59 protein-coding genes (2 of these 59 running past the window's edge) are annotated in these 55,842 nt (G+C 72.3%); 10 read left to right on the top strand and 49 right to left on the bottom strand.

The features are described 5' to 3' along the window. The 4 genes in view from QI633_RS15270 to trpC are tightly spaced (each overlapping or abutting the next) and all read right to left on the bottom strand, a layout consistent with a single transcriptional unit that may run on beyond the window. Positions 1-554, bottom strand: the 5' portion of a protein-coding gene (locus QI633_RS15270; RefSeq protein ID WP_260805934.1) for an SCO family protein. It extends 40 nt beyond the left edge of the window; only the first 554 of its 594 coding nucleotides appear in the window; the start codon lies at positions 552-554; its stop codon lies off the left edge, out of view. After that, the gene (trpA, locus tag QI633_RS15275; protein WP_282426269.1) at positions 547-1,359 is read right to left on the bottom strand and encodes a tryptophan synthase subunit alpha; all 813 of its coding nucleotides are present in this window, start codon (positions 1,357-1,359) and stop codon (positions 547-549) included. The genes QI633_RS15270 and trpA overlap by 8 nt, the downstream gene beginning before the upstream one ends. Next, positions 1,356-2,642 carry a tryptophan synthase subunit beta gene (gene trpB / locus QI633_RS15280; RefSeq protein ID WP_282426270.1) on the bottom strand — a complete coding sequence of 429 codons (1,287 nt, stop codon included), beginning with the start codon at positions 2,640-2,642 and terminating at the stop codon, positions 1,356-1,358. Before trpB ends, trpA begins: the two co-directional genes overlap by 4 nt. Then, the gene (gene trpC / locus QI633_RS15285; RefSeq protein ID WP_141798414.1) at positions 2,639-3,463 is read right to left on the bottom strand and encodes an indole-3-glycerol phosphate synthase TrpC; all 825 of its coding nucleotides are present in this window, start codon (positions 3,461-3,463) and stop codon (positions 2,639-2,641) included. The genes trpB and trpC overlap by 4 nt, the downstream gene beginning before the upstream one ends. A gap of 200 nt (positions 3,464-3,663) precedes the next feature. On the opposite strand from trpC, the gene QI633_RS15290 reads away from it, so the two are divergent. Together QI633_RS15290 and QI633_RS15295 are read left to right on the top strand one after the other, a co-directional pair. Continuing rightward, on the top strand, positions 3,664-3,996 hold the full coding sequence (locus QI633_RS15290) for a DUF4190 domain-containing protein (protein WP_186348228.1): 333 nt from the start codon (positions 3,664-3,666) through the stop codon (positions 3,994-3,996). A gap of 82 nt (positions 3,997-4,078) precedes the next feature. Further along, a complete protein-coding gene (locus QI633_RS15295; RefSeq protein ID WP_141798413.1) occupies positions 4,079-4,438 on the top strand; it encodes a DUF4190 domain-containing protein in 360 nt (119 codons plus the stop codon). Between the two features lie 9 nt (positions 4,439-4,447). Here the strand turns inward: QI633_RS15295 and QI633_RS15300 are convergent, their stop codons facing one another. From QI633_RS15300 to QI633_RS15335, 8 genes are all read right to left on the bottom strand, one after another. After that, positions 4,448-4,831, bottom strand: coding sequence for a DUF2752 domain-containing protein (locus QI633_RS15300; protein ID WP_282426271.1), 384 nt, complete (start codon positions 4,829-4,831; stop codon positions 4,448-4,450). Between the two features lie 23 nt (positions 4,832-4,854). Further along, positions 4,855-5,055 (bottom strand): HGxxPAAW family protein, encoded by a 201-nt coding sequence (locus tag QI633_RS15305; protein ID WP_141798411.1) that lies wholly within the window; start codon positions 5,053-5,055, stop codon positions 4,855-4,857. A 59-nt stretch (positions 5,056-5,114) separates the two neighbouring features. Further along, positions 5,115-5,735, bottom strand: coding sequence for a Trp biosynthesis-associated membrane protein (locus QI633_RS15310; protein WP_282426272.1), 621 nt, complete (start codon positions 5,733-5,735; stop codon positions 5,115-5,117). Beyond that, positions 5,728-6,084, bottom strand: a complete 357-nt coding sequence (hisI, locus tag QI633_RS15315) for a phosphoribosyl-AMP cyclohydrolase (RefSeq protein ID WP_141798409.1) — start codon at positions 6,082-6,084, stop codon at positions 5,728-5,730. The genes QI633_RS15310 and hisI overlap by 8 nt, the downstream gene beginning before the upstream one ends. A gap of 7 nt (positions 6,085-6,091) precedes the next feature. After that, the gene (locus QI633_RS15320; protein WP_141798408.1) at positions 6,092-7,930 is read right to left on the bottom strand and encodes an ABC transporter ATP-binding protein; all 1,839 of its coding nucleotides are present in this window, start codon (positions 7,928-7,930) and stop codon (positions 6,092-6,094) included. Then, positions 7,927-9,726: an ABC transporter ATP-binding protein gene (locus QI633_RS15325; protein ID WP_260805933.1), complete on the bottom strand. Its 1,800-nt coding sequence runs from the start codon at positions 9,724-9,726 to the stop codon at positions 7,927-7,929. The genes QI633_RS15320 and QI633_RS15325 overlap by 4 nt, the downstream gene beginning before the upstream one ends. 101 nt (positions 9,727-9,827) lie before the next feature. Continuing rightward, complete coding sequence (locus tag QI633_RS15330; RefSeq protein WP_141798406.1) at positions 9,828-11,138, bottom strand: HNH endonuclease signature motif containing protein; 1,311 nt, start codon at positions 11,136-11,138, stop codon at positions 9,828-9,830. A 34-nt stretch (positions 11,139-11,172) separates the two neighbouring features. Further along, on the bottom strand, positions 11,173-12,351 hold the full coding sequence (locus tag QI633_RS15335; RefSeq protein WP_282426273.1) for a hypothetical protein: 1,179 nt from the start codon (positions 12,349-12,351) through the stop codon (positions 11,173-11,175). A gap of 193 nt (positions 12,352-12,544) precedes the next feature. On the opposite strand from QI633_RS15335, the gene QI633_RS15340 reads away from it, so the two are divergent. Then, complete coding sequence (locus QI633_RS15340; RefSeq protein WP_141798404.1) at positions 12,545-12,724, top strand: hypothetical protein; 180 nt, start codon at positions 12,545-12,547, stop codon at positions 12,722-12,724. Between the two features lie 10 nt (positions 12,725-12,734). On the opposite strand, the gene QI633_RS15345 is transcribed toward QI633_RS15340, so the two are convergent. The 3 genes from QI633_RS15345 to priA are packed head-to-tail and all read right to left on the bottom strand — an operon-like array spanning position 12,735 to position 14,634. After that, positions 12,735-13,106, bottom strand: a complete 372-nt coding sequence (locus QI633_RS15345) for a hypothetical protein (RefSeq protein WP_141798403.1) — start codon at positions 13,104-13,106, stop codon at positions 12,735-12,737. 17 nt (positions 13,107-13,123) lie between these two features. Next, positions 13,124-13,900, bottom strand: coding sequence for an imidazole glycerol phosphate synthase subunit HisF (hisF, locus tag QI633_RS15350; protein WP_141798402.1), 777 nt, complete (start codon positions 13,898-13,900; stop codon positions 13,124-13,126). Continuing rightward, the gene (priA, locus tag QI633_RS15355; protein WP_141798401.1) at positions 13,897-14,634 is read right to left on the bottom strand and encodes a bifunctional 1-(5-phosphoribosyl)-5-((5-phosphoribosylamino)methylideneamino)imidazole-4-carboxamide isomerase/phosphoribosylanthranilate isomerase PriA; all 738 of its coding nucleotides are present in this window, start codon (positions 14,632-14,634) and stop codon (positions 13,897-13,899) included. Before priA ends, hisF begins: the two co-directional genes overlap by 4 nt. A 189-nt stretch (positions 14,635-14,823) precedes the next feature. On the opposite strand from priA, the gene QI633_RS15360 reads away from it, so the two are divergent. Continuing rightward, on the top strand, positions 14,824-15,681 hold the full coding sequence (locus QI633_RS15360; RefSeq protein ID WP_141798400.1) for a DUF6801 domain-containing protein: 858 nt from the start codon (positions 14,824-14,826) through the stop codon (positions 15,679-15,681). A gap of 42 nt (positions 15,682-15,723) precedes the next feature. Here the strand turns inward: QI633_RS15360 and hisH are convergent, their stop codons facing one another. The 4 genes from hisH to hisD are packed head-to-tail and all read right to left on the bottom strand — an operon-like array spanning position 15,724 to position 19,431. Beyond that, on the bottom strand, positions 15,724-16,371 hold the full coding sequence (gene hisH, locus QI633_RS15365) for an imidazole glycerol phosphate synthase subunit HisH (RefSeq protein ID WP_141798399.1): 648 nt from the start codon (positions 16,369-16,371) through the stop codon (positions 15,724-15,726). Beyond that, on the bottom strand, positions 16,368-17,009 hold the full coding sequence (hisB, locus tag QI633_RS15370; RefSeq protein ID WP_282426274.1) for an imidazoleglycerol-phosphate dehydratase HisB: 642 nt from the start codon (positions 17,007-17,009) through the stop codon (positions 16,368-16,370). Before hisB ends, hisH begins: the two co-directional genes overlap by 4 nt. Continuing rightward, positions 17,006-18,118: a histidinol-phosphate transaminase gene (locus tag QI633_RS15375; RefSeq protein ID WP_282426275.1), complete on the bottom strand. Its 1,113-nt coding sequence runs from the start codon at positions 18,116-18,118 to the stop codon at positions 17,006-17,008. Before QI633_RS15375 ends, hisB begins: the two co-directional genes overlap by 4 nt. Next, on the bottom strand, positions 18,115-19,431 hold the full coding sequence (hisD, locus tag QI633_RS15380; protein ID WP_141801016.1) for a histidinol dehydrogenase: 1,317 nt from the start codon (positions 19,429-19,431) through the stop codon (positions 18,115-18,117). The genes QI633_RS15375 and hisD overlap by 4 nt, the downstream gene beginning before the upstream one ends. A 54-nt stretch (positions 19,432-19,485) precedes the next feature. On the opposite strand from hisD, the gene QI633_RS15385 reads away from it, so the two are divergent. Together QI633_RS15385 and ybaK are read left to right on the top strand one after the other, a co-directional pair. Beyond that, on the top strand, positions 19,486-20,151 hold the full coding sequence (locus QI633_RS15385) for an LON peptidase substrate-binding domain-containing protein (RefSeq protein WP_282426276.1): 666 nt from the start codon (positions 19,486-19,488) through the stop codon (positions 20,149-20,151). Positions 20,152-20,160: 9 nt separating this feature from the next. Beyond that, complete coding sequence (gene ybaK, locus QI633_RS15390; protein ID WP_282426277.1) at positions 20,161-20,655, top strand: Cys-tRNA(Pro) deacylase; 495 nt, start codon at positions 20,161-20,163, stop codon at positions 20,653-20,655. Here ybaK and QI633_RS15395 read toward each other — a convergent pair. The 25 genes from QI633_RS15395 to mraZ form a co-directional block, all read right to left on the bottom strand. Beyond that, complete coding sequence (locus QI633_RS15395; RefSeq protein WP_141798394.1) at positions 20,594-21,142, bottom strand: hypothetical protein; 549 nt, start codon at positions 21,140-21,142, stop codon at positions 20,594-20,596. The genes ybaK and QI633_RS15395 overlap by 62 nt on opposite strands. After that, positions 21,139-24,702 carry a DNA polymerase III subunit alpha gene (gene dnaE, locus QI633_RS15400; protein ID WP_141798393.1) on the bottom strand — a complete coding sequence of 1,188 codons (3,564 nt, stop codon included), beginning with the start codon at positions 24,700-24,702 and terminating at the stop codon, positions 21,139-21,141. The genes QI633_RS15395 and dnaE overlap by 4 nt, the downstream gene beginning before the upstream one ends. Positions 24,703-24,781: 79 nt before the next feature. After that, positions 24,782-25,270, bottom strand: a complete 489-nt coding sequence (locus QI633_RS15405; RefSeq protein ID WP_282426278.1) for a GNAT family N-acetyltransferase — start codon at positions 25,268-25,270, stop codon at positions 24,782-24,784. After that, a complete protein-coding gene (locus tag QI633_RS15410; RefSeq protein WP_141798391.1) occupies positions 25,257-26,195 on the bottom strand; it encodes an RluA family pseudouridine synthase in 939 nt (312 codons plus the stop codon). The genes QI633_RS15405 and QI633_RS15410 overlap by 14 nt, the downstream gene beginning before the upstream one ends. Beyond that, the gene (lspA, locus tag QI633_RS15415) at positions 26,192-26,782 is read right to left on the bottom strand and encodes a signal peptidase II (RefSeq protein WP_141798390.1); all 591 of its coding nucleotides are present in this window, start codon (positions 26,780-26,782) and stop codon (positions 26,192-26,194) included. The genes QI633_RS15410 and lspA overlap by 4 nt, the downstream gene beginning before the upstream one ends. Beyond that, on the bottom strand, positions 26,755-27,618 hold the full coding sequence (locus QI633_RS15420; protein WP_282426279.1) for a TraR/DksA C4-type zinc finger protein: 864 nt from the start codon (positions 27,616-27,618) through the stop codon (positions 26,755-26,757). Before QI633_RS15420 ends, lspA begins: the two co-directional genes overlap by 28 nt. Before the next feature lie 206 nt (positions 27,619-27,824). Next, positions 27,825-28,613, bottom strand: coding sequence for a DivIVA domain-containing protein (locus QI633_RS15425; protein WP_282426280.1), 789 nt, complete (start codon positions 28,611-28,613; stop codon positions 27,825-27,827). A 108-nt stretch (positions 28,614-28,721) separates the two neighbouring features. Further along, positions 28,722-29,015: a YggT family protein gene (locus tag QI633_RS15430; protein WP_141798387.1), complete on the bottom strand. Its 294-nt coding sequence runs from the start codon at positions 29,013-29,015 to the stop codon at positions 28,722-28,724. Between the two features lie 147 nt (positions 29,016-29,162). Continuing rightward, positions 29,163-29,696 (bottom strand): cell division protein SepF, encoded by a 534-nt coding sequence (sepF, locus tag QI633_RS15435; protein ID WP_141798386.1) that lies wholly within the window; start codon positions 29,694-29,696, stop codon positions 29,163-29,165. A 58-nt stretch (positions 29,697-29,754) separates the two neighbouring features. After that, a complete protein-coding gene (locus QI633_RS15440) occupies positions 29,755-30,453 on the bottom strand; it encodes a YggS family pyridoxal phosphate-dependent enzyme (protein ID WP_282426281.1) in 699 nt (232 codons plus the stop codon). Continuing rightward, entirely contained in the window at positions 30,450-31,118 is a 669-nt protein-coding gene (gene pgeF, locus QI633_RS15445) for a peptidoglycan editing factor PgeF (protein ID WP_260805932.1), read from the bottom strand. Before pgeF ends, QI633_RS15440 begins: the two co-directional genes overlap by 4 nt. A 48-nt stretch (positions 31,119-31,166) precedes the next feature. Continuing rightward, entirely contained in the window at positions 31,167-32,354 is a 1,188-nt protein-coding gene (gene ftsZ / locus QI633_RS15450) for a cell division protein FtsZ (RefSeq protein WP_282426282.1), read from the bottom strand. Between the two features lie 228 nt (positions 32,355-32,582). After that, complete coding sequence (locus QI633_RS15455) at positions 32,583-33,326, bottom strand: FtsQ-type POTRA domain-containing protein (protein ID WP_282426283.1); 744 nt, start codon at positions 33,324-33,326, stop codon at positions 32,583-32,585. Then, positions 33,313-34,689: a UDP-N-acetylmuramate--L-alanine ligase gene (murC, locus tag QI633_RS15460; RefSeq protein ID WP_282426284.1), complete on the bottom strand. Its 1,377-nt coding sequence runs from the start codon at positions 34,687-34,689 to the stop codon at positions 33,313-33,315. Before murC ends, QI633_RS15455 begins: the two co-directional genes overlap by 14 nt. Further along, complete coding sequence (gene murG / locus QI633_RS15465) at positions 34,686-35,771, bottom strand: undecaprenyldiphospho-muramoylpentapeptide beta-N-acetylglucosaminyltransferase (RefSeq protein WP_282426285.1); 1,086 nt, start codon at positions 35,769-35,771, stop codon at positions 34,686-34,688. Before murG ends, murC begins: the two co-directional genes overlap by 4 nt. A 25-nt stretch (positions 35,772-35,796) precedes the next feature. After that, complete coding sequence (ftsW, locus tag QI633_RS15470) at positions 35,797-37,149, bottom strand: putative lipid II flippase FtsW (RefSeq protein WP_141798379.1); 1,353 nt, start codon at positions 37,147-37,149, stop codon at positions 35,797-35,799. Then, positions 37,065-38,549 carry a UDP-N-acetylmuramoyl-L-alanine--D-glutamate ligase gene (gene murD / locus QI633_RS15475; RefSeq protein WP_282426286.1) on the bottom strand — a complete coding sequence of 495 codons (1,485 nt, stop codon included), beginning with the start codon at positions 38,547-38,549 and terminating at the stop codon, positions 37,065-37,067. The genes ftsW and murD overlap by 85 nt, the downstream gene beginning before the upstream one ends. After that, positions 38,549-39,619, bottom strand: a complete 1,071-nt coding sequence (gene mraY / locus QI633_RS15480) for a phospho-N-acetylmuramoyl-pentapeptide-transferase (protein WP_141798377.1) — start codon at positions 39,617-39,619, stop codon at positions 38,549-38,551. Before mraY ends, murD begins: the two co-directional genes overlap by 1 nt. After that, positions 39,616-41,001 (bottom strand): UDP-N-acetylmuramoyl-tripeptide--D-alanyl-D-alanine ligase, encoded by a 1,386-nt coding sequence (gene murF, locus QI633_RS15485; protein ID WP_141798376.1) that lies wholly within the window; start codon positions 40,999-41,001, stop codon positions 39,616-39,618. The genes mraY and murF overlap by 4 nt, the downstream gene beginning before the upstream one ends. Then, a complete protein-coding gene (locus QI633_RS15490) occupies positions 40,998-42,524 on the bottom strand; it encodes a UDP-N-acetylmuramoyl-L-alanyl-D-glutamate--2,6-diaminopimelate ligase (protein ID WP_141798375.1) in 1,527 nt (508 codons plus the stop codon). The genes murF and QI633_RS15490 overlap by 4 nt, the downstream gene beginning before the upstream one ends. Then, the gene (locus QI633_RS15495; protein ID WP_282426287.1) at positions 42,521-44,347 is read right to left on the bottom strand and encodes a penicillin-binding protein 2; all 1,827 of its coding nucleotides are present in this window, start codon (positions 44,345-44,347) and stop codon (positions 42,521-42,523) included. The genes QI633_RS15490 and QI633_RS15495 overlap by 4 nt, the downstream gene beginning before the upstream one ends. 24 nt (positions 44,348-44,371) lie before the next feature. Continuing rightward, positions 44,372-44,899 carry a hypothetical protein gene (locus QI633_RS15500; RefSeq protein WP_141798374.1) on the bottom strand — a complete coding sequence of 176 codons (528 nt, stop codon included), beginning with the start codon at positions 44,897-44,899 and terminating at the stop codon, positions 44,372-44,374. Next, positions 44,899-45,885: a 16S rRNA (cytosine(1402)-N(4))-methyltransferase RsmH gene (gene rsmH, locus QI633_RS15505; protein ID WP_141798373.1), complete on the bottom strand. Its 987-nt coding sequence runs from the start codon at positions 45,883-45,885 to the stop codon at positions 44,899-44,901. Before rsmH ends, QI633_RS15500 begins: the two co-directional genes overlap by 1 nt. Position 45,886: 1 nt before the next feature. Beyond that, on the bottom strand, positions 45,887-46,039 hold the full coding sequence (locus tag QI633_RS15510) for a hypothetical protein (RefSeq protein WP_160158224.1): 153 nt from the start codon (positions 46,037-46,039) through the stop codon (positions 45,887-45,889). 287 nt (positions 46,040-46,326) lie between these two features. Further along, the gene (gene mraZ / locus QI633_RS15515; protein ID WP_141798372.1) at positions 46,327-46,749 is read right to left on the bottom strand and encodes a division/cell wall cluster transcriptional repressor MraZ; all 423 of its coding nucleotides are present in this window, start codon (positions 46,747-46,749) and stop codon (positions 46,327-46,329) included. 488 nt (positions 46,750-47,237) lie between these two features. Here mraZ and QI633_RS15520 point away from each other — a divergent pair, with 488 nt between their 5' ends. The 3 genes from QI633_RS15520 to QI633_RS15530 are packed head-to-tail and all read left to right on the top strand — an operon-like array spanning position 47,238 to position 51,795. Further along, complete coding sequence (locus QI633_RS15520; RefSeq protein WP_141798371.1) at positions 47,238-48,203, top strand: MoxR family ATPase; 966 nt, start codon at positions 47,238-47,240, stop codon at positions 48,201-48,203. Between the two features lie 20 nt (positions 48,204-48,223). Further along, positions 48,224-49,441: a DUF58 domain-containing protein gene (locus QI633_RS15525; protein ID WP_282426288.1), complete on the top strand. Its 1,218-nt coding sequence runs from the start codon at positions 48,224-48,226 to the stop codon at positions 49,439-49,441. Then, positions 49,438-51,795 (top strand): DUF3488 and transglutaminase-like domain-containing protein, encoded by a 2,358-nt coding sequence (locus QI633_RS15530; protein ID WP_282426289.1) that lies wholly within the window; start codon positions 49,438-49,440, stop codon positions 51,793-51,795. Before QI633_RS15525 ends, QI633_RS15530 begins: the two co-directional genes overlap by 4 nt. Positions 51,796-51,911: 116 nt before the next feature. Here the strand turns inward: QI633_RS15530 and QI633_RS15535 are convergent, their stop codons facing one another. From QI633_RS15535 to QI633_RS15555, 5 genes are all read right to left on the bottom strand, one after another. Continuing rightward, positions 51,912-52,355: a DUF3040 domain-containing protein gene (locus QI633_RS15535; RefSeq protein ID WP_141798368.1), complete on the bottom strand. Its 444-nt coding sequence runs from the start codon at positions 52,353-52,355 to the stop codon at positions 51,912-51,914. Between the two features lie 139 nt (positions 52,356-52,494). After that, positions 52,495-53,700 carry a DNA polymerase IV gene (dinB, locus tag QI633_RS15540; protein ID WP_282426290.1) on the bottom strand — a complete coding sequence of 402 codons (1,206 nt, stop codon included), beginning with the start codon at positions 53,698-53,700 and terminating at the stop codon, positions 52,495-52,497. 30 nt (positions 53,701-53,730) lie between these two features. Then, complete coding sequence (locus QI633_RS15545; RefSeq protein ID WP_141798367.1) at positions 53,731-54,447, bottom strand: methyltransferase domain-containing protein; 717 nt, start codon at positions 54,445-54,447, stop codon at positions 53,731-53,733. Positions 54,448-54,495: 48 nt separating this feature from the next. Next, on the bottom strand, positions 54,496-54,954 hold the full coding sequence (locus QI633_RS15550) for an SAV_6107 family HEPN domain-containing protein (RefSeq protein ID WP_282426291.1): 459 nt from the start codon (positions 54,952-54,954) through the stop codon (positions 54,496-54,498). A 124-nt stretch (positions 54,955-55,078) separates the two neighbouring features. Beyond that, positions 55,079-55,579, bottom strand: coding sequence for a hypothetical protein (locus QI633_RS15555; RefSeq protein WP_282426292.1), 501 nt, complete (start codon positions 55,577-55,579; stop codon positions 55,079-55,081). 46 nt (positions 55,580-55,625) lie between these two features. On the opposite strand from QI633_RS15555, the gene QI633_RS15560 reads away from it, so the two are divergent. After that, positions 55,626-55,842 carry the 5' portion of a YbaK/EbsC family protein gene (locus QI633_RS15560; RefSeq protein ID WP_141798364.1) on the top strand. 263 nt of this gene lie beyond the right edge of the window, so 217 of the gene's 480 nt are visible here — the first part of the coding sequence; it begins with the start codon at positions 55,626-55,628; the stop codon falls past the right edge of the window.

A 55,842-nucleotide genomic window follows, 5' to 3' on the forward strand; every position in this document is an offset into this window, starting at 1 on the left:
TCCGCGCTCGAGGTCTCCTGGCTCCACAGCGCGACGGCCTGATGGCTGCTGTCGATGGCGAAGGTGCTGGTGGTGTGGCCGCCCAGGTCGTAGCCGCCGGTGGGCAGCTTCTTCCCGTCGCTGACGTAGACGTGAAGTGAGTTGCCGATCTCGATGATGGTGTCGAGGTCGCCGGTGACGCCGATGAAGTCCTTGTCGTAGCGGTCCAGGTAGGTCCGCAGCGTCTTCTCGTCGTCGCGGGCCGGGTCGGTGGTCACGAACACCACGTCGACCTCCTTGCGGTCCGCGGAGTCGAGCCGGTTCATCGCCGCGGCCAGGTTGTTCATGACCATCGGGCAGTAGTCGGGGCAGCTGGTGTAGCCGAAGAACACCAGGGTGAGCGGCTTCGTGGTGTCCTTGCCGAGGGAGTACGACGACCCGCCGGTGTCGGTCAGCGCGATGTCGGAGGCCTTGTAGGGGTTGGTCAGCCGGCTTCCGGTGAAGGTGTCGGACTCGCCGCTGCAGGCCGACAGCGCCAGGCCGAGCAGGACGACGAGGGCTGCGAGCCTACGCACGGACACCTCCTGCGAGCTCCTCGGTGAGCGTTGCCAGGGCGGCCAGGCCCGCGGCCCGGTCGCGGGGGTGGTCGAGCAGGGTGCGGACGAAGGCGGAGCCGACGATCACCCCGTCGGCGTACGACGCCAGGTCGGCCGCCTGGGCGCCCGTGCTGACCCCGACGCCCACGCCGACCGGGAGGTCGGCCCCCTGCTTCGGGCTCAGGGCCTTGGTGCGCGCGATCAGTGGGGCCACGCCCGCGGCGGTGGCCTGCTTGGTGCCGGTGACGCCCATGACGCCGGTGGCGTAGACGAAGCCGCGGGAGGCCGCGGTGGTCAGCGCGATCCGCTCGTCGGTCGACGACGGGGAGACCAGGAAGACCTTGTCGAGGTCGCGGGCATCGGCGGCGGCGATCCACTCGGGCGCGTAGTCCGGCGTGAGGTCGGGCGTGATCAGGCCCGCTCCCCCGGCGTCGGCGAGGTCCTGTGAGAACCGCTCCACGCCGTACCTCTCCACCGGGTTCCAGTAGGTCATCACCAGGGTGGGCGTGCCGGTGGCGGCGACCGCCTCGACGACCCGCAGCACGTCGCTCGTGCGGATGCCGGCGTCGAGGGCCTGCTGCGCGGCGGCCTGGATGATCGGGCCGTCCATGACCGGGTCGCTGTAGGGCAGGCCGATCTCGATCACGTCGCAGCCGGCCGCGACCATCGTCCTCAGCGCGGCGATGCTGCCCTCGACGTCGGGGAAGCCGGCCGGCAGGTAGCCGACGAGCGTCGCCCGAGCCTCGGCCCGCGCCTTCTCGAACGCGGTGCTGGTGGTGCTCACTCGCTCTCCCCCGACTCCAGGCCCGACTCCAGGCCCGACTTCTGGCCCGACTTCTGGCCCGACTTCTGGCCCGACTTCTCGCCCGCCTCGCCGAGGTGGAACCAGTCCATGGCCGTGCCCATGTCCTTGTCGCCACGACCGGACAGGTTGACCAGGATCGTCTGGCCGGGACGCTCCTCGGCGACCCGCAGGGCGCCGGCGACGGCATGGGCGGACTCGATGGCCGGGATGATCCCCTCGGTGCGGGCGAGCAGCGCCATCGCGTCCATGGCCTCGGTGTCGGTGACGGGCAGGTACGTCGCCCGTCCGGACGCCGAGAGCGCGGAGTGCTGCGGCCCGACGCCCGGGTAGTCGAGGCCGGCGGAGATCGAGTGGGACTCGATGGTCTGGCCGTCCTCGTCCTGCAGGACGAAGGTGCGCGCACCGTGGAGGACGCCGATGGTGCCGGCGAAGATGGTCGCCGCGTGGCGCCCGGTCTCGACGCCGTCACCGCCCGCCTCGAAGCCGTAGATCGCGACCTCCGGGTCGTCGACGAAGCCGGCGAACAGGCCGATCGCGTTGGACCCGCCGCCCACGCAGGCGGCGACCGCGTCCGGCAGGGCGCCGTACTGGTCGAGGCACTGCCGGCGCGCCTCGTCGCCGATCCCGCGCACGAAGCTGAGCACCAGGCTGGGGAACGGGTGCGGGCCGGCGGCCGTGCCGAACAGGTAGGCCGTCTCGTCGACACTGGCGACCCAGTCGCGCAACGCCTCGTTGATGGCGTCCTTGAGCGTGCGCGAGCCGCTCCGGACCGGGACCACCTCGGCGCCGAGCAGCTGCATCCGGGCCACGTTGAGGGCCTGCCGCTCGGTGTCGACCTCGCCCATGTAGACGGTGCAGTCGAGCCCGAGGTACGCCGCGGCGGTGGCCGAGGCGACGCCGTGCTGGCCGGCGCCGGTCTCGGCGATCACGCGGGTCTTGCCCATCCGCTTGGTGAGCAGCGCCTGGCCGAGCACGTTGCGGATCTTGTGGGCGCCGGTGTGGTTGAGGTCCTCGCGCTTGAGCAGGATCCGGGCACCGGCGGCCTCGGAGAGCCGGGTGGCGTCGTACAGCATGCTCGGGACGCCGGCGTAGTCGGTGAGCAGTCGGTCGAACTCGCCCGTGAACGCGGGGTCGGCCATGGCATCGCGCCACGCCACGTCGAGCTCGTCGAGCGCTGCCATCAGCGCCTCCGGCATGAAGCGGCCGCCGAATGCGCCCGTCCCCCCGAACCAGCCGAACGCGTCGGCATCGAACTTGCTCATCCAGCCCTCTGATCCATTGTTTTCAGGCCCGTCATTGCTGCGACCGCCTGGCGCGGTGCGCCGTCCTTCACGAGCGCCTCGCCGACGAGCACCGCACGGGCGCCCTCGCCGACGAACCGCTCGACGTCCTCGGGTCCGAAGATGCCGGACTCGGCGACCTTGACCCGGTCGTCCGGGATGAGGGGCGCGAGCCGGCCGAAGACGTCGAGGTCGACCTCGAGCGTCTTGAGGTTGCGCGCGTTGACGCCGACCAGCTCGGCGCCGACCTCGACCGCACGGGCGGTCTCCTCCTCGTCGTGGACCTCCATCAGCACGGTGAGGCCGAGCTCGCGGGCGTAGTCGTGGAGGCGGCGCAGCCGCTCGCCCGGCAGCGAGACCACCATGAGCAGCGCCAGGTCGGCGCCGGCGGCCCGGGCCTCGAGGAGCTGATACTCGGTGACGATGAAGTCCTTGCGCAGCAGCGGAGTGTCGACACTGGCGCGGACCGCGCGCAGGTCGTCGAGGCTGCCTCCGAAGCGTCGCTGCTCGGTCAGCACGCTGATCGCGGCCGCGCCGCCGGCGGCGTACTCGCTCGCGAGGGCGGACGGGTCGGGGATGTCGGCCAGGGCGCCCTTGCTCGGGCTCCGGCGCTTCACCTCGGCGATCACGCTCGAGCCGGGTGCGCGCAGGTGCGGCATCGGGTCGCGCGGCGGGTCGACGTCGGCGAGCGCGGCCCGCAGGTCCGCCTCCGAGGTCACCGCCTGGCGGGCGGCGAGGTCCTCGAGCACTCCGGCGACGATCCCGTCCAGCACCGTGGGCTGGGAGGCCTGGGGGGCCGACATCTGACGCCTCCGTGACGTTTCTGTGGTGGGCTCTGGTTCACCGCGCAGGTTTGGTGGGCGGCTCGCGCTGGGGAAGGTCCGACGGCACCGACACACCGACGCGTGGTGTCGAGTGTGGCACGCGGCCGTTAGGGTTCCACACACCGCCCGGAACTCGGTCGGGCCGCACGACACCTGCACACCTGAGAAGGGACCTCATCGTGAGCTACAACGAGCCGCCGAACTACGGCACCCCGCCCCCGCCGCCCGCTGGTGGCTACGGATACGGCGGTCCCGTCGGTGGAGGAGACCACCCGCAGGGCACGACGATCCTGATCCTCGGCATCCTGAGCATCGTCTGCTGCGGAATCTTCACCGGCATCCCGGCGATCATCATGGGCAAGAAGGCCCTCGACGAGAGCAAGACTGCCAACTACTCCAACGCGGGCGTCATCAAGGCCGGTTGGATCTGCGGCATCATCGGCACCGTCTGGTCCGCGATCGGCATCGTGATCTACGCGATCATCTTCATCGCCGCGCTCTCCTCCAGCTGAGCCGCGCCGAGACCACCGAACGCCCCCTGACCGCTGCGGCGGCAGGGGGCGTTTGTCACCCGACCCGCACCGAAGGACCGCTGTGAGCGCGAACGAGCCCCCTCCCCCGTACGGCGCAGCGCCGCCGGGCCCCTACCCGCCCTACGGCTACGGTCCGCCGCGGCAGCAGTCCGGTCTCGCCGTCGCGTCGATGGTGACCGGCATCGTCGGCGTGGTTCTCGGGTTCTGCGGCTTCTTCGGCTTCTTCGGGTTCGTCGGCCTGATCGGGATCGCGGGCATCATCTGCGGGGTGCTCGCGAAGACGGACATCCGCCGCTCGGGAGGCGCGAAGACCGGTGACGGCATGGCGCTGGCCGGCATCATCACCGGCGCCATCGGCGCGGCGATCGGCGTCGCGAACATCGCGCTGATCGTGTTCGTGGTGAGCAGCTACAGCGTCTAGCCCCGGGTGCTAGGGGGCGAGCCAGGACCCCGCCGGGGTGTTGCGCACGACGGCGAACAGGAGCATCACCCCGACCAGCCCGACCGTCAGCACGGTCGTGCGGCGATCGGGGACCGACCAGGCCCGTCCGGTCCAGCGCCCGTGCGTCCAACGCACCATCGCGTAGAGCACGAACGGCAGCGCGACCACGAAGAGCAGGTTGCTCGACGCCGCGGCGCCGAACTGCAGGTCGGTGAGGTCGTTGACGGCGCGCAGGCCGCCACAGCCCGGGCAGTAGATCCCGATGGCCGCCGAGGGGCACAGCCCCCAGCTGCCCTGCTCGTGCGGGTCGCGCAGGTGCAGGGCGAGAGTCGCCGCAGCGAGGCCGCCGACGACGAGGGCGGGCGGCACCATGCGGCGCCGCCGGGTCGCGAGGGTCAGTGACCGGCCTCGTGGAAGCCCATCTTGGCCATCACCAGGAAGACGACGCCTCCGGCGACCACGACGGCCGTGCCGATCCAGAACAGGGCCCAGTTCAGCGGGTGCAGGGACATGCCGATCGCGCCCACGACGAAGCCGACGAGCGCGACGAGGACGGCGGTCCAGGCCGCGGGGGTGTTGCCGTGGTTGTCGGCCATGAGAGGGAACTCCTCGCTCGTTCGGGTGGATCGGGTGTGATTCTAGGGGGTGGAGGGGTTCACTCGTCCGTGGGGTCGTGGCCCTCGTCGAGTGACTTCCACAGGTCGAGGTTCGACTGCCCGGCGGGATCCTGGCCGGCACCCGCCGGCGACCCGGTCCCCGCGGCCGTGGGGGCGTCGTACCGGCTGCCCATCTCGGGCCACGACGGCACCAGGCGTACGGCGGCACCCGCGGCGACGAGGGCGACCAGGGCGCAGCCGAGGGCGACCCACAGCCAGCCGCTGCGCTCGACGTCGACGGCCGTGACGTTGAGGCCGAGGCGGGTGGCGAGGTCGGCCGTGGCGTCGTCGTCCTGGACGAAGCCGCCGATGACGACCACGGCGAGGACGCCGGCGGCCGCGACCAGCGCGAGGACGGCGGCGCCGCGGCGCACGATACCGCGCGTGACGAGCAGGACGCCCCAGGCGGCGAGCGCGACCAGCGCCAGGGCGCCGGCGAGCGGGAACTCCACGGAGCGCTCCTGCACGGTGGGGGCGATGCCGCCGGCCGCGGTGAGCGTCGCCTCGGGGATCGCGAGCATCGCCTTGTGGCCCGCGACCGCGGCGAAGCCGCTGCCGGCGAGGCCGAGCAGGACGACCGGGCCGAAGGTGCGACGGGCGTTGTCGGTGCGCTCAGCCACCGAGCAGCCCCCCGTCGTCGATCAGGCCCTGGTCGAAGCAGGTGCGCGCCCCGGTGTGGCAGGCGACGCCGACCTGGTCGACCTTGACCAGCAGGGTGTCGCCGTCGCAGTCGAGGCGGACCTCCTTGACCTGCTGGGGGTTGCCGGACGTCTCACCCTTGACCCAGTACTCGCCCCGCGAGCGGCTCCAGTACGTCGCCCGCCCGGTCGTCAGTGTGCGGTGCAGCGCCTCGTCGTCCATCCACGCGAGCATGAGCACCTCGCCGGTGTCATGCTGCTGCACCACCGCCGGCACCAGCCCGTCGGGAGTGCGCTTGAGGCGGTCGGCGATCTCGGAGGGAAGACTCACGAGTCCATTATCCGTGTTGGGCCACCCACGACGCGTGCAGCCTCGCGTAGGGGGTGTCCGCCTGCCTCACGAGCTCGGCGTGCGGGCCGTGCTGGACGATGCGCCCCCGGTCGACGACCACGACCACGTCGGCGGCCTCGGCGGTGGAGAGCCGGTGGGCGATGGTGACCGACGTGCGTCCGCTCATCAGCCGCTCGAGGGCCCTTCCGATCCGGGTCTCCAGCTCGGGGTCGACAGCGCTGGTGGCCTCGTCGAGGACCAGCAGGTCGGGGTCGGCGAGCTGGGCACGGAGCAGGGCGACCAGCTGGCGCTCCCCCGCCGAGAGGGCCTCGCCGCGCTGGCCGACCCGGGTGTCGACGCCGTCGGGCAGCCCGGCCAGCCAGTCGCCGAGGCCGATCGTGTCTGCCGCCTCGCGGATGTCGTCCTCGGTGGCGCCGATCCGGCCGTAGCGGACGTTGGCGGCAAGGGTGTCGTCGAAGAGGAAGCCCTCCTGTGGCACCAGCACGACGCTGCGGCGCAGCGCGCTCTCGGCGACCTCGCGCAGGTCGATGCCGTCGAGCAGCACCCGGCCGCGGCTGGGGTCCATCAGCCGGGTGAGCAGCTTGGCGATGGTCGACTTGCCGGATCCGGTCTCCCCCACGACCGCGACCCGCTGGCCCGCGGGGACCACGAGGTCGATGTCGCTGAGGACGTCGGGACCGCCCGGGTAGGCGAAGGTGACGGCGTCGAACCGGACGTCGATCGCGCCCTTGGGCAGGCTCTGCCCGGAGGGTCCGGGGTCGACGAGGTCGGCCGGGGTGTCGAGGATGCCGATGACGCGACGCCAGCCGGCGATGGCGTTCTGGGCGTCGGTGAGGATCTGGGTGCCCATCTGGACCGGCCCGACGAAGAGGGTGACCAGGAACGCGAAGGCGAGCACCTCGCCGGCCGTGATGCCGCCTGATGATCGGCCCCACGCGAAGCCCTGGCCGAGCCAGATGCCGACGATGAGCACGCCGGCGTTGGCGAAGCCGGCGGAGATGCCGCCGAGGCTGAACGAGAACGCGGTGAAGCCCTGGGCGCGGGTGCTGGCCGCCTTGTGGGTGTCGATGGCGGTGTCGATCCGCTCCTGGGTGCGCGCCTCGATCGCGTACGACTTCACGACCGCCGCCCCGACCACCGGCTCGGAGACCGCCGAGAGCAGCACGCCGACCTGGCGTCGTACGGTCCCGTAGGCGGCGGCCAGCTTGCGCTGGAAGTAGCGCAGGCTGAGGAAGAGCGGCGCGAAGCAGACCCACACGACGACGGCGAGCTGCCAGCTGTAGAAGACCATCACCACCGTCGCGATGAGCATCTGCCCGACGCTCACCACGAAGATCAGGCCGCCGAACACGAGGAACTGGCTGACCTGGTCGACGTCGCTGGTCACGCGCGAGACGAGCGCACCGCGGCGCTCGGTGTTCTGGGTGAGCAGCGGCAGGTCGTGGACATGGCGGAACGCTTTGACCCGCAGGGTCGCGAGGCCGCGCTCAGCCGAGGAGAAGAGCCGCGCCGTCATGGCGTACGACGCCCAGCTGGTCACCACGATCGCGGCGGCCGCGGCGAGTGCGAGCCAGGTCGTGAAGGCCGGGTCCGGGCCGTCGGGGCCGCGCAGGCCCTTGTCGATGGTCTGCTGCACGGCGATGGGTACGACGACCTGGCCGACCGAGGCGAGCACGGCCAGCGCGAGGGTCCAGCCGACCCCCTCGACCAGCTCGGGCGAGTGGCGGATGCCGCGCCGGATGGTCTCCCAGGCGCCGATGTCCTCGCCGGTCGCGAGCCGGGTGTGCTCGGGAGCGCCCCGCTCCGGAGTCAGGGTCGTGCTCATGCGGTCACCTCCTCGTGCTCGGTCTCGTAGGCGTTGACGAGGCGGGCGTAGTCGGCGTTGCGAGCGACCAGCTCCTCGTGGGGGCCGCGGTCGGCGATCCGGCCGTCGACGAGGTAGAGCACCTCGTCGGCCAGGCCGATCGTGGCCTTGCGGTAGGCGACCACGACCAGCGTGGTCTCGCTCCCACCCGGTCCGCCGGCGCGCAGGCCGGCCAGGATCCGGGCCTCGACCTCGGGGTCGACCGCGGACGTGGCGTCGTCGAGCACGAGGAGCCGCGGGCGTCGTACGAGTGCGCGGGCCAGCGCCAGGCGCTGCCGCTGACCGCCGGACAGGGAGGTGCCGCGCTCCCCCAGCCGGGTGTCGATGCCGTCGGGCAGCGCGGCGACGAAGCCGTCGGCCTGGGCGGTGCGCAGCGCGGCCCAGACCTCGTCGTCGGTGATGTCGAGGCCCCCTCGTTGTGCACCCAGGGTGACGTTGCCGCGGACCGTGTCGTCGAACAGGAACGCGCTCTGCGGCACGACGGCCAGCACCTGCGCCAGCCCACCGCGACGCAGCTCGCGCAGGTCGGTCCCGTCGACCCGGATCGCGCCGGCGTCGACGTCCACCAGTCGCGCCAGCAGCCCGGTCAGCGTGCTCTTCCCGGACGCGGTCGCGCCCACGAGTGCGACGGTGCGACCGGGCTCGACGTCGAAGGTGACCTCGCGCAGCAGGGGCCGGCCGGCGGTGTAGCCGAAGGCCGCGCCGTCGACCTCCAGCCGAACACCGCCGTCGTGACGGGGGGCTTCGCGGTCGCCGTACTCCATGGCTCCGGTGGCGGCGATGACCGCAGCGACCCGTCGGTACCCCACCACGCTGCGCGGGAAGTCGCCCAACAGCCAACCGATCGACCGGATCGGGAACGCGACCACGGTGAGCAGGTAGGCGATGGTGACGACGTCTCCGGCGACCGTCGAGCCGGACACGACGCGGTGCACGCCGATCACCAGGACGACGAGGACCGCGAGGTTGGGCAGCGCGGCGAGCGTCGGGTCGAACGCCGCGCGGATCCGGCCGACCCGGATGTTGGCCTCGCGCAGCTCCTCGGCCTTGGCCCGGAACCGCTGGGTCTCCTCGGGCTCGCGGCCGAGGGTCTTGACGACGAGCGCGCCGTCGAACGACTCGTGGGCGATCTCGGAGAGCTCGGCACGCAGCTCCTGCGCGCGTGTCGCCCAGCCCTGGGCGAGGCGCTGGTAGACGACGTTGACGCCGATGACGAGCGGGAAGACGAGCAGGCCGACCGCGGCCAGGACCAGGTCGGTGAGCAGCATCTGCACCACCGCGATGACCATCATCGCGACCGTCCCGACGGCCATCGGCAGCGGCGCGATCGGCCCCCAGGCCGCCTCGACGTCGGCGTTCGCGTTGGAGAGGAGCTCACCGGTCGGGTGCTTCTGGTGCCACTCCATCGGGAGGCGGAGGTACTGGCGGGTGACGGCGCGGCGGCTGTGCGCCTGCATCCGGTACTGCATGACACCCGCCCCCAGCCGGCGGGCCACGATGCCGACCGCGCGCAGGATGGCGACCCCGACGAAGAGGCCCAGCACCGCCCACAGCAGGCCGGCGCCGATCTCGCCGTCCCGGAACGCCGGCAGCACGACGTGGTCCGTCGACCAGCCCAGGACCCACGCGTCGGCGACGGTCAGCGCACCGAAGAGCACGCTGCCGATCGTCGAGACCGCGAAGATCCAGGGCTCGCGCTTGATAGCCACCCAGAGCACGCCGAACCCGGCGGACGTCGTACCGCTTCCTGTGCTCACTTCTGCCCGCAACCTCGCACCGCGCGAGCCTATTCCTGCAGGGTCAGGCACGCAGCACCGCTACCGTCGACTCGTGGACAACCCCGGGGGCCACGAGCTCCTCACGCGGCGAGCTGGTTGATCAGGACCTCAGAGAAGGAGATCTCGGCAGGGGTGGGCGGATCGCCGGCGAGGTGGCCGGTGATGCGTCGTGTGCCGGTCGGGTCGACCAGGTAGTGGGCCCCGTAGGGATCGCGCCAGATCACGATCCCGGGGAACGGATGTCGCACCTGCCAGCCCGCATGGGTCTTGATCCGATGGTGCGTCCGCGTGAGTGGCCCCAGGTTGTCGATGCTCGTGGCCCCGCCTTCGGCGTAGGGCACCGCGTGGTCCAGGTCCATCCGCCGCGTCGTGTTGGCCGCGAACGGGAACACGTCGCCCGGGTGGATCAGGTGCACGGCCTCACGGAGTCGGGCCGGGATCTCGTAGGCATCGACCGGCGCCATCGCGGCCAGGTCAAGGACGGGAGTGATCTGAACCTTCGCTGCGCTGTCGCCCAGCAGTTCGACGACCCGGCCGATCGTGACCGGACCATGCCCCTCCAGCCGCGCGATCGGAGAGTCGGCGTAGATGTGGAGGTAGGCCTTCGCTCGGATCTCGACCGGACCTACCGAAGGGTCGACGTGGCTGGCCGGGTTCAGCAGCAACGCGGCGGCGGCGACGCGTCGGTCGTCGAGCAGGGCGTCGGGCATCGTGGCCTTCACCTTCTCCGCGACCGCGCTCACGGCGGCGTCCATGCCTGCGATCGTGACCGCGTCGGCGCGGATGGTGAAGGTGGCCATGCCGTGGCGGTTGATCCGGCTCATGCGGGCGCAGCGTTCCTTGGCGGCTGCCTCCTCACGAGCCCGGGCCAGCTCAGGAGCGGCCGCGGCGATCTTGCCCTCGACCAGGGCCTCGAAGCGGGACCAGGCCAACCGGCCGTCGGCGACCTCGACTAGCTCACCGTCCACCCAGGCCGCCTCGTCCTCGGAGAGGTCGCGGGTGGCGGTGGCGACCAAGCGGGCGTGCGGGACGCGGACGGTCCCGGCTCGCACGCCGGCCCACAGGCGTGGGAGGCGGAGCTGGAGGTCGAGGGCGTCGGCGATCAGTTGGCGGGCACCGTAGGGGCTGGTCTGGATCCGGGCTCCGAAGGCTGCTGCGGCGTGTTCGGTGATCAGCGGTGTGCCCATGCCTCCGAGGCGTCGTGCACGCAACCTGGCGCGGCGGTCGGTCGGGGCGAGTCGGTCGGGGTGGTGCAGCACGGCCCAGTGGTAGGCCGCCTGAAGGATGTCCCGCTCGGCGTCGAGGCGGGCAGCGTGAGCAGCCTCGACGAAGTCGAGAACCCCCACTGCCGGCAGACCCTGGAGGTCCGCCACCGCCCGATCGGTGACCATGCCGGCATCACATCAAAGAGGTCCGACACAAACCTCAGGCTGCGTCTCGACAGAGCTCTCCCAGCTGCACACAGCGCTCGCGAGCCTGACCATCGACTGCAGCCGCCAGCGTGCTCCAGGCACTCATCCACTGGCTGCCGGTGCATTCCTTCAACGCGGCCTCGTGAGCACCCGGCACTGCGAACGCTGCGCGGAGGTGTGGCGCCGCACGGCCGGCGACGGACGCGTCGACGCTGACTCCCACGAGACACACCTCGATCACTCCGACGGCATTGGCGACGGCGGCCGGGTATCCCTGCGCCCGGAGGTCGCGAACGCGGGGCGAATCGCCGTACCGGCCGTCCTTGCGCGAACCCATGACGGTCAGATCGGTCAGGTAGAGCGTGCGCTCCTCGCAGCTGAAGCCGCGATCCAGTCGTCCCCCGAGGCGCGCCATGGCGAGGGCGTCGAGCCAACCCAGACCTTCGTCAACGCTGTCCCGGGTCAACATCACGACATCCGACGCCGTCTCGGCATCGATCTCGAGAGGACGGGACTCGAACATGAGGTACGGCGGATCGCTGATCGGGACCAGCCTGCCCAGCAGGAACGCGTCGGAGTCGCGCTCGGCCAGGGCGCCCAGGTTCAGGACCTCGATCTCGTCGCCCGTCGCGAGGTCCTCGAGCACCAATGCCGAGCCGCGGGTTCCGCGACCGGCATAGGCGCCCATCGGCGCGTTCCGCCACTCGTTGACGAGATCAGCCCGGCCGAGGAGACCGGGTTCAGCGCGTACCTCCAGGAAGTCTCCCAGGCCGCCGAAGTCGAAGACGGCGATCTGCTGCACGACCCAGTCGCAGGCAGCGACCATGGTGCCGTACTCCTTCAGGGCGACCGGATCGTCCAGGAGCGCTTCGACGTGCTCCAGATGGAGAGCGTCGAGCACCATCCGGACCGCCGCGTCCGTCCGCGGATCCCGCTCGAGCAGCATCCAGCGATAGGCCTGGTCCACCGTCCAGCGAGCGAAGGGCCATCCCGCCCCGTGCTCCCCCAATGAGATCAGCTCCTGGAGCCGCGCGGGCCTGACCGTGCCTTCGACGAGCAGACCTTCGACCTCGTGCTCATACGCCGCCCGAGCGTCGCCCCGTGCTGCCGCGTCCACAGCAGCGCGCATCGCCTCGTGGTCGCTGGGGGTGAGGAGGTGTTCGATGTCCTGTCCTGGCCGGACGGTCGCCATGACTCGGCGACGGTCTGCTCGCTGAGCGCGCCTGCGCGTCCGTCGGCGATCAGGGCGAGGTTGGGTGCGGTTCCGCTTCCGAGAGATGGGCATGTCCGCCAGCATCCGACGTTGCTGCGCGGCGGACCACCCCTCTTTCGCGGCCTGTGGAGAACTCAGCGCACGCCCGACCCGATCGGACCATGCTGCTGGCATGGACGTTCTCGGTGCCCGTCTCGGGGTCCTCTGCCTGGCCATCGCCGTTCTGCTGTGCGGCTGCGCCGCCGCAACCGGTCCGGAACCCGACCTACGCACGCCTCCGGTCCGTGACACCCCGCCGGCGCAACTCGGCGACGGCGCCGGCGACGGTGCCGACGGCCTCGCCACGCCGTGACGGTCGTGGGCTACTGGTCGGAGCCCGGCGGGCCGACCGGGCTGACGATCCGCACACTCATGTGGAAGGTCGACATCGCGCCCTCGAGCACGACCAGGAACCCGTCGGGACCGTCCCGGTAGACGTCGCGGCGCTGCTCGAACGCCGGGTCGGGCGGGTTGAACTCGCGGCAGGCACGCAGGGCGGCCTCGAGCGCGGTGCCACGCTCGGCGTGAACGGTCTTGCCGATCTGTACGACGGTCGGCGGCTTGAGGTCGCCGCGGTTGGAGTACTCGAGCATGACCCGCCACGGTCCCCGGCTGCCGGCGCCGTCGGACGCGGTCTCGGACTCGGACTGGGCGGAGTTCGCGACGGCGCTCGGTTCGTAGCTGTCGTAGGTCATGGCCGGACCCTCCCCCGTCACCGGACCGGCACACCTGCCGCAGACAGGGAGGCCTTCACGTCCGAGATCCGCAGGGTGCCGAAGTGGAAGACGGTGGCGGCGAGTACGGCGTCCGCGCCGGCCTCGACGGCGGGCGGGAAGTGCTCGACGGCACCGGCGCCTCCGGATGCGATGACCGGGACCGACACCTCGGCGCGGACCTTGCGGATCAGCTCCAGGTCGAAGCCGTCGGTGGTGCCGTCGGCGTCCATCGCGTTGAGGAGGATCTCGCCGGCGCCCAGCTCGGCGGCGCGGACGGCCCACTCGATCGCGTCGATGCCGGCGGACTGGCGGCCGCCGTGGGTGGTGACCTCGAAGCCCGAGTCGGTGCGGACCTCGGAGCCACTCGGCACGCGGCGGGCGTCGACGGAGAGGACCAGCACCTGGTTGCCGAAGCGGTCGGCGATCTCGGCGATCAGCTCAGGGCGGCGGATGGCGGCGGTGTTGACGGCGATCTTGTCGGCGCCGGCGCGCAGCAGCCGGTCGACGTCCTCGACCGAGGAGACGCCGCCGCCGACGGTGAGCGGGATGAAGACCTGCTCGGCCGTCGCGGAGACGATGTCCATCGTGGTCGCGCGACCCTCGTGGGACGCGGAGATGTCGAGGAAGGTCAGCTCGTCGGCGCCCTCGGCGTCGTACAGGCGCGCCAGCTCGACCGGGTCACCGGCGTCGCGGAGCTCCTGGAAGTTGACGCCCTTGACCACCCGGCCGGCGTCGACGTCGAGGCACGGGATGACCCGGACCGCGAGGGTCATACCAGCCCGCCGCGGGTCAGCTTGAGTGCGTCCTCCAGGGTGAATTGCCCGGTGTAGAGGGCGGTTCCGGCGATCGCGCCCTCGACTCCGACGGGCACGAGCTTCATCAGCGCGCGGATGTCGTCGAGTGTCGTGACGCCGCCGGAGGCGACGACCGGACGCGACGTGGCGGCGCAGACGTCCTCGAGCAGCTGGAGGTTCGGGCCCTGCAGCATGCCGTCCTTGTTGACGTCGGTGACGACGTAGCGGGCACAGCCCTCGGCGTCGAGGCGGGCGAGCGTCTCGTAGAGGTCGCCGCCCTCCTTGGTCCAGCCGCGCGCAGCCAGCGTGCGGCCGCGTACGTCGAGGCCGACGGCCACCCGGTCGCCGTACGTCGCAATGGCGCGGGCACACCACTCCGGCTGCTCGAGGGCGGCGGTGCCGATGTTGACGCGACGACAGCCCGTGGCCATGGCGGCCTCGAGCGACTCGTCGTCGCGGATGCCGCCGCTCATCTCGACCTGGATGTCGAGGCGGCCGACGATCTCGGCCTGCAGCTCGCGGTTCTGCCCGTGTCCGAAGGCCGCGTCCAGGTCGACCAGGTGCAGCCACTCGGCGCCGGCCTCCTGCCAGCGCAACGCGGCCTCGATCGGGTCGCCGAAGCGCTTCTCCGAGCCGTCCACGCCCTGCACCAGCTGGACGGCCTGGCCGCCCTTGATGTCGACGGCGGGCAGCAGCTCGAGGTAGCCGGTCATGGCCGCGATCCTAGATGAGCAGGATCGGGGTCCCGCGCCGCGTCTCGCCGACAGCCGACGAGACAGCCGACGAGACACGGGACCAAGGGACTAGAACTTGTTCTCTTTTTGTGATGGGGTGTCGAAACCGGCCGCCACCTGGGAGGGGTGGCGGCCGGCACAACCACACATTTCGGGAGGGAAACCCACATGACCTTGCGTCATCGCTTCACCCTGCGCTCGGCGTCCGCCGGCGCTGTTCTCGGCCTCGCGGCCAGCACCGCCGTCGTCCTCGGTACGGCGGGCACGGCCTCGGCGACGCCGATCGACTTCAGCTGCGACGTGCCGATCCTCGGTCCGAACACGTTCTCGGTGGACGTCAGCACCAACGCGCCGGCAACCGCTCCGGCAGGGACGTCCGTCAGCCCGACGGTCACGTCCGTGATGACCGTGCCGGCAGGCCTGGCCGACACGATGCGTGGGCTGCTCGGCACCGACCAGATCGGCGGGACCGTCCAGGCCACCAACCTGGTCAACGGCGTGGCCGTGCCTATGACCATCACGATTCCCACGACCACCGTCCCGGCCAGCGGACCGATCGCGCTCACGGGGACCGGCGTGATGCCGGCCTTCACGGCGGGACCGGAAGGGACGACACACGAGATCACGGCCGGCGCGCAGAAGGTCGGCATGGTCCTGCTCAACGACGGCACCCCGTCGCCGTTCGACATCCCCTGCACACCGGCGGCCGGTCAGAACACCCTCATCGGCTCCGTGAAGGCAACCGCGGCCCCGGCCTCGACGACCACGCTCAAGGCGAAGTACGTCAAGAAGTCGCGCAAGGCGACGGTCACGGCGAGCGTCTCCGCGCCGGGCGCCAACCCGTCGGGCACGATCACCTTCACCCTCAAGAAGGGCAAGAAGGTGAAGACCAAGACCGTCGCGATCACCGGCGGCACCGCGAAGGCGACCTTCAAGAAGCTCCCGAAGGGCAAGTACAAGGTCACGGCGTCCTACACCGGGAGCGTCGGCTCCTCGAGCGCCACGACCAAGCTCAAGGTCCGCTGACCTCGGCCCGGGTCGGCTCCGTGACGGGGCCGGCCCGGGTGATCAGCCCAGCGAAGCGACCCAGTTGCGCAGCAGCTGCGCGCCCGCGTCGCCCGACTTCTCCGGGTGGAACTGGGTCGCGCACAGTGGCCCGTTCTCGACCGCGGCGACGAAACGGTCGCCACCGTGCTCGGCCCAGGTCACCAGCGGCTGGTGGCTGTCGGGCGTGCGGTCGTTGGTGACCAGCGTCCAGTCGCGCACGCCGTAGGAGTGCACGAAGTAGAAGCGCTCGTCTTCGATCCCCGCGAACAGCCGCGTCCGCTCGGGCACGGACACGGTGTTCCATCCCATGTGCGGCACGATCGGCGCCTGCAGCCGCTCGACCACGCCCGGCCACTCGCCGCAGCCCTCGGTCTCGACGCCGTGCTCGATCCCACGCTCGAACAGGATCTGCATGCCCACGCAGATGCCGAGCACCGGCCTGCCGCCGGAGAGCCGCCGGGCGATGATCCGCTCGCCGCGGATGGCCCGCAGCCCGCGCATGCACGCCTCGTACGCGCCGACGCCCGGCACCAGCAGGCCGTCGGCCTCCATCGCGGTGTCGAGGTCGCCGGTGAGGGTGACCGAGGCCCCGGCCCGCTCGACCGCGCGTACGGCGGAGCGCAGGTTCCCGGAGCCGTAGTCGAGGACGACGACGGACGGAGCGCTCACAGAGCGCCCTTCGTGGAGGGGATGCCGGTCTCGCGCGGGTCGATCGCGACGGCGTCGCGGAAGGCCCGGGCGAACGCCTTGAACTGGGTCTCGACGATGTGGTGCGGCTCGCGGCCCGCGAGCACCCGCACGTGCAGCGCGAAGTGGCCGTGGAAGGCGATCGACTCGAAGACGTGCTGGGTCAGCGAGCCGAGGTAGGACACCCCGGAGCCGCCGAGCTGGACGTACTGCTGGCCCTCCGGCTCGCCGGTGTGGACGCAGTAGGGACGCCCCGACACGTCGACGACGGCGTGCACGAGCGCCTCGTCGAGCGGGACGGTCGCGTCGCCGAACCGGCGGATGCCGACCTTGTCGCCCAGCGCCTGGCGCAGCGCCTGGCCGAGGGTGATCGCGGTGTCCTCCACGGTGTGGTGGGCGTCGATGTGGACGTCGCCGTCGGTCTGCACCGTGAGGTCGACCAGCGCGTGGCGCGCGAACGCGGTGAGCATGTGGTCGTAGAACCCGACGCCCGTGGAGATGTCGTGCTTGCCGGTGCCGTCGAGGTTCACCTCGACGACGACCTTCGACTCGCTCGTCTGCCGCTCGATCCGAGCAGTCCGGGCTCCGCCGTCTCGACCGCTCGCTGCGCTCGCGTTCATGCGCGCTCTCCATTCACATCGGTCAGTGCGGCCCGGAAGGCCGCCATCTCGTCGGGGGTGCCGACCGAGACCCGCAGCCAGCCGTCGGGCCCGGTCTCCCGGATCAGGACTCCCCGGTCGAGGAGACCCTGCCAGACAGCATGACGCTCGGCGAATCGCCCGAACAACACGAAATTGGCGTCCGAGTCGGCGACGTCGTACGCCTCGGCCCGCAGCCACTCCACAAGCGCGTCCCGCTCGCGGCGCAGGTCGTCGACCCTGCCGAGCAGCTCGGGCGCGTGGCGCAGGGCCGCCAGTGCGACGGCCTGGGTGACGGCGGAGAGGTGGTAGGGCAGCCGCACCACGCGGATCGCGTCGCAGATCTCGGGCGCCGCTGCGAGGTAGCCCAGCCGCAGCCCAGCGCCCGCGAACGCCTTGCTCATCGTGCGGGTGACCACGAGGTTGCGGTACGACGGCAGCAGCTCCAGCGCGCTCGGGACGCCGGTGCGCCGGAACTCGCCGTACGCCTCGTCGACCACGACGATCCCGCTGATGTCATTGCCGCCGGCGGCCTCGCACAGCATGGACACAGCCTCGGGCGGCAGCGCGGTGCCGGTCGGGTTGTTGGGGCTCGGCAGCAGGATCACGCTCGGCTGCTCGGTCTTCACCAGGTCGCGCGCGGCGTCGAGGTCGAGCGCGAAGTCCCCGGCCCGGCGCCCGGCGACCCAGCGGGTGTTGGTGTCGCGGGCGTACTCCGGATACATCGAGTACGTCGGCGCGAAGCTCACCGCCGTGCGGCCCGGCCCGCCGAAGGCCTGCAGCAGCTGCAGCATGACCTCGTTGGAGCCGTTGGCCGCCCACACCTGCTCGGGCACGACCCCGGCGGGGGTGTCTTTGGAGAGGTAGGCCGCGAGTGCGGTGCGCAGGCCGGTGAACTCCCGGTCGGGGTACCGGTTCAGCGTCGCAGCGGCCTCCCCCGCGGCCGCCGCGATGTCGGCGATACAAGCCTCGGACGGGCCGTAGGGGTTCTCGTTGACGTTGAGCTGGACGGGCACGTCGAGCTGCGGGGCGCCGTACGGCTCGATCCCGCGCAGCTCCTCGCGGAGCGGCGGCCAGCTATCTGCGGTCATCGCGTCGACCGGACCGTGATGGCGGCGCCGTGGCCGGGCAGGTCCTCGGCCTCGGCGAGGGTGACCACGTGGCCGGCGACCTCGGCGAGCGCCGCGGCGGAGTAGTCGATCACGTGCACCGACTTGGTGAACGCGCGCACCGACAGCCCCGAGGAGTGGCAGGCGCAGCCGGCCGTCGGGAGCACGTGGTTGGACCCGGCGCAGTAGTCGCCGAGGCTGACCGGGGCGTGCGGGCCCACGAAGATCGCACCGGCGTTGCGGACCCGGGCCGCCCAGGCGGCGGCGTCCTCGGTGTGGATCTCGAGGTGCTCCGCGGCGTACGCGTTGACGACCTCCAGCCCCTGCTCGAGGTCGCGGACCAGCACGATGCCGGACTGCTTGCCGGCGAGCGAGGTGGTGATCCGCTCGCTGTGCTTGGTCGCGGCGACCTGCTGGTCGAGCTCGGCCTCGACCTCGGCGGCGAGCCGCTCGGAGGTGGTGACGAGGACCGAGGCGGCGAGCGGGTCGTGCTCGGCCTGGCTGATCAGGTCGGCGGCGACGTAGGCGGCATTGCCGGTGTCGTCGGCGAGGATCGCGATCTCGGTGGGGCCGGCCTCGGAGTCGATGCCGATCTGGCCCTTGAGGATCCGCTTGGCGGTGACGACCCAGATGTTGCCGGGTCCGGTCACCAGATCAACGCGGGCGACGCGCCGGCAGGGGTCAGCGTCGTTGAGGCCGTACGCGAACATCGCGATCGCCTGGGCGCCGCCGACGGCGTAGACCTCCTCGACACCGAGCAGCGCGCACGCGGCCAGGATCGTGGGGTGGACCGAGCCGCCGAACTCTTTCTGCGGCGGGCTGGCCAGCGCGATCGACTCGACGCCGGCGGTCTGGGCCGGGACGACGTTCATCAGCACGCTCGACACCAGCGGTGCGAGGCCGCCGGGCACGTACAGGCCGACCCGGCCGACCGGCACCTTGCGGTGGGTGACCCGGGCGCCGGGACCGAGGTCGGTGACCGCGTCCTGCTCGAGCTCGTTGGCGCAGGTCGCCCGCAGCCGGCGGATCGACTCCTCGAGGCCCGCACGGATGTCGGGGTCGAGGTTGTCGAGCGCGGCCTGCATCGCGGCCGGCGCGACCCGGATGTCGTCGACGCGCACGCCGTCGAACCTCTCCCCGAACTCCACGATCGCGTCCAGCCCGCGGGTGCGGACCTCCTCGCAGATCGCATGCACCGCCGGCACCGCCGCTTCGATGTCGAAGTCGGCACGGGGCACTGCTGCGCGGTAGTCGGTCTCGGGACCGGCCTGACGCAGGTCGATGCGACGGATCAGGGACATGCCCCCGATTCTACGGTCGATGGTGGGTCCGCCCTCTAAGTTGGACACGTGACGGACCAGCTCCCGATGTTCCCGCTGAACGCGGTGCTCTACCCGGGGGTCAGCGTGCCGCTGCACGTCTTCGAGGACCGCTACCGCGCGCTGGTGCACCACCTGCTGCGCACCGAGGACCCGGCGCAGCGGCTGTTCGGGTCGGTGGCGATCCGCGAGGGCTACGAGGTCGGTGACCACGGCACCCAGTCGCTCTACCGCATCGGTGTGCGTCTGCAGCTCACCGAGGTCGAGGCCCGCGCCGACGGCAGCTTCGACGTCGTCGCGGTCGGCCGCGACCGGATCCAGCTGGACCGTCTCCTCACCACGGGCGACTACCCCGTCGGCGAGGTGACGCTGGTGCCGGCCGGGCCGGCGGAGGTGCCCGAGGTCGTCGTGCAGCAGGCGCGGGCGACGTTCACGGCGTACCGGCACGTGCTCAGCTCGATCGCCGGCGACCCCCTGCAGGGCGAGCTGCCCCAGGACCCGACGTACCTGTCCTGGACGCTCGCGGCCTGCAGCCCGCTGCCGATGGGTGAGCGGCAACAGCTGCTCGAGGCCGAGGACACCACCGAGCGGCTGCTGCTGGTGACCGACCTGCTCCGCGCCGAGCTGCGGGCCATCAACGTGATCACCTCGCTGCCGGCGACCGAGGTCGCCCGCACCCGCTGGTCGCCGAACTGAGCGCAGGTCATGGCGAGGAAGAAGCAGTCCGGCGGCGGTACGCCGGCCACCACCGCGCTGACGAGCGCCGGCGTGGCGTTCACGGTTCACGAGTACGACCACGACGCCCGCACCGACTCGTACGGCGGCGAGGCCGCCGAGGCGATGGGCGTCGCGCCCGAGCGGGTCTTCAAGACCCTGTTCGCCGACATCGACGGCGCCCTCGTGGTGGGTGTCGTGCCGGTCTCGGGTCAGCTCGACCTCAAGGCGCTGGCCCGCGCGGTCGAGGGGCGCAAGGCGGCCATGGCCGACCCGAAGGCGGCCGAGCGGGCCACCGGGTACGTCGTCGGCGGGATCTCGCCGCTCGGGCAGCGCAAGGCGCACCCGACGGTCGTCGACGACTCCGCGCTGGACCACGACACGGTGTTCGTGTCGGCGGGCCGGCGCGGGATGGAGGTCGAGCTCAGCCCTGCGGAGCTGGTGCGGCTGACGGCTGCGCGGGTGCGGAGGATACGGAAGGGTTGAGCGCGAGCATCAGCACCAGGTAGGCGAGCATCGCGCCGACCGGCCACGCGAGGTAGGGCGTCCAGCCCGCGACGGCGAGGTGGCCCGGCAGGGTGTCGCCGACCTTGTGGGCGGACAGCAGGCCGGCCGGGTCGGCCGGGCTGAACGACTCCCCCAGCAGGGTCATCACCAGCACACCGAGCCCGGCGCCGACCAGCACCGCGATGATCCCGGCCACAGCCTGGTTGCGCGCGAGCCAGCCACCGACCAGGCCGAGCAGGACCGCGAGCCCGAAGGCGACGACGACATAGGTCGCCGTACCGCTGAAGTCGCGGGTGATGCCCGGGTCGAACGGATCGGGGTACCAGGCCTTGCCGGCCACGGTGTCGTAGATCTTCCCGTCGGGGGCGGGCCCCCACCACGTCCACCACAGCCAGCCGCCAGCGGCACCCAGGAGGGAGCCGAGCACCACGGGCACGAGGAGCGGCAGGACTGCCAGGCGCCTCATCGGTCGAGGCACCCCGGGCCGAGGAGCTGCTTGAGGTCGGCGAAGAGGGAGACCGAGGGAGTCACCCGCAGATTGTCCCCCAGTCGCATGACCTTGGTGGAGTCGCGGCTCAGCAGCTGGAGCCGCACCTCGGTCAGCCCGGCGTGGGAGGTCAGCACCTCGCGCAGCTGGGCCACGACCGGCCCGGTGCACCGGGTCGAGGGCAGGCTGATCACGACCGGGCCGTCGCTGCCCCGCTCCAGGTCGGGGACGGTGACCTCCTGGCCGCGCAGCTGCGCCGGCTCGCGGTCGGTGTCGAGCTGGCCGCGCACCCGGATGATCGCGTCCTCGGTGAGGTACGGCGCCGCGAGCCGGTAGCTGCTCGGGAACAGCAGCACGTCGATCGCGCCCTCGAGGTCCTCGAGGGTCACGGTGGCCCACGGGTCGCCGTTCTTGGTGATCTTGCGCTGGATCGAGGTGACCAGGCCGGCCACCGTCACCGTCGAGTTGTGCGGCCGGCTCTCGTCGGTGACCAGCTGGCCGATGGTGCAGTCGGTTCCGTTGGACAAGACGTGCTCGAGGCCGAGCAGCGGGTGGTCGGAGACGTAGAGGCCGAGCATCTCCCGCTCGTGGCCGAGCAGGGTCATCTTGTCCCACTCGTCGATCTCGGGGATCGCGACGCTCACGCCGAACCCTCCGTCGCCCCCGTCGTCGTCGCCCAGCCCGGCGAACAGCGAGTCCTGGCCGATCGCCTCGTTGCGCTTGATGTCGACGTACTGGTCGACCGCGGTCTCGTGGATCGCGACCAGGGCGCGACGCAGGTGCTTCATGTCGTCGAAGGCACCGGCCTTGATCAGCGAGTCGATGACCCGCTTGTTGCACACGGTGGCCGGCACCTTGGACAGGAAGTCGTTGAAGTCGGTGAACCGGCCCTTCTCGACCCGGGCCTCGGCGATGCCGTCGACGACGTTGGAGCCGACGTTGCGCACGGCGGTGAGGCCGAAGCGGATGTCGCGCCCGACGGCGGTGAAGTTGTGCGCCGACTCGTTGACGTCGGGCGGGAGCACCTGGATCTTCATCCGACGGCACTCGTTGAGGTAGATCGCCATCTTGTCCTTGTCGTCCTTGACGGACGTGAGGAGCGCGGCCATGTACTCGGTCGGGTAGTTGGCCTTGAGGTAGGCGGTCCAGTAGGTGATGACGCCGTAGGCCGCGGAGTGGGACTTGTTGAACGCGTAGTCGGCGAACGGGACGAGGATCTCCCAGAGCGTCTTGACCGCGTCCTTGGGATAGCCCCGCTCGAGCATGCCGGCCTCGAAGCCCTCGAACTGCGCGTCGAGCTCGGCCTTCTTCTTCTTGCCCATGACCCGGCGCATGTTGTCTGCCGCGCCCAGCGAGTAGCCGGCCAGGACCTGGGCGATCGCCATCACCTGCTCCTGGTAGACGATCAGGCCGTAGGTCTCCCCCAGCACCGGCTCGAGCGCCTCGGCGAGCGCCGGGTGGATCGGCTCGATCGGCTGGCGCCCGTTCTTGCGGTGGGCGTACTTGTTGTGGGAGTCGGCGCCCATCGGGCCGGGGCGGTAGAGCGCACTGACCGCGGTGATGTCGGCGAACTTGTCGGGCAGCATCGAGCGCAGCAGCGCGCGCATGCCACCGCCATCGAGCTGGAACACGCCCAGGGTGTCGCCCCGGCCCATCAGCTCGTAGGTGGCCCGGTTGTCGAACGGGAGTTCCTCGAGGACGACGACCTCGTCCTTGTTGGCCTTGATGTTGGCCAGCGCGTCCTCGAGGATGCGCAGGTTGGACAGGCCCAGGAAGTCCATCTTGACCAGGCCCAGCGACTCGCACATCGGGTAGTCGAACTGGGTGATCACCGCGCCGTCCTGCGGGCGGGCCATGATCGGCACGATGTCGATCAGCGGCTCGCTGGACATGATCACGCCGGCCGCGTGCACACCCCAGTTGCGGATCTGGCCCTCGAGGCCGACCGCCGTCTGGTAGATCGTGCGGACGTCGGCGTCGGACTCGTAGAGCGCGCGGAACTCGCCGCCGTCGTTGTAGCGCTTGTGCTCGGGGTTGAAGATCTCCTTGAGCGGCACGCCCTTGCCCATGACGTCGGGCGGCATCGCCTTGGTGATCTTGTCGCCGATCGCGAAGCCGTGGTCGAGAACCCGGGCGGCGTCCTTGATCGCGGCCTTGGCCTTGAGCCGGCCGAAGGTGGCGATCTGCGCGACGCGCTCGGCGCCGTACTTCTCGGAGACGTACTGGATGACCTCGCCGCGCCGCGCGTCGTCGAAGTCGATGTCGAAGTCGGGCATCGAGGGGCGCTCGGGGTTGAGGAAGCGCTCGAAGAACAGGCCGTGCTCGAGGGGGCACAGGTCGGTGATGCTCAGGGCGTACGCCGCGATCGAGCCCGCACCCGAGCCACGACCCGGGCCCACCCGGATGCCGTTGCGCTTGGACCACTGGATGAAGTCGGCGACCACGAGGTAGTAGCCGCAGTAGCCCTTCTGCGAGACGATCGCGAGCTCCATCTCGACGCGGTCCTTGACCTCCTGGGTCAGCCGGTCGCCGGGGTAGCGCGCCTCGATGCCGCGCCACACCTCCTTGCGGAACCAGGACTCCTCGGTCTCGCCGTCGGGGATGTCGGCGCGGGCCATGTAGCCGCCGGTCGACTCGGTGAACTCGACCGAGCAGCGCTCGGCGATCGCCACCGTGTTGTCGCACGCCTCGGGCATGCCGAACTTCCCGGCCCACAGCTCGCGCATCTCGGCCGCGGACTTGATGTAGTAGCCGCCGCCGTCGAACTTGAGCCGGTTGGTGTCGGAGAGCCGCTTGCCGGACGCGACGCAGATGAGGGCGTCGTGGGCGTCGGCGTCCTCGGGGTTGTTGTAGTGGGAGTCGTTGGTCGCGATCGGCGGGATGCCGAGCTCCTTGCCGAGACGCAGCAGGTCGTCGCGGACCCGCTTCTCGATGGAGATGCCGTGGTCCATCAGCTCCAGGAAGACGGACTCCTTGCCGTAGATGTCCTGCAGCTCGGCCGCCTCGCGGACCGCCTCGTCCCACTGACCCAGCCGCAGGCGGGTCTGGATCGCGCCGCTGGGGCAGCCGGTGGAGACGATGATCCCCTTGCTGTGCTCGGCGAGGATCTCCTTGTCCATCCGCGGCTTGAAGTAGTAGCCCTCCAGGCTCGAGCGCGACGAGAGCCGGAACAGGTTGTGCATGCCCTCGGTGGACTCGGCCCACATCGTCATGTGGGTGTAGGCGCCACCGCCGGCGACGTCGTCGCCGCCCTCCTCGGCCGCGTCGCCCTTGCCCCAGCGCACCCGGCGCCGCTCGCCCCGCTGGGTGCCGGGGGTGATGTAGGCCTCGATGCCGATGATGGGCTGGACGCCGTACTTCTTCGCCTTGGAGTAGAAGTCGTAGGCACCGTGCAGGTTGCCGTGGTCGGTCATCGCGATCGCCGGCATGCCGAGGTCGTTGACGCGGGTGAACAACCCGTCGAGCAGCGACGCTCCGTCGAGCATGGAGTACTCGGTGTGCACGTGCAGGTGGACGAAGTCCCCGGCGTCAGCAGCCATCGGTGGTTCGGCGCTCCTCAGTGATCAAAGGGTGGTCGCTCGGGGAAGAGGACCAGCCTACGTGACGGACGAGGAGACTCTAGGCCGACCCTCCGACAGATCCGGGCGGCCACTCCATCCGCAGGTCCGGCTCCCGCTCCTCGTTGTCCGAGCCGTCGGTGTGCTCGCGCTCGACCAGCCCGCGGGCGGCGTAGAAGGCCCGGGCCGGGGCGTTCTGCTCGAAGACCCACAGGCTGAAGCCGCCGGGGTGGCGTGCCTTCACCAGCTCGAGCAGGGCGCCGCCCACGCCGGCGCCCTGGTGGGCCGGGTCGACGTACAGGTCGTCGAGCCAGGTCCGGGTGAACCGGGCGTAGCCGACGACCTCGCCTGCCGCCTCGGCGACCCAGCTCTCGGCCGTGGCGAAGTTGGCGGCGAGGTAGCTGCGGACCTCCTCGGGCCGGTGGATCCCGGGTGGCATGGCGGCCGCGGCCCGCGCGGCGACCTGGACGGCGGCGATGGCCGGCACGTCGGCAGGGACGGCCGGGCGCAGGAGCAGGCCCGCGCCGCCAGAAGGGTCAGTGGGCGTCACGGATGACCTCGAGCGCGTGCGCGAGGTCGGCGGGGTACGACGACTCGTACTCGACGTACGCATTCGTCTCCGGGTGCTCGAAGCCCAGCTTCACGGCGTGCAGCCACTGGCGCTCGAGCCCGACGCGACGGGCCAGCACCGGGTCGGCACCGTAGGTGAGGTCGCCGACGCAGGGGTGCTTGAGCGCGCTCATGTGCACCCGGATCTGGTGGGTGCGGCCGGTCTCGAGGTGGATCTCGAGCAGGCTCGCGAAGCGGTGCGCCTCGAGCGTCTCGTAGTGGGTGACGCTGTGGCGCCCGTCCTCCATGACCGCGAACTTGTAGTCGAACCTCGGGTGTCGCCCGATGGGGGCGTCGATCGTGCCCTCGAGCGGGTCCGGATGGCCCTGGACCAGCGCGTGGTAGGTCTTGTCGACCGTGCGGCGCCGGAAGGCGTTCTTGAGGACAGAGTAGGCGTGCTCGGACTTGGCGATCACCATCACGCCCGACGTGCCGACGTCGAGGCGCTGGACGATGCCCTCGCGCTCCTTGGCACCGGAGGTGGAGATCCGGAAGCCGGCGCCCGCGAGGTGCCCGACGACGGTGGGACCGCGCCAGCCCGGGGACGGGTGCACGGCGACGCCGACCGGCTTGTCGATCACGACGATCGCGTCGTCGTCGTGGATGATCTTGATACCCTCGACCAGCTCCGGCACGACCTCGAGCGGGTCGGCCTCGGCCGGGATGGAGACGTCGAGCACCGAGCCGCCGAGGACCCGGTCGCTCTTGCCGCTGACCGGCGCCCCGTCGAGCACGACGAGGTCCTGGGCGATCAGCTCGGCGGCACGCGTGCGCGAGACTCCGAACAGCTGGGCCATCGCGACGTCGACGCGCTCGCCGTCGAGGCTGTCGGGGACGGGCAGGCTGCGGTGGTCGACCGTGGTCACGACTCCTCCTCGGCCACGTCGGTTCGGTCCTGCTGGGCACGGCTGCCGTCGAGGCTCACGCCGCGCAGCACCTGGAGCAGGATCAGTCCGACGCCGACGTTGATGCAGATGTCGGCGACGTTGAAGACCGGCCAGTTCGGCAGCATGAGGAAGTCGACGACGTGGCCCTTGAACGGCCCCGGCTCGCGGAGCATCCGGTCGACGAGGTTGCCGTCGATGCCGGCGAGCAGCAGGCCCAGGCCGACCGCCCAGAGCTTGTTGACCACCTTGCGGCTCACCCACAGCACGACCACGGTCGCCACGCAGGCCAGGCAGGTGATGGCGACCGTGAACCGGATGCCGAGGCTGAACGCCGCGCCTGGGTTGTAGGTCAGGTGCAGCTGCAGCAGCTCGCCGACGACCTCGCGGTCGGGCTCGCCCGCAAGGTGGCGCACCGCCAGGACCTTCGCGACCTGGTCGATCGCGACCATGACCGCGGCGACCGCCGCGAAGAGCAGCCAGCTGCGCGGGTGGGCCAGGAAGCGCTCGCCGGTCCGGCCGGGTCCGTCGTCGCGGTGGTCTACCGGCGTTCCTCGCGCTGCTTGCATGTCATGCACAGTGTGGCACGCGGGAAGGCCATCAGCCGCATCTTGCCGATCGGGTTGCCGCACGACTCGCACACGCCGTACGTGCCGTCGTCGATGCGTGCCAGGGCCCGGTCGATCTGGGCCACCTTCTCCCGCTCGTGGTTGAGAACTGTGAGCTCGTGGTCGCGCTCGAAGCTGGTCGCGCCGAGGTCGGCCTGGTCCTGGCCGGCACCGTCACCGGAGTCGCGCAACAGGCCACTGAGGTCGGCCTCCTGCTCCTCGAGGATCCGGGCGCTCGCCTCACGCTGCTCGTGGAGCTCGGCCAGCACCTCGGCGAGCTCGGCGGCCGACCAGGCCTCCTCGTGGTCGAGGACGACCAGGGACGCAGGAGTGGCCTTGCGGGTCGTCGTCCGCTTGGCGGGGGCCGCCTTCTTGGCCGGTGCGGCCTTCTTCGCGGGGGCCGCCTTCTTCGCGGGGGCCGCCTTCTTCGCGGGGGCCGCCTTCTTCGCGGGGGCCGCCTTCTTCGCGGGGGCCGCCTTCTTCGCGGGGGCCGCCTTCTTCGCGGGGGCCGCCTTCTTCGCGGGGGCCGCCTTCTTCGCGGGGGCCGCCTTCTTCGCGGGGGCCGCCTTCTTCGCGGGGGCCGCCTTCTTCGCGGGGGCCGCCTTCTTCGCGGGGGCCGCCTTCTTCGCCGGAGCCGGCGCGGCCTTCTTCACGGCGGCCTTCTTGCCGGCCGTCTTCTTGGCGGCGGCCTTCTTGGCCGGCACCTCCGCGGTGGCGGTCGCCTTCCGTGGACGGATGATCTTCCGGGCGGCGGAAGCGGCCTGACCGGCCAACGACTTCTTCGTGCTGCGGGCCATTGAAGGACTCCTCGAAAGGCGGCGACCCACGCGCCAGCAAGCGGTGGGCGTGCTGCGGAGGGTAACGGGTACGGCGAAAGGGTCCAAGGAGGCGCGCAGGGAGCGAGACCGGGCCGGCCGACCGACCGCCCGGAAAAGACGAACCGGCCGACCCGCGGTGCGGGCCGACCGGTCGGTCGAGCTGTGCGGAGGGCGAGCCGGGTGGCTCAGGCCTCTTCCTCGCCGAGGATGGAGCGCAGCCGCTTGGGTGCGGGGGTCTCCTCGACCGGCGCCAGGGTGTCGCCCGGCGTCTGCAGCGACTCGAGCTGCTGGGTGAAGTAGCTCTTGAGGCGCGAGCGGTACTCACGCTCGAACGAGCGCAGCGTCTCGACCTCGGCCGAGAGCTTGTCGCGCTCCTTCTCGAGGTCGCCGAAGAGCTGGGTGCGGCGCTCGGCGGTCTCGGCGTCGAGCATCTCGGCGCGGGTGCGGGCGTCGGACTCGAGGCGGTCGGCCTTGACCTTCGCCTCGGAGGCGAGCCGGTCGGACTTGGTCCGGGCCTCGCCGACGATCTTGTCGGCCTCGTTCTTCGCGTCCTCGACGAGCTCGTCGGCGTTGCGCGTGGCGATCTCGAGGAGACGCGCGGCGGCGTTGGACGCCTCCGGCACGGTCTCGACCCGGATCGTCTCGACGCCACCGGCGGCGGGGGCGGGCGCGGCGACGGGGGCCGCGACGACGGGCTCGACCGGAGCAGGGGCCACGACGGGAGCGGGAGCCGGGGGCTCGGGCAGGATCTCGGGCACCGGCGCCAGCTGGGTCGGAGCGTCGAAGGACGCGGACGACGACCCGGCCTGCGCGGCCGCGAGCTTCGCGCGGAGGTCGTCGTTCTCCTGGGTCAGCCGAGCGAGCTCAGCCTCGACCTCGTCCAGGAACTGGTCGACCTCGCCCATGTCGTAGCCCTCGCGCAGCCGAACCGGCGTAAAGCGCTTGTTGCTCACGTCCTCTGGCGTCAGGGGCATGGACCTCACCAATCTTCAATAAGTATCTCGACGGTATGTCTTCACGAACCATAGCGCCTGCGCGGGTGAAGGCGGCATCCGCGGCCCGCCACTGGCGTCACAGCAGTATCAGAGCAGAAGGGTGGAACGGTTCACCGACAGCAGCACGTAGGCCAGGATCATGACGAGGATGAAGCTGATGTCGAGGGCGAAGTTGCCGATCCGGATCGGCTTGATCACGCGGCGCAGCCCGTTGATCGGCGGGTCGGTGACGGTGTAGGCCAGCTCCAGGAACACCAGGACCGGACCGCGGGGCTCCCAGGCCCGTGCGAACACCTGCACCCAGTCGGTGATGAAGCGCACCCACAGGAACGCGATGAAGGCGAACAGCACGCCCTCGATGATCCAGCCGACGATCGTCACGGCATCAACCTATCGCTCACTCATGAGCGCCCCGCTCGCACCCACCGGAGACCGAGCGACACGCTCGCGCAGGTCACCACCTACGGACTCGACCGCGTGCGCGGCAGCGCGGCGCGACGAAGGAGCGACGCGCTCGCGCCATCCAACTCAGCTCTGGTTGAAGAAGCCGTCGGCCGCGATCGCCTGCTTGTCCTCGGCCGCGACGGTGACGTTCGGCGGCGAGAGCAGGAACACCTTGTTGGTCACCCGCTCGATGCTGCCGCGGGTCGCGAAGATCAGGCCGGCGGCGAAGTCGACCAGGCGCTTGGCGTCGGCGTCGTCCATCTCGGTGAGGTTCATGATCACCGGGGTGCCCTCGCGGTACTCCTCGCCGATCGAGCGCGCCTCGTTGTAGGTGGTCGGGTGCAGGGTCGTGATCCGGGACAGCTCCGCGACGACCGGCTGCGGCGCGACTGCGACGGGGCGGCGACGCTCGTCGAGGTCGGCCACGCTGCCGGGGGTGCTGCCCGAGACGTTGGACGGTACGGCGCGGACGGGGCGCTCCTGGCGCGGCTCGCGGGTCTCACGACCGCGGGTCCTGTCGGTCGCCTCGTCGCCATAGTCGTCGTAACCAGCCTCGTCATAGCCGGTGTCCTCCAGCAGGCCGAGGTACTCACCGATCCTGCGCATCGCACCGCTCATGACTGTTGCCTCCGTGATCCGCGTCCCCGACTGGGAACGACTGGTGGTGTTGTGGACATTACTGGACCGCAGGCCTCGTTCCGAGGACCGCGGAGCCAATGCGTACGTGTGTCGCGCCGACCGTGATCGCCGCCTCCAGGTCGCCGCTCATCCCGGCCGACAGGACCGTCGCGTCGGGGTGGCGGGCGAGGAAGTCGGCGCGGATCCCGGCCAGCCGGGCGAAGGCCAGCGCGGGGTCGTCGTCGAGCGGCGCGACGGCCATCAGGCCCCGCAACCGCAGCTCGGGGGTGCGGGCGACCTCGTCGGCGAGCGGCGCCAGCGTCGCGGGGTCGGCGCCGGCGCGGTGGTCGCGGCCGGGCGGGTCCAGGCTGACCTGGAGCAGCACGTCGACGACGTGGCCGGCGTCGGCGGCACCGCGGGCCAGCCGCGGGACCAGGGAGGTGCGGTCCACCGACTCGACGACGTCGGCGTAGCGGGCGACGGCCGTCGCCTTGTTGGACTGCAGGCCACCGATGAAGTGCCAGTGCAGGCCGAGGTCGGCGCACTCGGCGGCCTTGGCCTCCGCCTCCTGGTGCCGGTTCTCCCCCACGTCGGTCACGCCGAGCCCGGCGAGCAGCCGGACGTCGGAGGCGGGGAAGTACTTGGTGACCACGACGAGTGCGACGTCGTCGGCCGGGCGGCCCGCGTCGGCCGCCGCGCGCGCGATCCGGTCGCGGACGGCGGCCAGGTTGGCGCGCAGCTCCTCGGCGCGGGTCATGCGAGCCACACCAGCCCGGCGAAGCGACCGGCGCTCTCGCCGTCGCGTCGGTAGGAGTGGAAGGCGGTGTCCTCGAGCGTGCAGCCCGGGACGACGCTCGACGGCACGCCGGCGGCGGCGAGCTGCGCGGCGACGCCGGCGCCGAGGTCGAGCGCGGGCGTGCCCCAGCTCGTCTCGGCGTACGTCGCCGGCACGGCGGCCGCGACCTCGTCGCGCAGGTCGGCGGGCACCTCGTAGCAGCGGCCGCAGACGTGGGGGCCGATCCAGGCGCGGACGTCGCGGGCGCCGAGCTCGCGCATCCTCTCGACGGTCCGGGTGACGACATCGAGCTGGACGCCGCGACGGCCCGCATGGGCGACGCCGACGACGGCGTCGACCGGGTCCGCGAGGACGACCGGGACGCAGTCGGCGACGCGGACCATCAGGCCGAGCCCGCGTCGCGCGGTGACCTGGCCGTCGCCGGTCGGGACGGAGTCGGACGCACCGTCGACGGTGACGACGACGTCGCCGTGGACCTGGTGCAGCCGCGCGAACGGGACGCCGGCCTCCTCCCGCAACGCGGTGAGCGTGCCCGCGAGCCCGTCTCCCTCGCGGACGTCGAGGGACGCGTCGGTGAACGCGACCTCGACCCGGCCCGCGTCAGCGGGGGCCGGGTCGAAGTACACGGACTCACGGAAGGCATACATATGGCCGGTGATCGAGCCTGTCGAGATTCACTTGAGGAAGTCGGGGACGTCCAGGTCGTCGCCGTCGTCGAACTGCATCGGCGCCGGGTTGGTGCGGGCACCGACCGGCTGCGGCTCGGCGGGCGTCGCGGGGGCCTCGCGGGTCTGGGCGGGCTGGGCCGCCTGGGCGGGCTGGGCGGGCTGGGCGGGCGCCGTGCGCGCGGGGGCCGGGGTGGCCGGCGCCTGCTGTGCCGGGCGGCGTACGGCGGTCTCATCGCGACGCTTGGGCAGGCCGCCGTCGAAGCCGGCCGCGATCACCGTCACCCGGACCTCGTCGCCGAGGGCGTCGTCGATGATCGTGCCGAAGATGATGTTGGCGTCGGCGTGCACCGCGTCGGCCACCATCGCCGCGGCCTCGTTGATCTCGAAGATGCCGAGGTCGGAGCCACCGGCGATCGAGAGCAGGACACCGTGGGCGCCGTCGATCGAGGCCTCGAGCAGCGGGCTGCTGATCGCCATCTCGGCGGCGGCGAGCGCGCGGTCCTCGCCGCGGGCCGAGCCGATGCCCATCAGCGCGGAGCCGGCGTTGCTCATGACCGCCTTGACGTCGGCGAAGTCGACGTTGATCAGGCCGGGGGTCGTGATCAGGTCCGTGATGCCCGAGACACCCTGCAGCAGCACCTGGTCGGCCTGCTTGAACGCGTCGAGCATCGACACGTTGCGGTCCGAGATCTGCAGCAGCCGGTCGTTCGGGATGACGATGAGGGTGTCGACCTCCTCGCGGAGACGCTCGATGCCCTCGTCGGCGGACTTCTTGCGGCGGGCGCCTTCGAAGGTGAACGGACGGGTCACCACACCGATGGTCAGCGCACCGAGCGAGCGGGCGATCCGGGCGACGACCGGCGCGCCACCGGTGCCGGTGCCACCGCCCTCGCCCGCGGTCACGAAGACCATGTCGGCGCCCTTGAGCACCTCCTCGATCTCCTCCGCGTGGTCCTCGGCGGCCTTGCCGCCCACGTCGGGGTTCGCGCCCGCGCCGAGGCCGCGGGTCAGCTCGCGGCCGATGTCGAGCTTCACGTCGGCGTCGCTCATCAGCAGCGCCTGCGCGTCGGTGTTGATCGCGATGAACTCGACGCCCTTGAGGCCGACCTCGATCATCCGGTTGACGGCGTTGACGCCGCCCCCGCCGATCCCGACGACCTTGATGATGGCCAGGTAGTTCTGTGCTGCTGCCACTGCGGCTCCACCTCTCCGGTGTTGCGATGAGTTGTATGTGTCCGTTCACCGACGTCGGCGGCCGGACCGCTTCCCCCTCATTTCGATTGGGTGGCCAGCCGGCGTGTCGCCACAACCCTTACCCTCAGCCTGAGGGTTATAGTTATGTCAACCTCGTCGTGGTCACGACAGTAGGGACGGCGCCGGGCGCGATGGCGCAGACACGCCGTGGGCCGACAGGTTTCGCCGTCAGCTGGTGGTCGGTGCGCCGGGGACGGAGACGTCGTACACCTGGGCCTTGCGGTTGAGCAGCTCGAGGAGCACCGCAGCCTTGTCCTCGGCCTGGTCCGAGCTCCCCCAGCGCACCAGGCGCCCGTCGCGAAGGTGCAGGTCGATCTCGTCGACGCTGCGGACCTCGACGAAGTCGACCAGTTCGGTGATCGCCGGGTCGAGGGCCACGACCACGGCTGCCCCTTCGGCGAGGGCGTCCCCGTCGGCTCCCGGGCCGATCTTGACCCGGGGCAGGCCGTCGGGGGCCTTGGCGAGCCGGCCGAAGGCGACGCCCGAGGCGTCGAGGTTGGTGAGCCGGTCGCCGCGGTCGAGGACGGCGACGGGGGTGCGCTCGACGATCTCTATCCGTACGTCGTGGGGCCAGGTGCGCGAGACGTCCACCGACTTGACGGTCGCCAGGGACTTCAGCCGTACCTCGATCGCGTGCACGTCGACGGTCGCCAGCGGCCCGCCGAGGGGGACGTCGGCGGTCGCGAGCACCTGCTTCTCGGACAGCTGGGCGTTGCCGACCACCTGCACGGCGTCGGCGCGCAGCCACGGCGAGAAGTAGATCGCGTAGATGCCGAAGCAGAGCCCGCCGACGAGCAGCACGGCGGCCAGGACGTAGCGCCAGGTCAGCCAGCGGCGGGCGCGCTGGCGCCGGGCGAAGGCGCGGCGCATCCGGTCCTGCGGGCTCGGCCCCGTGCCCCTACCCCTCGCCATCGCCCGCCTCCGCGAGTGCGGCGGCGACCTGCGGCGCCAGGGTGGTCACGTCACCGGCGCCGAGGGTGAGGACCAGGTCGCCGGGACGGGCCAGCCCGACCAGCGTGGGCACGACGCCAGCACGGTCGGGCACGAACCGGACCCGGTCGGCAGCGAGGGGCACCGCGCCCGCGACCAGCGCACCGGTCACCTCGGGGTCGGGGTCCTCGCGGGCGACGTAGACGTCCATCACGACGACCTCGTCGGCCGCGCCCAGCTCGCGGCCCATCTGCTCGCCGAAGATCCGGGTACGGGAGACGAGGTGGGGCTGGAAGCAGACGACGAGGCGGCCGTCGCCGACCAGCGAACGGGCGGCCTCGAGGTCGCCGCGGATCTCGCTGGGGTGGTGCGCGTAGGAGTCGTAGACCCGCACTCCCCCGGCCGAGCCGACCGGCTCCATGCGGCGCTTGGCGCCGCGGTGCCTCGCGAGCCCGCGGACCAGGGCGGCGGGTTCGAGGCCGAGCTCGAGGCCGACGGCGAGCGCGAGCAGGGCGTCCTGGGCGTAGTGGCGCCCGGGGACGGCGAGCTCGACGGTGCCGAGGTCCGCACCGTCGCTGCTCACCCGGAACCGGGTGCGGCCGCCCTCGATGACGAGGTCGTGACCGCGCAGCCGGGCGTCGGGGGTGAAGCCGACGGTGCGGGTGGCGAGGTCGGCACGGTCGGTGAGGGTCACCGACGCGCGGGAGGCGAACGCGGCGAAGGCGGCCTCGTAGGCATCCTCGGTGCCCCAGTGGTCGAGGTGGTCGGCGTCGACGTTGGTGATCACGCCGATGCGCGGGGTGTAGACGAGGAAGGCGCCGTCGGACTCGTCGGCCTCGACCACGGCGACCTCGCCGCCGCCGAGGGCGGCGTTGGTGCCGAGCGCCTCGACCTCGGCACCGATCGCGAAGGTGAGGTCGACGCCCGCCTCGCGCAGGGCCATCACGGTCATCGCCGTGGTCGTGGTCTTGCCGTGGGTGCCGGCGATCGCGACGACGTCCTTGCCGAGCAGCACGGACTGCAGGCCCGCCGAGCGCGGCCACAGCCGCAGGCCGCGCTCGCGGGCGGCGACGATCTCGGGGTTGTCCTCGCGGGCGGCGGTGGTCGCGACGACCGTGTCGACGCCGTCGAGGTGGGCCGCGTCGTGGCCGACGTGGACGGTGATGCCCTCGGCGCGCAGGGCCTGCACGACGGACGAGTCGTTGGCGTCGCTGCCGCTGACGACCACGCCGGCCTGGTGCATCAGCCGGGCGATGCCGGACAGCCCGGCGCCGCCGATGCCGACGAGGTGGACGTGACCTAGCCGGTCGACCGGCAGGATCTCGTCGGGGACGGGAATCTTCATCGGGCCGCGTCCTGGATGATCCGGGCCAGCCGCTCGTCCGCGTCGCGCGGGACGAGGTCGGCGGCCGCGGCGCCCATCCGGGCCAGCCGGTCGGCGTCGGTGGCCAGCGCGGGCACCGTGTCGGCGACGTAGTCGGCGGTGAAGGACGCGTCGTCCACCAGCACGGCTCCCCCGGCGTCGACGACCGGGCGCGCGTTGAGCGCCTGCTCGCCGTTGCCGATCGGCAGTGGCACGAAGATCGCGGGTACGCCGGTCGCTGCCGCCTCGACGACGCTCGAGGCGCCGGAGCGGCAGACCATGACGTCGGCGGCGGCGAGCGCGAGGTCCATCCGGTCGACGAACGGCAGCACGATGTACGGGACCCCGGTGGGGACCGGCTCGGTCCAGCCCGGGTCGCTCGCCCCGTTGGGGCCGATCACGTGGAGGACCTGGACGCCGGCCGAGCCGAGGGCGGCAGCGGCGCCGCTGACCGCCTGGTTGAGCCGGCGCGCGCCCTGCGAGCCGCCGGTGACGACGAGGGTCGGCCGGTCGGCGTCGAGCCCGAAGAAGGCGCGGGCCTCCGCGCGCAGGGCGGGCCGGTCGAGGGTGGAGATCATCCGGCGGATCGGCAGGCCGACGTACTCACCGCCCTTGAGCGGGGTGTCGGGGAAGCTGACCGCGACCCGGTCGGCGATCCGCGCGCCGACCTTGTTGGCGATGCCGGGCAGTGCGTTCTGCTCGTGGACGACGAGGGGCAGCCTGCGCCGGCGCGCGGCGACGTACGCCGGCATCGACACGTAGCCGCCGTAGCCGACGATCACGTCGGGACGCACGTCGTCGACCACCTCGAGCGCGGCCTTGACCGCGCCACGCAGCCGGGCCGGCACCAGGGCCAGGTCCTTGCCTGGCCTGCGCGGGAGCGGGACGGGCGGGACCAGGCGCAGCGGGTAGCCGGCCGCGGGCACGACCTTGTTCTCCAGGCCCCGGGGGGTGCCGAGACAGGTGATCTCGGCGTCCGGGTCGAGTCGGCGCAGGGCGTCGGCGGTCGCGAGCAGCGGAGAGGTGTGCCCCGCCGTGCCCCCGCCGGCCAGAAGAATCCTCACGCGGCAGAACCTATCGCGCGAGCCGTCACGCACTCAGACCGGCCGAACGGGCCCGGCGGCGCTGGGCGAGCGCCCGCGCGGCCGCCGGCTCGCGGCGGGCGAACCCGATCACCAGGCCGAGCGCGCTCAATGTCGGCAGCAGGCTCGAGCCGCCGTAGGACACGAGGGGCAGCGGGATGCCGATGACCGGCAGTAGCGCGAGCACCATGCCGACGTTGATGATCATCTGGCACAGCAGCCAGACCACGATGCCGAAGGTGCAGTAGCGCACGAAGGGCTGCTTGGTCTCGCGTGCGACCCGGACCCCGGCGTAGGCGAGGACCAGGAACAGGCCGATGACGAGCAGGGTGCCGACCAGGCCGAGCTCCTCGCCGAGCACGGCGAAGATGAAGTCGGTGTGGGCCTCCGGCAGCTGGCCCCACTTCTGCTGGCTGGCGCCGATGCCCTCGCCGAGGACGCCGCCGCTGGCCATGGCGTAGAGGCCGTGGGCCGGTTGCCAGCCGGTGCCGTGGTAGTCCTTGAACGGGTCGGCGAAGTTCGCGATCCGCGCCAGGCGGGTGGGCGAGGTGGCGGCCAGGCCGAGGGCGGCGACGGTGACGACGGCGAAGACCATGCCGAACAGCCGGCCCGGTGCCCCGACCACCCACAGCATCGCCACGAGGAGCGCGAAGAAGATGAGGGCCGTGCCGAGGTCCCGGCCGAGCACGACCAGGCCGGTCGCCAACGCCATGCCGGGCACGACCGGCACGAGCATCTGGTGCAGGTTGCCGAGGCGGCGCTCCTTGTTGGCGTAGATGTTGCTGGCCCAGATGATCAGCGAGAGCTTGGCGATCTCGGAGGGCTGGATCTGCAGCGGCCCCAGCACCAGCCAGTTCGTGTTGCCGTTGACCTCCTTGCCGGCGAACGCGGTCACGAACAGCAGCGCGAGCGACACGGCGAAGGCGGGATAGGACAGCCGGCGCACCCAGCGCTCGGAGACCCGTGAGGCGACGAACGCACACGGCACGCCGATCAGCACCCACATCACCTGGCGGCGCACGATCGTGTAGGAGTCGCCGGTCTCGCGGTAGGCCCGCACGCTGGAGGCGCTCAGCACCATGATCAGGCCGATCACGAGCAGCAGCGCGGTCGCGCCGAGCAGCAGGTAGTACGTCGTCAGCGGCCGGTCGAGCGCCTCCTTGAGGGCGCTCAGCCAGCCCGGCCGACGGGTCCGGGCACGCAGCAGCGGCCCCAGGCGGATGCGCGGTCTGGTGGACTCGGGGTTGGCGGTGGTGATGTCGCTCCCCCTCGCTCTCAGCCGCTGACGTGTTCCCGCACCGCCGCGGCGAAGGCGTCGCCCCGCGCGGCGTAGTCGGTGAACTGGTCCATCGAGGCGCATCCCGGCGCCAGCAGCACGGTGTCGCCCGGCTGGGCGGCTCCGGCTGCAGCGGCGACGACGCGCCTCATCAGGTCGAGCTCTCCGAGGGCTCCAGTCTCAGGGGTGTCCACCTCGATCACCGGCACATCGGGTGCGTGTCGCGAAAGCGCCTCGGCGATGACCGCGCGGTCGCGGCCGATGAGGACGGCGGCGCGCAGCCGGTCGCCGACCGAGGTGACCAGGCCGTCGAAGGCCGCGCCCTTGGCCAGTCCACCGGCGACCCACACGACCGGCGCGAAGGCGGCCAGCGACGAGGCGGCGGCGTGCGGGTTGGTGGCCTTGGAGTCGTCGACCCAGGTGACATCGTCGTGCTCGGCGACGACCGCGATGCGGTGGCCGTCGGGGCGGAAGGACCGCAACCCGTCGCGTACAGCGGCCTGGCTGATGCCGTGCGCCCGCGCGAGGGCCGCGGCGGCGAGGGCGTTGGCCACGAAGTGCGGCGCCGTCGAGGCCAGGTCCTCGAGCGTGCACAGCTCGGCGGCACTGGTGGAGCGCTCCTCGATGAAGGCCCGGTCGACGAGGATGTCCTCGACGACGCCGAGCATGCCGACGGCGGGCGTGCCGAGGGTGAACCCGATCGCCCGGGCACCCTCGACGACGTCGGCGTCGCGGACCAGGTCCTCGGTGGCGGGGTCCGCGGCGTTGTAGACGCAGGCCCGCTGCACGTTGGTGTAGATCCGGCCCTTGTCGCGGGCGTAGTCGTCCATCCCCGACGGTCCGGCGTACCAGTCGAGGTGGTCCTCGGCGACGTTGAGCACCGCGGCGCTCTCGGCCGACATGGAGTCGGTGTAGTGCAGCTGGAAGCTGGACAGCTCGACCGCGATGACGTCGTACGGCTCCGGATCCATGACCGCCTCGGTCAGCGGCAGGCCGACGTTGCCGGCCGCGACGCTTCGCAGGCCTGCCGCGCGCAGGATGCTGTCGAGCATCTGCACCGTAGTGGTCTTGCCGTTGGTACCGGTGACGCACAGCCAGGGGGCGGGGTTCGCGGGGTCGCGCAGCCGCCAGGCCAGCTCGACCTCGCCCCAGACCGGGATCCCCCGCTCGCGGGCGGCCACGATGATCGGCGCGTCGGGGCGGAAGCCCGGCGAGACGACCAGGACGTCGGCGTCCTCAGGCAGGGTCGAGGTCGCGCCCTCGTGGACCTCGATCCGCGCGCCGAGCACCTCGAGCAGCTCGGCGCGCTCGAGGATCCGCGGGCTCACCGACTCGGCGACGGCGTGGACGGACGCACCGAGGTGGAGCAGGTTGTCGACGGCGGCGGCACCGCTGGTGCCGAAGCCGGCGACGACGGCGCGCACGCCCTCCCAGGAGTCGGTGCGGCCGAGGGTGGAGACGTCAGGCTGGTTGACCTCAGGCATTACAGACGCGAGACCCATTCGGCGTAGAAGATGCCGAGGCCGGTGGCGACGAAGAGACCGGTGATGATCCAGAACCGGATCACGACGGTCACCTGCTCCCAGCCGAGCATCTCGAAGTGGTGGTGGATGGGCGCCATCCGGAAGATCCGGCGGCCCTTGCTGAGCTTGAAGAAGCCGACCTGCAGCATGACCGAGACCGTCTCGAGGACGAACAGGCCACCGAGGATGACCAGCAGCAGCTCGGTGCGGGTCAGGATCGCGAAGCCGGCCAGCGCGCTGCCGAGCGCCAGCGAGCCGGTGTCGCCCATGAAGATCTTGGCCGGCGAGGCGTTCCACCACAGGAACCCGAAGCAGGCGCCGGTGATCGCCGCGGCGATGATCGCAAGGTCCAGCGGGTCGCGGACGTTGTAGCAGGTGGCGCTGGGCTCCTCCTGGCAGAACTGGTTGCTCTGCCAGATGTTGACCAGCGTGTAGGCGCCGAAGACCATCACCGAGGCGCCGGCCGCGAGTCCGTCGAGGCCGTCGGTGAGGTTGACCGCGTTGCTGAACCCGGCCACGAACAGCCAGATCAGCAGGACCGCCAGGATCATCGGCAGCACGAACCAGTCGAGCTCGCGCAGGAAGGAGACCTTCTCGCTGGCCGGGGTGCGGCCGTGGGAGTCCTCGAGCATCGGCGAGAGCGCCAGCCAGCCGAAGACCAGCGCGATCACGGTCTGGCCGGCCATCTTGGCCTTGCTGCGCAGGCCGAGGCTGCGCTGCTTGTAGATCTTGATGAAGTCGTCGAGGAAGCCGACCAGGCCCATCCCGACGAACAGGAAGAGCAGCAGCAGCGCCGACGCGCTCGGCACGGTGAGCGTGATCAGCTTGGCCGCGAAGTAGCCGATGACAGCGGCCAGGATGATGACCACGCCGCCCATGGTCGGCGTACCGCGCTTCGTGTGGTGGCTGGTCGGGCCGTCCTCGCGGATCTCCTGGCCGTAGCCCAGCTTGGTGAACGCGTTGATCGCCACCCGGGTGCCGAGCAGCGAGATCAGCAGGGCGATGCCTCCGCCGAGCAGGATCGCTCTCACGCCGTCGTCTCCTCGGTGCTCTTCATCAAGATCGCCTCTGCCACCACTTCCAAGGCGGCGCCGCGCGACGCCTTGACGAGGACGACGTCCTCCGCCCCGGCATTCTGCCGCACCCAGGCCGTCGCTTCCTCACGGCCGGCCGTGACGATCACCTCACCGGCCCCCGTGCGGGCGCCGTCGGCGATCCCGGAGGCGGCCTCGCCGACCACCACGACCACGTCGACACCGAGCCGGGCGGCGTCCTCGCCGACCGCGCGGTGGCCCGCGTCGTGCTCGTCGCCGAGCTCGCGCATCTCCCCCAGCACCGCGACGGTACGACGACGCGGCCCGGCGACGGCCACCAGCGCCTCGAGGGCGGCGCGCATCGAGTCAGGGTTCGCGTTGTAGGAGTCGTTGATCACGGTGAGCCCGTCGGCTCGCTGGTGGACCTCCATGCGCCAGCGGGAGGCGGAGGTCGCCTCGCCCAGCGCCCGGGCGACGTCGGCCAGCCCGAAGCCGGCGGCCAGCGCCATCGCGGCGGCAGCGGAGGCGTTCGCGACCTGGTGGACGCCGGTCTGGAGCAGCTGCACCGGCGCCGACTCGCCCGCGCGGTCCGGCTCACGGTGCTCGAGAAGGAAGGCGGGCCGGCCGAGCTGGTCGAGGACGACGTCGCGCCAGCGCAGGTCGGCGGACTCGCCGAAGGTGACGACCCGCGCGCGGGTGCGCGACGCCATCGCGGCCACCAGCGGGTCGTCGGCGTTGAGGACTGCCGTTCCCTCGGCGGGGAGCGCCTCGACCAGCTCGCCCTTGGCCCGCGCGATCTGGTCGCGGCCGCCGAACTCGCCGATGTGGGCGGTGCCGACGTTGAGCACCGCCGCGATCGAGGGCGGTGCGATGTCACACAGGTAGGAGAGGTGGCCGACCCCGCGCGCGCCCATCTCGACGACCAGGAAGCGCGTGCCGGCGTCGGCGCGCAGCACGGTGAGCGGTACGCCGAGCTCGTTGTTGTTGTTGGCCGCGGTCGCAACGACCGCGGCCTCGCCGGCGAGGCTGCGCAGCACCGCGGCGAGGTAGTCCTTGGTGCCGGTCTTGCCCTGGGAGCCGGTCATCGCCAGCACGGTGGCGTCGAGCCGGTCCAGGACGTGGCGCGCGAGCCGGCCTGCTGCTGCCACCGGGTCGGTGACGACCACGGTCGGCGCGGTGGTCGGGCGGCTGCCGAGGACGGCATGCGCGCCGTCGGCGTAGTCGTGGCCGTCGACGCGCTCCCCCACGACCGCGATGAACAGGCCGCCGGCGAGCGGGGCGCGGCTGTCGACGTACGCCGGAGCGGAGACGGTGACGTCGTCGCCGTGGAGGGTGCCGCCGACCACCTCGGCGATCACCGAGAGCGGGAGCGGGATCACGCGTCACCCCCGGCCGGCAGCTGCGCGAGCAGCTCCCGGACGACCTCGCGGTCGTCGAAGGGGTGGACCACGCCGGCGACCTCCTGGCCCGCCTCGTGGCCCTTGCCGGCGACCAGGACGACGTCGCCGGGTCCGGCTCCGCGCAGCGCGGTCGCGATGGCCTCGCGGCGGTCGCCGATCTCGAGGAGCTCCGCGCCGCTGCGGGCGCCGGCCAGGCTGGCTCCCTCGATGATGGCGGCCCGGATCGCGGCCGGGTCCTCGGAGCGGGGGTTGTCGTCGGTGACGACGACCAGGTCGGCCAGCTCGGCGGCGATCGCGCCCATCACGGGGCGCTTGCCCCGGTCGCGGTCTCCCCCGGCGCCGATCACGACGACCAGCCTGCCACGGGTGACCGGGCGCAGGGTCCGCAGCACGGCGTCGACCGCGTCGGGCTTGTGGGCGTAGTCGACCACGACGGTCAGGTCTCGGCCGGTGTCGATCCGCTCCAGGCGACCGGGTACGCCGCCCGCGCGGCCGATCCCGTCGGCGACCTGCTGGGCGTCGAAGCCCGCCTCAGCCGCGGCGGCGATCGCGGCCAGGGCGTTGGCGACGTTGAACTCGCCCGCCAGCGGGACCGCGCCGCGCACGGTCAGCCCGTCGGGGCCGTGGACGGTGAAGGTCGAGCCGTCGGGACGCTGGTCGACGCCGGAGACGGTCCAGTCGGCGTCGGTGCCGACGGCGTAGGTGCGCATCGGGATCGACGCCTCGGCCACGAGCCGGCGGCCGTGCTCGTCGTCGACGCAGACCAGCCCGAACCGCGCGTGCTCGGGCGTGAACAGCCTCGCCTTGGCGGAGAAGTAGTCCTCGACGTCGGCGTGGAAGTCGAGGTGGTCGCGACCCAGGTTGGTGAAGACGGCGACGTCGAACACCACGCCGTCGACGCGGCCCATGACCAGCGCGTGGCTGGAGACCTCCATCGCGCAGGCGGTGACGTCGAGCTCGCCCATCCGGGCGAAGAGGCCGTGCAGGTCGGGCGCCTCCGGCGTGGTCAGCGCGGTCTTGACCTCCTCACCGGCGATGCGGGTGCCGACGGTGCCGATCACGGCGCTGCGCACCCCGGCCGCGAGCAGGCCGCCGTCGAGCAGCCGGGTGACGGTGGTCTTGCCCTGGGTGCCGGTGACGCCGACCGTGCGCAGCCTGGCTGCCGGGTGCCCGTAGACGAGCGCGGCGACCGCGCCGAGGACGTGGCGCGGGTCGTCGACGACGAGCGCCGGGAGGCCGGTCGCGGCGGCCAGCGCGGCGCCCTCGGCATCGGTGAGCAGCGCGACCGCGCCGGAGGCGGCGGCCTGCTCGGCGAAGGTGGCGCCGTGGGCGCGCGAGCCCGGCAGGGCGGCGTACAGGTCACCGGGCTGGACCCGGCGTGAGTCCAGCGTCATCCCGCCCAGGTCGACGCCGGGGTGGGTCGTCGCGAGTCCCAGCGCCCGCGCGACGGCGTCGAGGGGCGTCAGCGGCGGGCGGGCGGGGCGGGTGGCGGTGGCGCTCACCACTCGACCGGCGTCTGGTTGGGCTCGGTGCCGGTCGGCGCGACGCCGTAGCGACGCAGCGCGTGGCTCATCAGCTTGGCGAACGCCGGACCGGCGACGCTGCCACCGCCGCTGCCGGCGCGCGGGTTGTGGACGACGACGTAGATGGTGAACCGCGGGTCGTCCGCGGGCGCGAATCCCGCGAACGAGACCGTGAGGCTGCCGTCGTAGCGGCGGTCGACGACGCGCTGCGCGGTGCCGGTCTTGCCGGCGACGCGGTAGCCGGGGACAGCGGCCCGGGGCGCGACACCGGCGTCGGGGTCGACCACCCGCTCCATCATCAGCATGGTGTCGTGGGCGGCCTTGGCGCTGATCACGCGCTTGCTGGTGGCGACGTCGGTGCCGACCTCGGAGCCGTCGTCGGTGCGGGCCTCGCCCTTGACCAGGCTCGGGGCGATCCGGACACCGCCGTTGGCGATCGTGTTGACCGCGGTGATCATCTGGACCGCGTTGACCGACAGCGACTGTCCGAACGCGATGCGGTCGCCGACCTGGGAGGTCCAGGCCGCACCCTGCGGCAGGATGCCGCGGGTCTCGCCGCCCAGGCCGATCGCGGTGCGCGAGCCGAGCCCGAACTCGGTGAGGTAGCCGCGCAGCTGGCCGGGCTTGAACTGGTCGGCGGCGAGGACGGTGCCGACGTTCGAGGACTTGGCGAGGATGCCGGCCAAGGTGAGCTTGAGGATGCCGTGGTCCCAGTAGTCGCCGATCGGGCGGTCCTGGCGGTGCAGCTGGCCGGGGACCTTGAAGCGCTGCTCCTTGTAGGCCAGTCCGGCGTCGATGAGCGAGCTCATCGTCAGCACCTTCTCGACCGAGCCCGGCTCGTAGACGTCGGTCAGCGCCGAGGACTTGTAGAGCTCCTCCGGGTAGCGGCTCGGGTCGGCGGCGTCGTACGTCGGGTAGTCGGCCAGGGCCAGCAGCTCACCGGTCTTGGTGTCCTGGATGACCGCGATGCCGGACTCGCCGCCCGACTTCTGCACGGTCTGCTGCAGCACCCGCTGCGTGTAGTACTGCAGGTCGCGGTCGATGGTGAGCGTCAGGTTCTTGCCGTCGACCGCGGGGGTGACGGTGTTGTCGCCGAGCGGGATCTGGTTGCCGGCGCCGACCTCGTAGCGGGCCTCGCCGTCCTTGCCCGACAGGTAGGTGTTGAAGGAGTCCTCGAGCCCGGCGAGGCCGATGATCGCGGCGTCCTTGCCCTTCTTGCCGTTCTCGCCGAGGAAGCCGACGAGGTTGGCGGCCACGGTGTGGTTCGGGTAGACCCGCAGCGGGTCGCGCTCGGTCGCGAGACCGGCGAACGGGCGGCCCTTGTCGTCCTTGAACCGCTCCTGGATGTCGGCGACGACCTTCTCGGCCTTGCTGGCCGGCACCTGGCGCGCGATGTACTGGAACCGGCCGCCGTCGCCCTCCACCCGCAGCCTGCGCAGCGTCTCGAAGTAGTCGACGCCGAGCCGGTCGGACAGGATCGTGGCCAGCTCGGGCGCCACCGGCGAGGTGACCTTCGGGTCGGCGACGATCATCCGGCCGTCGACCGTGTCGGCCATCGGCTCGCCGTTGCGGTCGAGGATCTCGCCGCGCGTGGCGGGCAGCGTGACCCGCACCTGCCCCTCGGCGGCGGCCATCTTCGCGTAGGACCGAGGGTCGACGCCCTGCAGCTGCACCAGCCGCGCGGCGAAGACCGAGAGCACCATCGCGATGAGCAGGAACCCGATCTGCATGCGACGGTGCGGGGAGCCCCGCAGGACCTCTCCGGTACGACGCCGCAGGCGGCTGGGGACGGGTCGGCTCACGCGCTCCAACCTACGGCGCGGGGGTCACTGAACCGTGGCGGGCACGCCGTCGGTGGTGGGCTTCACCTTGATCTTGACGGGGTTCGGGTCGAGGTCGGCCGGGCGCTTCGGGCCGGGCTGCTGCAGCGGGAGCTTGTCGGCGCCGGTGGCCGGCTGCGGGTCGCCGCTGATCGTGCCGGAGCCGAGGTGCAGGACGCCCGCGCCGGTCGTCGGCATCACCATGCCGAGCTTCTCGGCCGCGGCCGCGACGTGGGCCGGGTCGTTGAGCGCCTGGATCTCCATCTCGAGCGCCTCCTGCTGCGCGCCGAGGTCGGTCGCCTGGTTGCGCAGCGCGGTCTCCCGGAAGGAGGCCTGCTGCATCGAGGTGTTGAACATGAGCAGGCCGATCACGCCACCGAGCAGGATCACGCTGACGAAGGTCACGAACGGCACCCGCGCCGCGCGGGTGCGTCGCCGCGGGACGACCGTCAGCCGGGCCCGCTCCAGGGCCGCCTGCGCGACCCGGGGCGCGACGTACGGGAGCCGGTTGCGAAGAGGTGAGGTGGAGGACATCAGACGGCTCCCTTGCCAGTGGATGTGCTGCTCGGACGGGTGGCGGCGCGGACGCGCTCGATGGCGCGGAGTCGGACGGAGGCGGCGCGAGGGTTCTCCTCGACCTCCTCGGGAGTGGCCTGCTCGGCACCCCGGGTGACGAGGCGGTACGACGGCTCGGCGCCCTCGGGCACGAACGGCAGGTCGTCGGGCACGTCGAGCCGGGTGGCGGCGGTGAAGGTGCGCTTGACCAGCCGGTCCTCGAGCGAGTGGTAGGACTCGACGACCACGCGGCCCCCGACGCCGATCACCTCGACCGCGGCGGGCATCGCGCGCTGCAGCACCCGCAGCTCGTCGTTGACCTCCATCCGCAGCGCCTGGAAGGTGCGCTTCGCAGGATGGCCGCCGGTGCGCCGGGCGGGAGCCGGGATGACGTCGTACAGCAGCTCGACGAGGCGGGCCGAGCTGGTGAACGGCTCGACCTGGCGCTCGCGGACGACCGCGTCGGCGATCCGGCGCGCCATCTTCTCCTCGCCGTACTCCTTGAGGACCCGGGCCAGCTCGCCCGCGCTGTAGGTGTTGAGGACGTCGGCCGCGGTCGGGCCGGTGTCCCCCATCCGCATGTCGAGGGGCGCGTCGACGGCGTAGGCGAAGCCGCGCTCGGGCAGGTCGAGCTGCATCGAGGAGACACCGAGGTCGAACAGCACGGCGTCGACCTCGGCGAGGCCCTGGTCGGCGACGACGTCGGCGATCTCGTCGTACACCGCCTGCACCCCGCGGAACCGGTCGCCGTACGGCGCCAGGCGCTCGCGGCTCATCTCGAGCGCCCGGGGGTCGCGGTCGATGCCGATCACCCGGGCCTGCGGGAGCCGCTCGAGGACGGCCTCGCTGTGGCCGCCGAGACCGAGAGTGCAGTCGACGAGGACGGCGCCCTCGTGGTCGAGCGCGGGCGCGAGGAGGGCGACGACCCGGTCCAGGAGGACGGGGACGTGGCGGGGGCTGCTCATCTCAGCGCCCCGCGAGACGGGTCAGCACGAGCAGGAGTGCGCAGCCGACCGAGAGCGCCGCGGAGAAGGCCATGAGGGCGACGACGTCTCGTGCCTGCTCGCGGACGCGGCGCTCACCGGAGACCTCCGGTGGCTGCGTGCGAACGACGCTCATGACTTCGACCCCTCGACCCTGGAATGACTGTGCGGCTGGTGCTGCTGGTGCTGCCGACAAATGCGGCGGATCCGCAGAGCCAGGTCCCGGCCCGCTCCCGTTCCGGTGTTCGGGGTGCCGTCTGGTGCCGGGGAAGGTGCCCCAGAAGGCGGGGTTCGGCGAGGCGCCTGTGGCCGGGGAAGGTGCTACAGGTGGCTGCCTGGGGAGCGAGAACGGGCTGAGACCTCGTCCTGCGGATCCGCTGTGTTGTTGTCAGTGCTGGTGGTGGTGCTGGTCCTGCTGAGGGACTAGTCGTCGTCCTCGTCGAGGTCGGCGAACTCCTCCAGGGCCTCGAGCTGGAACTCGCGCCAGGCGGCGGGGTTCCAGATCTCCAGGCGGTCCCGGACCCCGATCACGACGACGTCGCGGTCGAGTCCGGCGTACTCACGCAGGTGTGCCGGGATGCCGACCCGGCCCTGCTTGTCGGGGGTGCTCTCGTCGCCGCCGGCGAAGAGGACCCGGGCGTAGCGCCGGGCGGCGCGGTTGGTCATCGGCCGGGCGGCTTGCCGCTCGGCCTCCTCGGCGAAGACGTCGGTCGGCCAGACGACGAGGCACTTGTCCTGTCCCTGTGTGACCACGAGGCCCTCCGCCAGTCGATCCCTGAACTTCGCCGGGAGGAAGAGGCGGCCCTTGTCGTCGAGCTTCGGGGTGTAGGTGCCCATGAAGAGCATCGGGCCACCCCCAGCCGTCCCACCGGACTCCGCCGTTCCTCCACTTTCCCCCACACTACTCCACTTTCCTCCACCGTCAACCACCGAGGCCCCACTCGGTGCGGCGTTTCGCACCACCGCGCGCCCCAAATGCGCAGGTCAGCGCGCTGGGAGCGCTGGTGGAGCGAAGTGGAGGAGAAGTGGAGCGCCGGCGGAGAGCCGGCGGAGAGCCGGCGGGGAGCCGCGTCCGGTCGTGGCCGGGTGCCGCCGGGTGCTGCCGCCGTTCCCACGTCGGCCGCAGGCCGACTCGCCCGATCGGACGCCGTCGCGAGCGCCGCTTCCGGCCGATCTGGCAAGGCGGCGGAGCGAAGCCATGCTGGGCGCACGTCGAGCGACGGCAACGCAGCCAGGCCGAGTCGGAAGTGGCGCGCAGCAGGGGTGCGATTGGGCGAGTCGGCCTAAGGTTGCTCCACCGCAGCGAGGTGGCTGCTGAGAGAGGGAGAACAGCCGTGGAGTCGCCGAGCACCGATGTGGACACCGTCGCGCGCGTCGCCGGCCGGATCCAGGCCAACGTGGAGAAGGTGATCGAGGGCAAGAGCGAGGTGGTCTCGGCCGCGATCGTCGTCCTGCTGGCCGAGGGTCACCTGCTGCTCGAGGACGTCCCCGGCGTCGGCAAGACCATGCTGAGCAAGGCCCTGGCCCGCAGCATCGACTCGACGGTGCGCCGCGTGCAGTTCACCCCGGACCTGCTGCCCTCCGACATCACCGGCGTGTCGGTCTACAACCAGTCGACGCGTGAGTTCGAGTTCCGCCCCGGCGGTGTGTTCGCCAACGTCGTCATCGGCGACGAGATCAACCGCGCCTCCCCCAAGACCCAGTCCGCGCTGCTGGAGTGCATGGCCGAGCGGCAGGTGACCGTCGACAACATCACCTACCACCTCGAGTCGCCGTTCATGGTGATCGCGACCCAGAACCCGGTCGAGATGGAGGGCACCTATCCCCTCCCCGAGGCACAGCGCGACCGGTTCCTGGCCCGGGTCTCGATCGGCTACCCGGTGCCGGCCGCCGAGATCGCCATGCTCGCCAGCCACGGCGCGGTCAACCCCCTCGACGACCTGGAGCCGGTGACCGACAGCGCCGAGATCCGCAAGATGTGCGCGATCGTCAGCCAGGTGCACGTCTCCGACACGGTGCAGCGGTACGCCGTCGCGCTCACCGCCGCCACCCGGCACAGCCCCGAGCTGGTGCTCGGCGCCTCGCCGCGCGCCACGCTCCACCTGGTCCGGGCGGCCAAGGCCCGCGCCGCCCTGCACCGCCGCGACTACGTCCTCCCCGACGACCTGCGCGCCCTGGTCCAGCCGGTGCTCGCCCACCGCCTGCTCCCGAGCGCCGAGGCCGCGATCGGTGGGCGGAACGTCGCGACCATCCTCGAGGGCATCGCGGCCCAGGTCCCGGTGCCCGAGCCGACCTCCTGACGAGCACGCGCGGTCATCCGATGCGCCGGCACCTCTCCTCCCTGACCCTCCGCGGACGCGCGTTCGTCGCGGCGGGGGCGACCGCGGTCGTGTGCGCGGTCGGCTTCGGCCAGCCCGCGCTGACCCGGGTCGGCGTCCTGGTCCTGGCCCTCCCCCTCCTGGCCGCGCTCGTCGTCAGCCGGCGCAAGCACGACCCCATGGTCGCCCGCACGGTGTGGCCGCGGCTGCTCCGCGCCGGCGAGACCGCGCGGATCGACCTCACCATCGCCAGCGACCGCAAGCGCTCGGACGGTGCGCTGCTGGTGGAGGACACGCTCCCCTACGCACTCGGCGGCCGGGCCCGGTTCGTGCTGCAGGGCCTCGGCGGCTCCTGGGAGCGCACGGTGTCCTACCCGGTGCGTTCCGACATCAGGGGCCGGTACGTCGTCGGGCCGGTCGTCGCCCGCCTGGCCGACCCGTTCGGCCTGGTCGAGCGGCGCCGCGCGATCGGCGGGACCGCCCAGCTGACGGTGACCCCGCGCGTCGTACCGCTCCCCTCGATCCCGTTGACCGGCGGCTGGCAGGGCGCCGGCGAGCACCGGCCTCAGGCGTTCGCATCCGGGTCGGCCGAGGACGTGAGCGTGCGTGAGTACCGCCGCGGCGACGACCTGCGCCGCGTGCACTGGCGCAGCTCCGCGCGCATCGGCGAGCTGATGGTGCGCCGCGAGGAGCAGCCGTGGGAGGCGCGCGCCACGGTGCTGCTCGACAACCGGCGCCTCGCCCACCGCGGCCAGGGCCCGGCGTCCAGCCTCGAGGCGGCGGTGATCGCGGCCGCGTCGCTGACCGTGCACCTCGAGCAGCACGGCTACACCGTCCAGCTCTGCACCGCCGACGGGACCGTGGGCTCCGACGGGGCCCTGGAGCACCTCGCCGTGCTGGAGATGACGCACCGCACCACCCTCGACGTGGCCTGGTCCGGCGAGCAGGCCCGCGGTGGCGTCGTGGTCGCCGTGCTCGGCGGCTTCCTCCCCGACGACAACGCGGCGCTGCGCCGGATCCGCCACGACGCGGGCGCCGCGCTGGCGCTCGTGCTCGACGTCGACCAGTGGTCCCCCGCCCGCGCGGGACTCGGCGCCGCCGCGGCGGCCGCCGTCACCTCGCTCGCCTGGCGTGCCACCTCGCTCGGCCCGCGCGACCACCTCGACGCGGCCTGGCGCGAGCTCGGCCGGGCCCCCGTGCGCGGAGGTGCGCGGGCATGACCAGTGCCAGCCCGACGATCACCAACCGACGCGGCCCGTTCGGCCCGGTCCTGCTGCTCGGCGTCGTCGCCGTGCTGACCACGTGGGCGGCGCTGACCGCGTGGCGCGGCTTCGTCGAGATGCCCGGCAGCTACCTGCGCCCCCTCGCCGTCCTCGCCGCGCTGCTCGCCCTGAGCGGTGCCGGACTGCGCTGGTCGGGCGCGCCCCGCTGGCTCACCACCCTGGTCCAGGTCGTGCTCGCCACGGTCTTCGTCACCCACCAGATCACCGGCTCGCTCCTGCCGGTCGGCGCCACCGCCACCGAGATCTGGCAGTCGCTGGAGGCCTCGGTGCGCACGGCCCGGCAGTACGCCGCGCCGATCGGCGACCGGGTCGCTCCGGTCTGGCCGCTGCTCGTCGTCGCCGGCGCCGTGGTCCTCGTCCTCGTCGAGACCCTGGCCTGCACGCTGCGCCGCGTCCCCGCCGCCGGCCTCGGCCTGCTCGCGGTCTACGCCCTGCCCAGCGGCGTGCTCGACGGCGGCCCGGACGCCCTCAGCTTCCTCGGCGCCGCGGGCGGCTTCCTCGTCCTGCTCCACCTCGAGTCGCGCGAGCACCTGCTGCGCTGGGGCCGCACCGTCGGCCCGCAGCAGGACTCGATGTGGCGCGGCAACCCGGTGCGCGAGGCGATGCGGGCCGGTGCCGGACGGATCGGGATCACCGCGACGGCGCTCGCCCTCGTCGTCCCCCTGCTCCTGCCGACGGTCGGCGTCAACGTGCTCGACCTCGGCACCGGCAAGGGCAACGGCGACATCCGGATCCGCAAGCCGATCGCCGACATGCGCCGCGACCTCGAGCGCGGCGAGGACGTGCCGCTCGTGCGGCTGCGCACCGACGACCCGTCGCCGTCGTACCTGCGGATCTCGGTGCTCAACCGCTACACCGGCGACGAGTGGAGCAGCGGCGACCGCGACGTGGCCCGCGACGACCGCGCCGACGGGTCGGTCCCCCTCCCCCGCGGGCTGTCCGAGGACGTACGGCGCACCACCTTCGACTACGACGCGACGGTCAGCGAGCAGCTCGACTCCACCTGGCTGCCCACGCAGTATCCGATCTCCGCCGTCGACGCCCCCGGCGACTGGCGCTACGACCCGTCCACGATGGACTTCCTCGCCGCTGACGACGGCCTCGACACCCGCGGCGTCAGCTACACGATGACCGGCGTCGCCCTGGACTTCGGCACCGACCGCTCGTTCTTCCGCGACTCGCGTACCGGCGACGTGTCCGAGGAGGTCCTCCACGTCCCCAGCACGGTGCCGCCGCTGGTGCGCAACCTGGCCCGCGACGTCACCTCCGGCGCGACCACCGACTACGAGCGCGCCCTGTTGCTGCAGCGGTGGTTCCGCCAGGACGGCGGGTTCACCTACGACCTGCAGAAGGCACCCAAGGGCACCGGCAACCAGACCCTCGAGGGATTCCTGGCCCGCAACGGCCGGGTGGGCTACTGCGAGCAGTTCGCCTCCGCGATGGCCGTGATGGCCCGCGTGCTCGGGATCCCCGCGCGGGTGGCCGTCGGCTTCCTGCAGCCCGACCAGACCGGTACCCACACGTGGGTCTACAGCAGCCACGACCTGCACGCCTGGCCCGAGCTCTACTTCGCCGGCTCGGGTTGGGTGCGCTTCGAGCCCACCCCGTCCGGGCGCGTCCAGGAGGTCCCCGCCTACACCCGGGTCCCCGTCGACGGCGGCAGCGACGACCCGCGCGGCGGGCCGACCAACGCCACGTCGGCCGGCCCCGGCGCCTCCGGCACCGCGGCACCGAGCGCCGGGCCCAACCGCCGCCCCGAGATCGACCGCGACCCCGGCACCGCCACCGGAGCCGACCAGGGCGGCCTTCCGCTGCCGGTGCTGATCGGCGGCGCGGTCGTGCTCGTGCTGCTGCTCGCCGGCATCGCCGCCCTCGGCGGCCCGACCGCGGTGCGGACCCGCGGGCGCCGTACCCGACTCGCGGGCTCGCCCGACGACGTGTGGCGCGAGGTCCGCGCCACCGCGATCGACCTGGGCCTGCCCTGGCCGGCCGGCCGGTCACCCCGCGAGTCCGGCGCCTTCCTGCTCGGCCACCTCGCCACCCCCACCGACCGCCCCGCCGAGCGCCCGCGCACCGGCCCCGAGGCAGCGCCCGAGGCCGCCGACGCCCTGGAGCGGCTGGTCCTCGCCGTCGAGCACGCCCGGTACGCGCGGCCCGGTGCGGTCGCCACGCTCGAGCGGACCTCGGTCGCCGAGGACGGTGCACTGGTCCTCGCGGCCCTGGAGGCCGGGGTCACGCCGCGGGCACGGCGGCGGGCGCGGTGGGTGCCGATGTCGGTCTGGCGGCGTTGACCGGCAGCTCCACGCGAGCGTCCGTCCCGGCGCCGCAGGCGCCGGGACGGACCCTGGACATGAAACAGCCCCCGGGTGAGCGGGGGCTGCGGATGAGGTCCTCGGAGTGTGTCGGCTCAGAAGCCGCCGCGGTCGCGACGGCGGCGCCAGCGGGCCTGGAGGTTGTCCATGAAGCCGGAGGACCGGCCGTGGCCCCGACCGTGACCGCGACCGTGGTGGCCGCGGCGACCGCCGTCGACGACACCGAAGCCGGACGGGTGCGCCGACACGTTCGGAGCGGCTGCTCCCCCGCGCTGGCCGCGGACCGAGCCGAGCAGGATGGTGGCGGAGGCGAGCATGATCAGGAAGCCGGCGACGCCGACGGGCCAGTAGCCGCTGACGGCTCCGCCCATCATCACGGCGATGCCGCCGGCGAAGACCACGCCGGCGAGGATGGCGCGGCGGCGGGCTGCCTGGCGGAGGGTCGTGCCCCGGAGGGTGGACGCGAACTTCGGGTCCTCCTCGCTGAGGGCGCGCTCCATCTGCTCCAGCAGTCGCAACTCCTCTTCCGAGAGTGGCACCGAATCCTCCGACACGTGTGAGGCGGTTCCCCGCCCGATGACTCTTCCTCCAAGTGTAGGCAGGCATCTCCAGCGGTGGTAGGCCGTCCCCCGAAATTGTGCGGTCGGCGTCCGGGGACGGTCCCGACGGGCCACCCGGTCACAGCAGGCTGGCCCGGCGCACGGCGGCGCTGCCGAAGCGGTCGACGGCCCGGTCGACGGCCCGGTCGGCGTCGGGCCAGCCGGGGTCGCGCTCGCCGAGGGCGAGCTGGCGGCTGTCGACGGGCCGGAGCCGGCGTAGGCCCTCGACCCGGACGCCGACCAGGCGGACCGCGAGCGGGCGCGGGCCGCGGGCCTCGAGGAGGCCGTCGAGGAGGGTGACCGCGACGGCGTACACCTCCTGGGTCACGTCGGTCGGCTCCGGCAGGGTGCGCGAGCGCTGGACGGTGGTGAAGTCGGAGAAGCGGACCGTGACCGTGACCGTGCGGCCGGTGCGTCCCGCGCCGCGCACCCGGGCGGCGACCCGGGCGGTCAGCCGGAGCAGCTCGCGACGCAGCTGCGCCCGGTCGCGTACGTCGACCGCCAGCGTGTGCTGCGAGCCCATGCTCCCCTCGGGCTCGCCCTCACCGAAGCCGAAGACCCCGGCACCGCCCGGCACCAGCTCGGTGCGGTCGCTCCCCCACACCAGGGCGTGCAGGTGCCCGCCGAGGTGACGCCCGAGCATCCGCCGGAGCAGGTCGACCTCGATCGCGGCGACGTCGCCGACCGTGATCAGCCCGAGACGGTGCAGGCGCTGACGGGTGGCCTCGCCGACGCCGTAGAGCACGCCCACGTCGAGCGGGTGGACCTCGGCGACGAACCGGTCGGGCGGGATCACCCGGACGCCGTCGGGCTTGGCCTGGCGGCTCGCCAGCTTGGCGACCGAGATGGAGGCCGCGATGCCGACCGAGCAGGTGATGCCGTGCTCGGCGCGGATCCGGGAGCGCAGCCGCTCGGCGATCGCCTCCGGCGGCCCGAACAGCCGGACCGCACCGCGCACGTCGAGGAACGCCTCGTCGAGCGAGGTGACCTCGACCAGCGGAGTGACGGTGCGGAAGGTCTCCATGATCGCCTTCGACACCGGGGTCAGCAGACCGAAGTCGGGCGGCATGGTGACCGCGTCGGGGCACAGCCGGGCGGCCTCGGTGCCGGACATGCCGGAGCGGATGCCGTAGCGGCGGGCCGGGTAGTTGGCGGACAGCACGACCCCGCGGTGCCCGCCGCCCACGACCACCGGGACGTCGTGGAGCTCGGGCCGGTCGCGGATCATCACCGACGCGTAGAACGCGTCCATGTCGACGTGCAGGATCGGGCAGGTGACGCTCACGGCCCGCTCCCGGGCCGTGTGCGACCGGGCTCAGGAGGCGGCGTTCGCCAGGACGTGGAGCTGGGTGGCCAGCGGGAGGTACTCCGGGCGCTGGGCCACCGCGCGCTCCAGGTCGACGAGGGCAGCGGCGGCGCCGGGCTCCTGGTCGACGAGGGCCGCGGGGACCAGGTCGGCGAAGACCCGGACGGCGTGGACGGACACCGCGCCGAAGCCGTGACCGGCGAGCAGGTCGCGTACCTCCTCGACGGTGAACCGGCGACCCGTGCGGGTGTCGACGGGCTGCTGGTCGTCGAGCAGGTCGCGGGCCTGCTGGAAGTGACCCGCCATCGCGCGGGTGATGACAGCGGCGTGCCGCTGGCCGACGACGAGGCTGAGCAGGCCGCCGGGCCGCAGCACCTCGGCGATCCGCTCCAGCGCGAGCGACGGGTCGACCACCTCGAGGACGCCGTGGCACAGCACCACGTCGGCGCTGCCGGCCCCGACGACCTCGACGAGGTCGGCGACGTCGCCCTGCAGCCCGGAGACCTCGAGGTCGACCTCGCGCGCCCGGCGGGCCAGCGCCGCCAGGGCGTCGGGACTGGGGTCGACCACCCGGACCCGGTGGCCCGACTCCGCGAGCCGCACGGCGAAGCCGCCGGTGCCGCCGCCGAGGTCGACGACGTCGCGGGGTCCGCCCGCGAGCGCGGACTCGAGGGCGTCCCACACGACCGCGGTGCGGACCGATCCACGCTGCTCGCGAGAGGCCATGTGCCGAACACTAGTGGTCACCTCAGGATGGCTCGGACAGGCACTCCGTCAGCCGACGGCCAGGCCCGCGAGCTGCTCGCCGAGCGGGACGTGCGGGGTGAGGCCGAGCGCCTGCTCGATGAGGGCGAGGAAGCGGTCGGCGTCGCGGACCAGGTCGTCGGCCTCGCGCTCGGTCGCGGCCCGGGACGACCCGGCCTCGGCCGCCGCGCGCTTGGAGGCGCCCGCGGCGAAGAAGGACGCCCACTCCGCGAGCTCGGGCGCGACCTCGGCGAGAAGCACCCAGGCATTGCGCTGAGCGCGCCGGCGGCCGGCCTCGGGGCGGGCCCGGGCGGCCAGCAGGGCGGCGGCGGCGCGCAGCGCGGCGACGTGGGCGCAGGCATAGCGGGTGGCCACGTCGCGGGCCGCGACCGCCTCGCTCAGCGATTCTGCCGACCGGATCAGGTAGTTGTGGGTGGTCGCCGGCAGGGCGTGCGGGCTGACCGTGAGAGGGGCGGACTGCTGGGCCACGGCGACTTCTCCTCCAGATCTGTTCGAACAGGTGTTCGAATGATCCGACGGTACACCGCAGGTCCGACACTGCTCAAGAGGCAGCGCCGGAGACGGGATGGGCGACCGGGCTCGGCGACCGGGCTCAGCGGCTCGCGAGCCGCACGTACTCCCGGCTCTGCGGGTGCCACAGGAACACCAGGGTCACCGCGCTGATCACGGCGGCGGCGATCGCCATGCCGTCGACCATGGTCGGCGGGTCGGTGCGCACGGTCGCGACCGCGACCACGATCACGCCGGCGACGATCGCGGCCAGCGAGTGACGGGCCCAGTTGTAGCCGACCCGGAAGAGTGCGATGAGCGTGAGGGACAACACGGCCGTGACGCCGTAGAGGACCAGGATCACCGGGACGAACTCCACCGGCTGGACAGTGCTGTCGCCGACCTGCATGGGCGACCAGACGCTGCCGAGGTCCTCGCGCTGGGTGACCACGAGGACGCACACCAGCAACCCGGCCGCGACCAGGGACCACAGCAGCCAGCACGCGATCACGACCGCGGGCGGCCGGGCCGTCACCTCGCCGGGCTGCTCGCCCGGCCGCTCGACCTCCTGAGCGGCCTGCTGCTCGGCGTCGGTCTCGGGCATGGTTCCTCCAGTCCGTGGTGGGGTCGTGCTCGGTAGGGTCACCCCCATGTCGGCCGAGCATCCCTCGATCACCCGGTTCCGCGACGAGCACCAGCGCCGGGGCGGAACCGGCCAGATCGTCATTCTGCCCGACTCGGTCCACACCGCCGCACTGGCCGCCGAGGCCCTGGGGTGCGAGGTGGGGGCGATCGCCAACAGTCTGCTCTTCGATGCCGGCGGCACGCCGGTCCTCATCCTCACCTCCGGCGCCCACCGGGTCGACA

This window comes from Nocardioides sp. QY071, from assembly GCF_029961765.1.
GTDB lineage: Bacteria > Actinomycetota > Actinomycetes > Propionibacteriales > Nocardioidaceae > Nocardioides.

Coding starts and splice junctions, on each gene's coding strand:
- priA (WP_141798401.1), bottom strand. CDS start 14,634: ATGACCGGCTACCTCGAGCTGCTGCCCGCCGTCGACATCAAGGGCGGC.
- QI633_RS15525 (WP_282426288.1), top strand. CDS start 48,224: ATGCGCCGGCACCTCTCCTCCCTGACCCTCCGCGGACGCGCGTTCGTC.
- QI633_RS15420 (WP_282426279.1), bottom strand. CDS start 27,618: ATGGCCCGCAGCACGAAGAAGTCGTTGGCCGGTCAGGCCGCTTCCGCC.
- ftsW (WP_141798379.1), bottom strand. CDS start 37,149: ATGCGCCTCGATGGACCAGTTCACCGACTACGCCGCGCGGGGCGACGC.
- sepF (WP_141798386.1), bottom strand. CDS start 29,696: ATGAGCGGTGCGATGCGCAGGATCGGTGAGTACCTCGGCCTGCTGGAG.
- hisB (WP_282426274.1), bottom strand. CDS start 17,009: ATGAACGCGAGCGCAGCGAGCGGTCGAGACGGCGGAGCCCGGACTGCT.
- rsmH (WP_141798373.1), bottom strand. CDS start 45,885: ATGAGCAGCCCCCGCCACGTCCCCGTCCTCCTGGACCGGGTCGTCGCC.
- QI633_RS15510 (WP_160158224.1), bottom strand. CDS start 46,039: ATGAGCGTCGTTCGCACGCAGCCACCGGAGGTCTCCGGTGAGCGCCGC.
- QI633_RS15395 (WP_141798394.1), bottom strand. CDS start 21,142: ATGAGGCGCCTGGCAGTCCTGCCGCTCCTCGTGCCCGTGGTGCTCGGC.
- hisF (WP_141798402.1), bottom strand. CDS start 13,900: ATGACCCTCGCGGTCCGGGTCATCCCGTGCCTCGACGTCGACGCCGGC.
- lspA (WP_141798390.1), bottom strand. CDS start 26,782: ATGCAAGCAGCGCGAGGAACGCCGGTAGACCACCGCGACGACGGACCC.
- QI633_RS15545 (WP_141798367.1), bottom strand. CDS start 54,447: ATGGCCTCTCGCGAGCAGCGTGGATCGGTCCGCACCGCGGTCGTGTGG.
- trpB (WP_282426270.1), bottom strand. CDS start 2,642: ATGAGCAAGTTCGATGCCGACGCGTTCGGCTGGTTCGGGGGGACGGGC.
- trpC (WP_141798414.1), bottom strand. CDS start 3,463: ATGTCGGCCCCCCAGGCCTCCCAGCCCACGGTGCTGGACGGGATCGTC.
- QI633_RS15455 (WP_282426283.1), bottom strand. CDS start 33,326: ATGGCGAGGGGTAGGGGCACGGGGCCGAGCCCGCAGGACCGGATGCGC.
- QI633_RS15530 (WP_282426289.1), top strand. CDS start 49,438: ATGACCAGTGCCAGCCCGACGATCACCAACCGACGCGGCCCGTTCGGC.
- QI633_RS15360 (WP_141798400.1), top strand. CDS start 14,824: ATGACCTTGCGTCATCGCTTCACCCTGCGCTCGGCGTCCGCCGGCGCT.
- QI633_RS15305 (WP_141798411.1), bottom strand. CDS start 5,055: ATGGCCGACAACCACGGCAACACCCCCGCGGCCTGGACCGCCGTCCTC.
- QI633_RS15555 (WP_282426292.1), bottom strand. CDS start 55,579: ATGCCCGAGACCGACGCCGAGCAGCAGGCCGCTCAGGAGGTCGAGCGG.
- QI633_RS15500 (WP_141798374.1), bottom strand. CDS start 44,899: ATGTCCTCCACCTCACCTCTTCGCAACCGGCTCCCGTACGTCGCGCCC.
- QI633_RS15440 (WP_282426281.1), bottom strand. CDS start 30,453: ATGACCCGCGCCGAGGAGCTGCGCGCCAACCTGGCCGCCGTCCGCGAC.
- murC (WP_282426284.1), bottom strand. CDS start 34,689: ATGAAGATTCCCGTCCCCGACGAGATCCTGCCGGTCGACCGGCTAGGT.
- QI633_RS15345 (WP_141798403.1), bottom strand. CDS start 13,106: ATGACCTACGACAGCTACGAACCGAGCGCCGTCGCGAACTCCGCCCAG.
- QI633_RS15300 (WP_282426271.1), bottom strand. CDS start 4,831: ATGGTGCCGCCCGCCCTCGTCGTCGGCGGCCTCGCTGCGGCGACTCTC.
- dnaE (WP_141798393.1), bottom strand. CDS start 24,702: ATGGCTGCTGACGCCGGGGACTTCGTCCACCTGCACGTGCACACCGAG.
- QI633_RS15425 (WP_282426280.1), bottom strand. CDS start 28,613: ATGCCCCTGACGCCAGAGGACGTGAGCAACAAGCGCTTTACGCCGGTT.
- murD (WP_282426286.1), bottom strand. CDS start 38,549: ATGCCTGAGGTCAACCAGCCTGACGTCTCCACCCTCGGCCGCACCGAC.
- QI633_RS15375 (WP_282426275.1), bottom strand. CDS start 18,118: ATGACCGCAGATAGCTGGCCGCCGCTCCGCGAGGAGCTGCGCGGGATC.
- QI633_RS15320 (WP_141798408.1), bottom strand. CDS start 7,930: ATGAGCACGACCCTGACTCCGGAGCGGGGCGCTCCCGAGCACACCCGG.
- QI633_RS15330 (WP_141798406.1), bottom strand. CDS start 11,138: ATGGTCACCGATCGGGCGGTGGCGGACCTCCAGGGTCTGCCGGCAGTG.
- QI633_RS15340 (WP_141798404.1), top strand. CDS start 12,545: ATGGACGTTCTCGGTGCCCGTCTCGGGGTCCTCTGCCTGGCCATCGCC.
- ybaK (WP_282426277.1), top strand. CDS start 20,161: ATGGCGAGGAAGAAGCAGTCCGGCGGCGGTACGCCGGCCACCACCGCG.
- mraZ (WP_141798372.1), bottom strand. CDS start 46,749: ATGCTCTTCATGGGCACCTACACCCCGAAGCTCGACGACAAGGGCCGC.
- QI633_RS15335 (WP_282426273.1), bottom strand. CDS start 12,351: ATGGCGACCGTCCGGCCAGGACAGGACATCGAACACCTCCTCACCCCC.